The 55,926-nt window shown below is 58.7% G+C and carries 52 protein-coding genes and 6 pseudogenes (2 of these 58 only partly in view); 35 read left to right on the forward strand and 23 right to left on the reverse strand.

Features of this window, described 5'->3' with window-relative positions; genetic code table 11:
- From ASG68_RS09835 to ASG68_RS09845, 3 genes are all read left to right on the forward strand, one after another.
- Positions 1-35 carry the final stretch of a cupin domain-containing protein gene (locus ASG68_RS09835; RefSeq protein WP_062578740.1) on the forward strand. It extends 367 nt beyond the left edge of the window, so only the last 35 of its 402 coding nucleotides appear in the window; the start codon falls outside the window, past its left edge; its stop codon occupies positions 33-35.
- 294 nt (positions 36-329) lie between these two features.
- On the forward strand, positions 330-1,151 hold the full coding sequence (locus tag ASG68_RS09840; RefSeq protein ID WP_062578742.1) for an alpha/beta fold hydrolase: 822 nt from the start codon (positions 330-332) through the stop codon (positions 1,149-1,151).
- 63 nt (positions 1,152-1,214) lie between these two features.
- On the forward strand, positions 1,215-1,982 hold the full coding sequence (locus ASG68_RS09845; protein WP_062609577.1) for an alpha/beta fold hydrolase: 768 nt from the start codon (positions 1,215-1,217) through the stop codon (positions 1,980-1,982).
- Between the two features lie 242 nt (positions 1,983-2,224).
- Here ASG68_RS09845 and ASG68_RS09850 read toward each other — a convergent pair whose 3' ends face one another.
- Positions 2,225-3,175 (reverse strand): LysR family transcriptional regulator, encoded by a 951-nt coding sequence (locus tag ASG68_RS09850; protein WP_062578745.1) that lies wholly within the window; start codon positions 3,173-3,175, stop codon positions 2,225-2,227.
- Positions 3,176-3,272: 97 nt separating this feature from the next.
- Here ASG68_RS09850 and ASG68_RS09855 point away from each other — a divergent pair, with 97 nt between their 5' ends.
- From ASG68_RS09855 to ASG68_RS30495, 12 genes are all read left to right on the forward strand, one after another.
- On the forward strand, positions 3,273-4,148 hold the full coding sequence (locus ASG68_RS09855; RefSeq protein ID WP_062609579.1) for a dioxygenase: 876 nt from the start codon (positions 3,273-3,275) through the stop codon (positions 4,146-4,148).
- Positions 4,145-5,206, forward strand: coding sequence for a maleylacetate reductase (locus ASG68_RS09860; protein ID WP_062578749.1), 1,062 nt, complete (start codon positions 4,145-4,147; stop codon positions 5,204-5,206). The genes ASG68_RS09855 and ASG68_RS09860 overlap by 4 nt, the downstream gene beginning before the upstream one ends.
- Positions 5,207-5,263: 57 nt before the next feature.
- Positions 5,264-6,544, forward strand: a complete 1,281-nt coding sequence (locus tag ASG68_RS09865) for an ABC transporter substrate-binding protein (RefSeq protein WP_062578751.1) — start codon at positions 5,264-5,266, stop codon at positions 6,542-6,544.
- 123 nt (positions 6,545-6,667) lie between these two features.
- The gene (locus ASG68_RS09870; protein ID WP_062578753.1) at positions 6,668-7,387 is read left to right on the forward strand and encodes an ABC transporter ATP-binding protein; all 720 of its coding nucleotides are present in this window, start codon (positions 6,668-6,670) and stop codon (positions 7,385-7,387) included.
- The gene (locus tag ASG68_RS09875) at positions 7,387-8,109 is read left to right on the forward strand and encodes an ABC transporter ATP-binding protein (RefSeq protein ID WP_062578756.1); all 723 of its coding nucleotides are present in this window, start codon (positions 7,387-7,389) and stop codon (positions 8,107-8,109) included. Before ASG68_RS09870 ends, ASG68_RS09875 begins: the two co-directional genes overlap by 1 nt.
- Positions 8,096-8,959 (forward strand): branched-chain amino acid ABC transporter permease, encoded by an 864-nt coding sequence (locus tag ASG68_RS09880; protein ID WP_062601869.1) that lies wholly within the window; start codon positions 8,096-8,098, stop codon positions 8,957-8,959. Before ASG68_RS09875 ends, ASG68_RS09880 begins: the two co-directional genes overlap by 14 nt.
- Positions 8,960-8,965: 6 nt before the next feature.
- Entirely contained in the window at positions 8,966-10,081 is a 1,116-nt protein-coding gene (locus tag ASG68_RS09885; RefSeq protein WP_156373630.1) for a branched-chain amino acid ABC transporter permease, read from the forward strand.
- Positions 10,074-11,828, forward strand: coding sequence for an FAD-dependent monooxygenase (locus ASG68_RS09890; RefSeq protein WP_062578760.1), 1,755 nt, complete (start codon positions 10,074-10,076; stop codon positions 11,826-11,828). The genes ASG68_RS09885 and ASG68_RS09890 overlap by 8 nt, the downstream gene beginning before the upstream one ends.
- A gap of 7 nt (positions 11,829-11,835) precedes the next feature.
- Positions 11,836-12,720, forward strand: a complete 885-nt coding sequence (locus tag ASG68_RS09895; protein ID WP_062601865.1) for an intradiol ring-cleavage dioxygenase — start codon at positions 11,836-11,838, stop codon at positions 12,718-12,720.
- 70 nt (positions 12,721-12,790) lie between these two features.
- Positions 12,791-14,440 (forward strand): glycoside hydrolase family 3 protein, encoded by a 1,650-nt coding sequence (locus tag ASG68_RS09900; protein ID WP_062609689.1) that lies wholly within the window; start codon positions 12,791-12,793, stop codon positions 14,438-14,440.
- A gap of 250 nt (positions 14,441-14,690) precedes the next feature.
- A complete protein-coding gene (locus ASG68_RS09905) occupies positions 14,691-14,999 on the forward strand; it encodes a type II toxin-antitoxin system RelB/DinJ family antitoxin (RefSeq protein ID WP_062578764.1) in 309 nt (102 codons plus the stop codon).
- Complete coding sequence (locus tag ASG68_RS30495) at positions 14,996-15,289, forward strand: type II toxin-antitoxin system mRNA interferase toxin, RelE/StbE family (protein WP_082553993.1); 294 nt, start codon at positions 14,996-14,998, stop codon at positions 15,287-15,289. The genes ASG68_RS09905 and ASG68_RS30495 overlap by 4 nt, the downstream gene beginning before the upstream one ends.
- A 210-nt stretch (positions 15,290-15,499) precedes the next feature.
- Here the strand turns inward: ASG68_RS30495 and ASG68_RS09915 are convergent, their stop codons facing one another.
- On the reverse strand, positions 15,500-16,216 hold the full coding sequence (locus ASG68_RS09915; protein WP_062601909.1) for a helix-turn-helix transcriptional regulator: 717 nt from the start codon (positions 16,214-16,216) through the stop codon (positions 15,500-15,502).
- Positions 16,217-16,310: 94 nt separating this feature from the next.
- On the opposite strand from ASG68_RS09915, the gene ASG68_RS09920 reads away from it, so the two are divergent.
- On the forward strand, positions 16,311-16,922 hold the full coding sequence (locus ASG68_RS09920; RefSeq protein WP_062601911.1) for a glutathione S-transferase family protein: 612 nt from the start codon (positions 16,311-16,313) through the stop codon (positions 16,920-16,922).
- 233 nt (positions 16,923-17,155) lie between these two features.
- Here ASG68_RS09920 and ASG68_RS09925 read toward each other — a convergent pair whose 3' ends face one another.
- A complete protein-coding gene (locus ASG68_RS09925; protein WP_062609581.1) occupies positions 17,156-19,519 on the reverse strand; it encodes a hypothetical protein in 2,364 nt (787 codons plus the stop codon).
- Between the two features lie 254 nt (positions 19,520-19,773).
- On the opposite strand from ASG68_RS09925, the pseudogene ASG68_RS32315 reads away from it, so the two are divergent.
- A pseudogene (locus ASG68_RS32315) lies at positions 19,774-19,896 on the forward strand (Fic family protein); the annotation flags it as partial.
- A gap of 133 nt (positions 19,897-20,029) precedes the next feature.
- Here the strand turns inward: ASG68_RS32315 and tnpC are convergent.
- The 3 genes and pseudogenes from tnpC to tnpA form a co-directional block, all read right to left on the reverse strand.
- Positions 20,030-21,616, reverse strand: a pseudogene (gene tnpC / locus ASG68_RS09930) (IS66 family transposase).
- 51 nt (positions 21,617-21,667) lie between these two features.
- On the reverse strand, positions 21,668-22,021 hold the full coding sequence (tnpB, locus tag ASG68_RS09935) for an IS66 family insertion sequence element accessory protein TnpB (RefSeq protein WP_027681664.1): 354 nt from the start codon (positions 22,019-22,021) through the stop codon (positions 21,668-21,670).
- Positions 22,002-22,421 (reverse strand): IS66-like element accessory protein TnpA, encoded by a 420-nt coding sequence (tnpA, locus tag ASG68_RS30500; protein WP_082553994.1) that lies wholly within the window; start codon positions 22,419-22,421, stop codon positions 22,002-22,004. Before tnpA ends, tnpB begins: the two co-directional genes overlap by 20 nt.
- Before the next feature lie 124 nt (positions 22,422-22,545).
- On the opposite strand from tnpA, the pseudogene ASG68_RS09940 reads away from it, so the two are divergent.
- A pseudogene (locus ASG68_RS09940) lies at positions 22,546-22,860 on the forward strand (esterase); the annotation flags it as partial.
- 527 nt (positions 22,861-23,387) lie between these two features.
- Here the strand turns inward: ASG68_RS09940 and ASG68_RS09950 are convergent.
- Positions 23,388-23,702: an addiction module antidote protein gene (locus tag ASG68_RS09950; protein WP_062601923.1), complete on the reverse strand. Its 315-nt coding sequence runs from the start codon at positions 23,700-23,702 to the stop codon at positions 23,388-23,390.
- 4 nt (positions 23,703-23,706) lie between these two features.
- Complete coding sequence (locus ASG68_RS09955; protein WP_062581057.1) at positions 23,707-24,003, reverse strand: type II toxin-antitoxin system RelE/ParE family toxin; 297 nt, start codon at positions 24,001-24,003, stop codon at positions 23,707-23,709.
- Between the two features lie 418 nt (positions 24,004-24,421).
- On the opposite strand from ASG68_RS09955, the gene ASG68_RS32320 reads away from it, so the two are divergent.
- The 5 genes and pseudogenes from ASG68_RS32320 (at position 24,422) to ASG68_RS30510 (ending at position 27,758) form a co-directional block, all read left to right on the forward strand.
- Positions 24,422-25,069, forward strand: coding sequence for an IS110 family transposase (locus ASG68_RS32320; RefSeq protein WP_413814006.1), 648 nt, complete (start codon positions 24,422-24,424; stop codon positions 25,067-25,069).
- Positions 25,066-25,200 (forward strand): annotated as a pseudogene (locus tag ASG68_RS32325) (transposase); the annotation flags it as partial. The gene ASG68_RS32320 and the pseudogene ASG68_RS32325, both read left to right, overlap by 4 nt.
- Entirely contained in the window at positions 25,200-25,529 is a 330-nt protein-coding gene (locus ASG68_RS33010; protein WP_082553995.1) for a LysR substrate-binding domain-containing protein, read from the forward strand. The pseudogene ASG68_RS32325 and the gene ASG68_RS33010, both read left to right, overlap by 1 nt.
- A gap of 717 nt (positions 25,530-26,246) precedes the next feature.
- The gene (locus tag ASG68_RS09970; protein WP_062609584.1) at positions 26,247-27,032 is read left to right on the forward strand and encodes a hypothetical protein; all 786 of its coding nucleotides are present in this window, start codon (positions 26,247-26,249) and stop codon (positions 27,030-27,032) included.
- Between the two features lie 51 nt (positions 27,033-27,083).
- Positions 27,084-27,758 carry a trypsin-like serine peptidase gene (locus ASG68_RS30510; protein ID WP_082553996.1) on the forward strand — a complete coding sequence of 225 codons (675 nt, stop codon included), beginning with the start codon at positions 27,084-27,086 and terminating at the stop codon, positions 27,756-27,758.
- A gap of 304 nt (positions 27,759-28,062) precedes the next feature.
- On the opposite strand, the gene pepT is transcribed toward ASG68_RS30510, so the two are convergent.
- The 7 genes from pepT to ASG68_RS10010 all read right to left on the reverse strand — a co-directional run bounded on the left by pepT (position 28,063) and on the right by ASG68_RS10010 (position 36,596).
- Positions 28,063-29,286, reverse strand: coding sequence for a peptidase T (gene pepT / locus ASG68_RS09980; RefSeq protein ID WP_062609586.1), 1,224 nt, complete (start codon positions 29,284-29,286; stop codon positions 28,063-28,065).
- A gap of 136 nt (positions 29,287-29,422) precedes the next feature.
- Entirely contained in the window at positions 29,423-30,658 is a 1,236-nt protein-coding gene (locus tag ASG68_RS09985; protein ID WP_062603529.1) for a CapA family protein, read from the reverse strand.
- Between the two features lie 89 nt (positions 30,659-30,747).
- A complete protein-coding gene (locus tag ASG68_RS09990; RefSeq protein WP_062609588.1) occupies positions 30,748-32,421 on the reverse strand; it encodes a dipeptide ABC transporter ATP-binding protein in 1,674 nt (557 codons plus the stop codon).
- Positions 32,418-33,293, reverse strand: coding sequence for an ABC transporter permease (locus ASG68_RS09995; protein ID WP_062581047.1), 876 nt, complete (start codon positions 33,291-33,293; stop codon positions 32,418-32,420). Before ASG68_RS09995 ends, ASG68_RS09990 begins: the two co-directional genes overlap by 4 nt.
- A 6-nt stretch (positions 33,294-33,299) precedes the next feature.
- Positions 33,300-34,283, reverse strand: coding sequence for an ABC transporter permease (locus ASG68_RS10000; protein WP_062609590.1), 984 nt, complete (start codon positions 34,281-34,283; stop codon positions 33,300-33,302).
- Positions 34,284-34,285: 2 nt separating this feature from the next.
- Positions 34,286-35,887 (reverse strand): ABC transporter substrate-binding protein, encoded by a 1,602-nt coding sequence (locus ASG68_RS10005; RefSeq protein WP_062609592.1) that lies wholly within the window; start codon positions 35,885-35,887, stop codon positions 34,286-34,288.
- A gap of 163 nt (positions 35,888-36,050) precedes the next feature.
- Positions 36,051-36,596: a hypothetical protein gene (locus tag ASG68_RS10010; RefSeq protein WP_062609594.1), complete on the reverse strand. Its 546-nt coding sequence runs from the start codon at positions 36,594-36,596 to the stop codon at positions 36,051-36,053.
- Positions 36,597-36,724: 128 nt separating this feature from the next.
- Here ASG68_RS10010 and ASG68_RS32330 point away from each other — a divergent pair, with 128 nt between their 5' ends.
- Complete coding sequence (locus ASG68_RS32330) at positions 36,725-36,979, forward strand: hypothetical protein (protein WP_062609596.1); 255 nt, start codon at positions 36,725-36,727, stop codon at positions 36,977-36,979.
- Positions 36,980-37,171: 192 nt separating this feature from the next.
- Here ASG68_RS32330 and ASG68_RS30515 read toward each other — a convergent pair.
- Positions 37,172-37,891, reverse strand: a pseudogene (locus ASG68_RS30515) (IS3 family transposase); the annotation flags it as partial.
- A gap of 1 nt (position 37,892) precedes the next feature.
- Between ASG68_RS30515 and ASG68_RS33015 the strand changes: the two are divergent.
- Positions 37,893-38,053, forward strand: a pseudogene (locus tag ASG68_RS33015) (IS3 family transposase); the annotation flags it as partial.
- Positions 38,054-38,866: 813 nt separating this feature from the next.
- Here ASG68_RS33015 and ASG68_RS10035 read toward each other — a convergent pair.
- The 5 genes from ASG68_RS10035 to ASG68_RS10060 form a co-directional block, all read right to left on the reverse strand.
- Entirely contained in the window at positions 38,867-40,363 is a 1,497-nt protein-coding gene (locus ASG68_RS10035; RefSeq protein WP_062609600.1) for an ankyrin repeat domain-containing protein, read from the reverse strand.
- Positions 40,363-41,256, reverse strand: a complete 894-nt coding sequence (locus tag ASG68_RS10040) for a hypothetical protein (protein WP_062609602.1) — start codon at positions 41,254-41,256, stop codon at positions 40,363-40,365. The genes ASG68_RS10035 and ASG68_RS10040 overlap by 1 nt, the downstream gene beginning before the upstream one ends.
- Positions 41,253-41,912 (reverse strand): hypothetical protein, encoded by a 660-nt coding sequence (locus ASG68_RS10045; protein ID WP_156384852.1) that lies wholly within the window; start codon positions 41,910-41,912, stop codon positions 41,253-41,255. Before ASG68_RS10045 ends, ASG68_RS10040 begins: the two co-directional genes overlap by 4 nt.
- 43 nt (positions 41,913-41,955) lie before the next feature.
- Positions 41,956-42,405 (reverse strand): hypothetical protein, encoded by a 450-nt coding sequence (locus ASG68_RS10050; protein ID WP_156384853.1) that lies wholly within the window; start codon positions 42,403-42,405, stop codon positions 41,956-41,958.
- A gap of 781 nt (positions 42,406-43,186) precedes the next feature.
- The gene (locus ASG68_RS10060) at positions 43,187-44,188 is read right to left on the reverse strand and encodes an SIS domain-containing protein (protein ID WP_062609609.1); all 1,002 of its coding nucleotides are present in this window, start codon (positions 44,186-44,188) and stop codon (positions 43,187-43,189) included.
- A gap of 80 nt (positions 44,189-44,268) precedes the next feature.
- Here ASG68_RS10060 and ASG68_RS10065 point away from each other — a divergent pair, with 80 nt between their 5' ends.
- Positions 44,269-45,117, forward strand: a complete 849-nt coding sequence (locus ASG68_RS10065; protein ID WP_062609610.1) for a PfkB family carbohydrate kinase — start codon at positions 44,269-44,271, stop codon at positions 45,115-45,117.
- Here ASG68_RS10065 and ASG68_RS10070 read toward each other — a convergent pair.
- Complete coding sequence (locus ASG68_RS10070) at positions 45,112-46,212, reverse strand: LacI family DNA-binding transcriptional regulator (protein WP_062609612.1); 1,101 nt, start codon at positions 46,210-46,212, stop codon at positions 45,112-45,114. The genes ASG68_RS10065 and ASG68_RS10070 overlap by 6 nt on opposite strands.
- 186 nt (positions 46,213-46,398) lie before the next feature.
- Here ASG68_RS10070 and ASG68_RS10075 point away from each other — a divergent pair, with 186 nt between their 5' ends.
- From ASG68_RS10075 to ASG68_RS10090, 4 genes are read left to right on the forward strand one after another with little or no spacing between them, the layout of a single operon-like run.
- A complete protein-coding gene (locus tag ASG68_RS10075) occupies positions 46,399-47,271 on the forward strand; it encodes an ABC transporter substrate-binding protein (RefSeq protein ID WP_062609614.1) in 873 nt (290 codons plus the stop codon).
- Between the two features lie 59 nt (positions 47,272-47,330).
- A complete protein-coding gene (locus tag ASG68_RS10080) occupies positions 47,331-48,269 on the forward strand; it encodes an amino acid ABC transporter permease (RefSeq protein WP_082553997.1) in 939 nt (312 codons plus the stop codon).
- Positions 48,266-49,027 carry an amino acid ABC transporter ATP-binding protein gene (locus ASG68_RS10085; RefSeq protein ID WP_062609616.1) on the forward strand — a complete coding sequence of 254 codons (762 nt, stop codon included), beginning with the start codon at positions 48,266-48,268 and terminating at the stop codon, positions 49,025-49,027. The genes ASG68_RS10080 and ASG68_RS10085 overlap by 4 nt, the downstream gene beginning before the upstream one ends.
- Before the next feature lie 10 nt (positions 49,028-49,037).
- The gene (locus ASG68_RS10090) at positions 49,038-49,982 is read left to right on the forward strand and encodes an ornithine cyclodeaminase family protein (RefSeq protein WP_062609618.1); all 945 of its coding nucleotides are present in this window, start codon (positions 49,038-49,040) and stop codon (positions 49,980-49,982) included.
- 155 nt (positions 49,983-50,137) lie between these two features.
- On the opposite strand, the gene ASG68_RS10095 is transcribed toward ASG68_RS10090, so the two are convergent.
- The gene (locus ASG68_RS10095) at positions 50,138-50,416 is read right to left on the reverse strand and encodes a helix-turn-helix domain-containing protein (RefSeq protein WP_062609619.1); all 279 of its coding nucleotides are present in this window, start codon (positions 50,414-50,416) and stop codon (positions 50,138-50,140) included.
- A gap of 366 nt (positions 50,417-50,782) precedes the next feature.
- Between ASG68_RS10095 and ASG68_RS10100 the strand changes: the two genes are divergently transcribed.
- The 5 genes from ASG68_RS10100 to ASG68_RS10120 all read left to right on the forward strand — a co-directional run.
- Entirely contained in the window at positions 50,783-51,157 is a 375-nt protein-coding gene (locus ASG68_RS10100) for an HNH endonuclease (protein WP_062609621.1), read from the forward strand.
- A 716-nt stretch (positions 51,158-51,873) separates the two neighbouring features.
- The gene (locus ASG68_RS10105; RefSeq protein ID WP_062609623.1) at positions 51,874-52,860 is read left to right on the forward strand and encodes a BMP family protein; all 987 of its coding nucleotides are present in this window, start codon (positions 51,874-51,876) and stop codon (positions 52,858-52,860) included.
- A gap of 12 nt (positions 52,861-52,872) precedes the next feature.
- Complete coding sequence (locus ASG68_RS10110; RefSeq protein WP_062609625.1) at positions 52,873-54,279, forward strand: amidase; 1,407 nt, start codon at positions 52,873-52,875, stop codon at positions 54,277-54,279.
- Positions 54,276-55,796, forward strand: a complete 1,521-nt coding sequence (locus tag ASG68_RS10115; RefSeq protein WP_062609627.1) for an ABC transporter ATP-binding protein — start codon at positions 54,276-54,278, stop codon at positions 55,794-55,796. Before ASG68_RS10110 ends, ASG68_RS10115 begins: the two co-directional genes overlap by 4 nt.
- Positions 55,786-55,926, forward strand: the start of a protein-coding gene (locus ASG68_RS10120) for an ABC transporter permease (RefSeq protein WP_062580999.1). It continues 909 nt past the right edge of the window; only the first 141 of its 1,050 coding nucleotides appear in the window; its start codon is at positions 55,786-55,788; its stop codon lies off the right edge, out of view. Before ASG68_RS10115 ends, ASG68_RS10120 begins: the two co-directional genes overlap by 11 nt.

Here is a 55,926-nt window from a genome sequence, read left to right on the forward strand (position 1 = left end):
AAAAAGACGAAACGCTTGTCATTCCCGAAAAGTGACGCACGTGCCGTTGCTCGCATCATGTCAACTCGTGCCAAACGGGTGACACCAGAGCCCAGATCCACATGCCCTGGAAAAGGAAGCATGATGAAGCGGCGACGATCAGGCGTGGCCGCTCTCGCTGATTGGACGAACTGTTCGCCTTCGCCTTCTCCTTGCGTGCCCCTCTCACCGTTCTTCTCCCCGGGCTGCGTTAACTCATCTGCATAGACGCTCTACGATTGGTTTGAGAGACGGAGGATGATTATGCGCGGAGCAAGATGCAGGAATGCCGAATTACATAGGGACCTATAATGTCGACATTTCTGACTACAGACGGCACTCACCTTTTTTACAAGGACTGGGGCACTGGCCAGCCTATCCTGTTTGCTCATGGATGGCCGCTCTCCTCGGACGCCTGGGATCAGCAGATGCTGTTCTTCAGTCAGAATGGTTTTCGCGTCATCGCACATGACCGCCGTAGCCACGGCCGCTCGGATCAGACCTTCAACGGCAATCATATGAACCAGTATGCCGACGATCTGGCCGAACTAATCCAGGCGCTCGACCTCTCAAACCTGATCCTGGTTGGCCATTCCACCGGCGGCGGGGAGGTCTCGCATTATATCGGTCGTCACGGCACGGCTCGGGTCGCCAAGGTAGTTCTGGTGGGCGCAGTTCCGCCGCTGATGCTGAAGACCGTCGATAATCCACATGGCACGCCCATGGAGGTGTTCGACAATATCCGTGAGAACACAGCCAAGAACCGCTCGCAGTTCTTCTTCGAACTGACGGTGCCCTTCTACGGCTTCAACCGGGATGGTTTCAGCAGCAATGACGGTCTGAGGGAGAATTTCCGGCGCATTGGCCTGCAGGGCGGCATCAAAGGCCAGTATGATTGCATCCGAGAGTTTTCCGAAGTGGATTACACCGAGGATCTGAAGAGCATCGACCGCCCGACCCTGATCATCCACGGCGATGACGATCAGATCGTGCCGATCGGGGCTTCTGCCCATCTGGCCGTTGAGCTCGTGGCCGATGCCACGCTCAAGATCTATTCGGGCGGCTCTCACGGACTGGCAGAGACCGAGGCTGACCGTTTCAACGCTGACGTGCTCGCCTTCATTCGCGGCTGAACTCCCGCGACTTCCAAACCACAAGCCCATTCGACATCCCCTACTCAAGAAAAAGGAACTATCATGTCCAAGCTTGCTGCAAGCCTTGCCGTCACGGGCGCTCTCTTGTCGGGTAGCGCACTTGCCCAGTCTAACAAGCCCACCGTTGTTCTGGTTCATGGCGCCTTTGCCGACTCCTCAAGCTGGAACGGCGTTGCCCGGATCCTGCAAAAGGATGGCTACCGTGTCGTTGCCGCTGCCAATCCTTTGCGCAGCGTTTCTGCCGACGCAGCCTATGTCTCGGATGTTGTCGCAAGCATCGATGGTCCGGTTGTTCTCGTCGGCCACTCCTATGGCGGCCAGGTGATCACGACCGCCGCGAATGGCAGGGGAAACGTAAAGTCGCTGGTCTATGTGGCGGCCTTCGCCCCCGATGAAGGAGAAGCGGCTGCTGACCTTGCCGGCAAATTTCCCGGTGGCACGCTCGGTCAGGCCCTTGCAGCGCCTGTGAAGCTCGCCGACGGCAATACCGACCTCTCTATCGATCAGGAGAAGTTCCACGATCAGTTTGCGCATGATGTGAGCGTGGATGATGCTGCGCTAATGGCTGCCGGCCAGCGGCCAATCACAGAGGCCGCTCTGACAGAGAAGTCCGGCAAGCCGGCTTGGAAGTCAATGCCCTCCTACTTCATCTATGGCGATGGCGATAAAAACATCCCGGCTGAAGCACTTGGCTTCATGGCGGAACGAGCTGGGTCGAAGCGCACTATTGTTATCGAAGGCGCATCCCATGTTGTGATGGTCTCGCAGCCACAACCGGTTGCAGAGCTCATCGAGGAAGCGGCGCAGTAGGCAGATTGCTACGTCGGCCGGTCGTTCTAGGGCGACCGGCTTTATTTTGACTCAGACGCTTGACGTTGGTTCAAAAGGATTGAAAGTTCGGATCCCATCAAGGCCATATGTTAGGTGCGAGCAGGGACCGGTGCGCCGGATGGGTTTGGCCGTTCATTTTGCCAACGCGGCATTTTTTCAGCCGTCTCCCGAAGCAGCCCATATTGCCGTCGATGCTGACCTCGAGGCTGAAACAAACGCGATCAAACGCCCCATATGACAGCCTCTTCATGCCGTTTGATCAAGTGGCGCAAATCCTGAAAACCGATTCGGATAAAGTTGGCGAACTGTTCGACGGCGGGTGCGCGCGGGGCGTCTGTTCGCTTCAGGATCGCCAGTGCCCGTTCCGGGTGGGGAATGTTCACCGGCAGCGCCGTGATTGTCTTTTCCTTGCGCTGGGCGAAGACGACGCTGTGCGGCATCACGGTCAGCGCATCCGCCGATTTCAGGTAGTTGATGACGCCCATCAGCGAGCCGCCGGAATAGCGGATCTTGATTTCGGTCGCGCCGAAAGAGAGGAGCAGGGCACGCAGGTCTGTCATCAGAGGGCTTCCCGGCGGCGGTGCGACCCAGGGATAGTCGAGCAGATGGCTTGGTTGCGGCTTGCGTTTCAGCAGAAGTGGGTGCGTGACGCGGCAGGCGATGACGTTGCGGCCGGGCAGAATCTGCTGAAATTCCAGCCCGGAGCCCTCGTCCAGAATATCGATCGGGCAGATGGCGAGGTCGATCTGGTCGGCCTTCAGTGCCGCACGCAGGTCGGGAAAATAGCCGTAGCTTTGATCGATACGAACATCGGGATGGTGTGTCTGGAATTCGGCGCAGAGTTCGGCAATCAGCGCATCCATGAAGAAGGGCGTGCCGCCGATGCGCACGACGCCGCTCTTGCCGACGCGAAAACCTTCGAGAAGATCGGAGGCTTTTCGCGAGGCTGCCAGCATGACGAAGCCGTGCTCGGCGAGCGCGAGGCCAAAGGGCGTCGGCTGCAGAGGGCGACGGCCCTTGATGAACAAGGGCTCGCCAACGCGCTTTTCCAGCATCGACAGCGTGCGCGAAACGGCGGGTTGCGCCAGCCCCAAAAGGGCCGCGCCTTCCGTCGCGCCGCCGGTCTTGACGACGGCGGCAAGCTGAATGAGGTGGCGTTCATCGATCTTCATAACGATCCGTTATATTGATCGCGAGCAAAATCATCAATCCATCCATTTCCGGCTGCTATGGTCCCTTTACCAACACGGCGGACTTTGGAGGAAAAGCATGTCGTTGGGTGCCAAAGCGCTTACATTCAGCGAAACGACATCGTCGCAAGCCTTCGCCGAGCGTTTTTCTGTATATTCGGACAGCAATCTGCCACAGCTCATCGCCGCCACCGTCACGCATGTCCACGATCTCATCAAGCAGTTCCGTCCGACGCAGGACGAGTGGCGCAAGGTCATCGCTTTTCTCACGGAAATCGGACACGCTTCGGATGAGCGCCGGCAGGAATGGGTGCTGCTCTCCGATCTCATCGGTGCCTCCGCGTTGGTGGAGGAGATCAACACCCGCCGCCCGAAAAGTGCGACGCCCAACACCATTCGCGGGCCGTTCTTCCGCAATGACGCACCGGAGCGCGCTTCCGGTTCCTCCATCTCACTCGATGGCATCGGCGAGCCGCTGGCCGTCTCGGTGCGGGTGGAGGATCTCGACGGACTGCCGATTAGCGGTGCCGAGGTCGTGACATGGCAGGCCAATGCCGAGGGCATTTACGAGAACCAGCAGCCGGACCTGCAGCCCGAGCATAATCTACGCGGCCTGTTTCGTACGGATGCGAAGGGGCACTTCGATTACCGTTCGGTCGTACCATCAGGCTACGGCGTGCCGGATGATGGTCCCGTCGGACGGTTGTTGGCCGAGGCCGGTTATCCGCTGCGGCGGCCGGCGCATCTGCATTTCGTCATTCGCGCCAAGGGGTTCGAGACGATAACTACCCACATCTACGATGCCGGCGATCCGCATCTTTCCGAGGATGCGCTGTTCGGCGTGCGGCCGGAATTGGTTACCTGCTTCGAGCCGGCCGATGTCGAGGGTAAACGCGGCAAGGCCATCAATCTCACCTTCGTCATGATGCGCGCCAAGCCAGGGAGGCCTACATGACCCGATCTTTTTCCTATGCCGGCAGCCCGGCCCGCATCGTCTTCGGCGAAGGTGCTAGAGGCCAGGTGGCAGAGTGGATCAGAAAAGCCGGCTGCAAGCGGGCGCTGGTGCTTTCGACACCGCAGCAGAAGGCCGATGCGGAGGCGCTGGCGGGTGAAATCGGCGATCTCGCCTGCGGTATCTTCTCAGGTGCCACCATGCACACGCCGGTCGATGTCACGAAAGCGGCGACGAAGGTGGTGGCCGAAACCGGAGCGGATTGTGTCGTCTCCCTCGGCGGCGGCTCGACCACCGGGCTCGGCAAGGCGATCGCCTATCGTACGGACCTGCCGCAGATCGTCGTGCCGACCACCTATGCCGGCTCGGAAGTAACGTCGATCCTCGGCCAGACGGAGGCGGGCCGCAAGACGACCGTGCGCGACGCGAAGATCCTGCCGGAAATCGTCATCTACGATCCGGCGCTGACGTTCGGCCTGCCGGTTTCCATGAGCGTCACCAGCGGCCTCAACGCCATGGCTCATGCCGTGGAAGGGCTCTACGCACAGGACCGCAACCCGATCTCGACGCTGATGGCGCTGGAGGGCATCAGCGCCTTTGCCCGCAGCCTGCCGAAGATCGTTGCGTCGCCCCGCGATGCCGAGGCGCGCAGCGATGCCCTTTACGGCGCCTGGCTCTGCGGCACGGTGCTTGGCACGGTCGGCATGGCGCTGCATCACAAGATCTGCCACACGCTGGGCGGCTCCTTCGATACGCCGCATGCGGAAACCCATGCGGTGATGCTGCCGCACACGGCTGCGTTCAATGCCGCCGCTGCCGCGCCGGAGCTTGCTGCAGCGGCGGAGATTTTCGGCAGTTCGATCGGCGGCGGGCTTTGGGATTTCGCCAAGGGCATCGGCGCGCCGCTGTCCTTGAAGGATTTTGGACTGGGCGAAGCCGATCTCGATCGTGCTGCATCAATCGCAATTGAAAACCCCTACTGGAATCCACGGCCAATCGACAAGGCATCGATCCGCGCGCTTCTGCAGGACGCCTGGGAGGGCCGGCGGCCGACGGACTGAACTTTCGCACGCCGCTGGGCGCGCTCTTTGGGAGGAGAGACGACAATGGGAGGAAACATGTTTACCAGACGCGATTTTCTGAAGACGACGGCGGCCAGTGGGGCCGTTCTCGCGACATCGGGCCTTGCCGCACCGGCGATTGCCCAGGATGTGGCGATCAAGCTCGGTTATGTCAGCCCGCAGACCGGGCCGCTTGCCGCCTTCGGCGAGGCCGACAAATTCGTGATCGACGCCTTCCTGGCGACGACCAAGGGCATGGGCCTTAATTACGAAGTGGTGGTGAAGGACAGCCAGTCCAACCCCAACCGTGCAGCGGAAGTGGCCAAGGAACTGATCGTCGATGACGAGATCAACCTGATGCTGGTCTCCTCGACGCCGGAAACCACCAATCCGGTTTCCACCACCTGCGAAGCCGAGGAGATGCCCTGCATCTCCACCGTTGCACCCTGGCAGCCATGGTTCATCGGCCAGCAGGGCAATCCTGGCGACGCGGCCTCTTGGAAGCCGTTCAATTATGCCTACCATTTCTTCTGGGGGCTTGAGGATATCATCGCCGTCTTCACCGGCATGTGGGGCCAGCTCGAGACCAACAAGAAGGTCGGCGGCCTCTTCCCGAATGATGGCGACGGCAATGCCTGGGGTGACAAGGTGGTCGGCTTCCCGTCGGTGCTTGAAAAGCTGGGCTATGGGCTGACCGATACCGGCCGCTACCAGAACCTGACGGATGATTTTTCCGCCCAGATCAACGCCTTCAAGCAGGCCGAAACCGATATCCTGACCGGCGTGATGATCCCGCCGGATCTCACCACCTTCTGGAACCAGGCAAAGCAGCAGGGCCTGAAGCCGAAGATCGCCTCGATCGGCAAGGCGCTGCTCTTCCCGCAGACGGTGGAGGCATTGGGCGAGGCCGGGCACAATCTCTCCACCGAGGTCTGGTGGACTCCGAGCCATCCTTTCAAGTCGTCGCTCACAGGCGAGACGGCGGCAACGGTGGCGGAGGCCTTCACCAAGGCGACGGGACGCCCGTGGACGCAGCCGATCGGCTTTGCCCATGCGCTGTTCGAGCTTGCCGTCGATGTGATGAAGCGCGCCGAGGATGTCGCCGATGGCGATGCGGTCGCCAAGGCGATCGGCGAGACCAAGCTCGATACGCTGGTCGGCCCGGTCGCGTGGGGCAACGACAAGCTGCCGCCCTTTGCCCAGAAAAACATCGCCAAGACACCGCTGGTCGGCGGTCAGTGGCGGCTGAAATCGGGCGGCGGCTATGATCTCGTGGTCGTGGAAAACGGGCTTGCACCCAATGTGCCGCTGGGCGGGAAGCTGGAGGCTTTGGCGTAGTCGCTTGTGGAGTTGCCTCTGACCGTAATCCTCTCCCCGCACACGGGGAGAGGTGCCGGCCTTCAAAAAAGAATGGTCGGATGAGGGGGTTTCCGAAAGTCAGAACAGAAAACCGAGAACACCATGCCCATACTGGAACTTACCGCAGTCTCGAAATCCTTTGGCGCGCTGGTCGTGGCTGAAAACATAGGCTTTTCGGTGGAACCGGGCGAGGCGCTGGGCGTCATCGGACCGAATGGCGCGGGCAAGTCCACCTTGTTCAATCTGATCAATGGCAATCTTTCCGTTGCAGGCGGCACCATTCGTTTCGACGGCCGAGATGTGACCCATCAGCTGCCGATGCAGCGCTGTCTGTCCGGCATGGGCCGCACCTTCCAAATCCCGCAACCCTTCGAGCGGTTGACCGTTTATGAAAACATTCTTGTCGCCGGCGCTTTCGGCGCACAGGCGAAGGAAAGCGAGGTCGCCGATCTCTGCGCCGACATCCTCGTTGAGACCGGCATGATCGCCAAGGCCAATATGCCAGCGGGTTCGCTCACCTTGCTGGAGCGCAAGCGGCTGGAGCTTGCCCGCGCGCTCGCCACCCAGCCAAAACTTCTGCTGCTCGACGAGATTGCCGGCGGACTGACCGAGGGCGAATGCCGCCAGCTGGTGGCGACCATCAAGCGTGTTCATCAGCGCGGCATCGCCGTCATCTGGATCGAGCATGTGCTGCATGCCCTGACGGCGGTTGTCGAGCGTATTCTGGTGCTCAATTTCGGTCGGGTGATCGGCATCGGCGATCCTGAAACGATCATGGCCTCCAGCGAAGTCCGTGAAATCTATCTGGGCATGGAGGTCTGATGCGGAGCCTCATCGAAACCCACGGCCTCACGGCTTTCTACGGCGACTTCCAGGCCGTGTTCGGCGTCGATATCCGGCTCGACGCCGGGGAGACCATCGCGGTCATTGGGGCGAACGGTGCCGGGAAGTCGACGCTGATGCGTTCGATATCAGGCGTCATAGCCAATCGTCCGGAGATGATCCTGCATCGCGGCGAGCCGATCGGTGCGCTGGCCGCGCCCGATGTCGTGCGTCGCGGCATTGCGCTGGTGCCGGAAGGGCGAAAGCTGTTTCCGTCGCTCACCGTCGAGGAAAACCTGCAGGTCGGTGCTTACGGCCGCAAGGTCGATGGCCCTTGGACGCTCGAGACCATCTACGGCCTGTTCCCGATCCTGAAGGAGCGCCGCCGCAACCCGGCAACAGCGCTTTCCGGCGGCCAGCAGCAGATGGTGGCGATTGGCCGGGCGCTGATGTCAAACCCGGACATCCTGCTCTGCGACGAGCTCAGCCTCGGTCTCGCACCGGTCATCATCAAGGATATCTACGCCGCCTTCTCAAAAATCCGCGCCACGGGCGCGGCCATTGTCATCGTCGAGCAGGATATTGCCCAGGCGCTAAAGGTCGCAGACCGCGTTTATTGCATGATGGAGGGACGCATCACTCTTTCCGGTCGCCCGGCGGAGCTTGATCGCGCCGATATCCACGCCGCCTATTTCGGAGCAGAGACCCATGAGCTTCATTGATACGCTTCTGCAGGGCGTGCTGCTCGGTGGGCTCTATGCCTTGTTCGCGGCGGGCCTCAGCCTTGTCTTCGGCATCATGCGGCTCGTCAATCTCACCCATGGTGATCTGATCGTGCTCGCGGCCTTCCTTATCCTGCTCATCGTCTCGACGTTCGGGCTCGATCCCTTCCTAGCTGCCGTTATCGCCGCACCCCTGATGTTCGGTATCGGCTGGCTGCTGCAGTATCACCTGCTCAACCGCACGCTCGGCAAGGATATCCTGCCGCCGCTGCTCGTTACCTTCGGCCTGTCGATCGTGATCCAGAACGGTCTGCTTGAAGGCTTCACTGCCGATAGCCGTCGCATCTCGGCCGGCGCGCTGGAAACGGCCTCGGTCAATTTCGGCGGTATCAATGCCGGCGTCATGCCGCTCGTCACCTTCGCCTCGGCAGTGCTGGTAATCGTCGCGCTGAACCAGTTGATCTATCGCACCGCGCTCGGCCGCGCCTTCCGTGCCACCTCGGATGACGTGGTGACCGCAAGTCTCATGGGCATTCGGCCGAACTCGATCTTCGCCATCGCCACCGGCCTTGCGATGATGATCGTCACCGTCGCCGCCCTCTATCTCGGCACGCGCGCCAATTTCGATCCGACGGCCGGGCCGACGCGGCTGATCTACGCTTTCGAGGCCGTGATCATCGGCGGGCTCGGTTCGCTCTGGGGCACGCTTGCCGGCGGTATCATCCTCGGTGTCGCCCAGACTGTCGGCGCCGCCATCAATCCGGAATGGCAGATCCTTGCCGGGCATATCGCCTTCCTTCTCGTGCTTCTCCTCCGGCCGCGCGGCCTTTTCCCCCGGGCAGTGGATTGAGACGCCATGACCACAGGTTTTGACACCATGACGACCGAGATCGAAGCGCCCGCAGACTGGCGGGTGGAAACGCGCACAAAACTTTCCGGCATTTTCGCCGTGGTCTCTCTTGTTGCGGTCGTGGCGCTGGCGGCGGCTCCCTTCCTTGTGTCGCGCGGCGTGGTGCAGGATCTGTTCTTCATCCTGACCATGCTGGCGCTGGCGCAGAACTGGAACCTGCTCGCGGGCTATGCGGGCCTCATCTCCGTCGGTCAGCAACTCTTCGTCGGCTGCGGCGCCTATGCGCTCTTCGGTCTCGTCATCCTTGCCGGCCTCGACCCTATCCTTGCCATCCCGCTCGCCGGCCTTTTCGCCATGATCGTTGCCGCGCCCACTGCCTTCTTCGCCTTCCGGCTTTACGGTCCCTATTTCGCCATCGGCACCTGGGTCATCGCCGAAGTCGGGCGGCTGCTATTCGCCCAGTGGAAAATGCTCGGCGGCGGCACCGGAACGTCTCTGCCGCGCGAGGCAACGAAGGAAATGCTCGGCCTATCACTGCTGCAGGACTGGTTCGGCATGCGCTCCTCGGCCGCTGCCGATGCGCTCGCCTACTGGCTGGCGCTGGCGCTCGCCGCGCTCACCATCGGTTTCGTCTACAAGCTGCTGCGTTCCAAGCAGGGCCTCGGCCTTGCCGCCGTGCGGGACAATGAAACGGCGGCGCGTGCGCTCGGCGTCGATGCCCGGAGGCTCAAGACCGCGATCTATCTGCTGACGGCTTTTCTAACGGGCATCGTCGGCGCGCTCATCTATTTGCAGAAAGCGCGCATCTCGCCGGATGCCGCCTTCTCGCTCACCGACTGGACTGCCTATGTCGTCTTCATCGTGGTGATCGGCGGCATCGGCACAATCGAAGGGCCGATCCTCGGCGTCATCGTGTTCTTTCTGCTGCAGAATGCCTTTTCGAGCTATGGCTCCTGGTATCTGCTCGCGCTGGGGGCGCTCGCCATCGTCACCATGCTTTTTGCGCCCCGGGGTCTCTGGGGGCTGATCTCCGACCGCACCGGTTGGGAACTCTTTCCGGTCCGCCGCCTGTTGAAAGGCGGACCACACAGACAGGATGATAAGGGAGGGCCGCATGGCTGATATCACCACCGACGTTTTGATCATTGGAACGGGACCGGCAGGCTCTGCGACGGCCGCGCTCCTGGCGACCTATGGCCTCGAGCCGCTAGTGATCAACCGGTATCGCTGGCTGGCGACGACGCCGCGTGCGCACATCACCAACCAGCGCACGATGGAGGTTCTGCGCGATCTCGGCCGCGACGTGGAGGACGAGGCCTATATGTTCGCGACCGAACAGGACCTGATGGGCCAGAACGTGTTCTGTACCGCCGTCGCCGGTGAGGAGATCGGACGCATGCAGAGCTGGGGCAACCACCCGCTCTCCCGCGCCGAACATATCCTGACCTCGCCCGGTCGCATGAACGACCTGCCGCAGACCTATATGGAGCCGCTGCTCTTCAAAACCGCCTGCTCGCGCGGCGCCCAGTCGCGCATGTCGACGGAATATCTGAGCCATGTGCAGGATGCCGAGGGCGTCACCACCACCTGCCTCGACCGGCTGACGGGCAAGGAAATCACGATCCGCTCGAAATTCCTTGTCGGTGCCGATGGCGGCAACTCCAAGGTCGCCGAACATGCCGACCTGACCTTCGAAGGCAAGATGGGCGTCGGTGGTTCGATGAACATCCTGTTCGAATGCGATCTCTCGCAATATGTCGCCCATCGCCCCTCCGTGCTCTACTGGGTGCTGCAGCCCGGCGCCGATGTCGGCGGCATCGGCATGGGTCTGGTACGCATGGTGCGGCCATGGCATGAATGGCTGATCGTCTGGGGGTATGACATCAACCAGCCCGCGCCGCAGGTTGACGATGCCTTCGCCACCAAGGTCGTGCGCGACCTCGTCGGTGTGCCGGATCTCAAGCCCACCATCAAGTCGGTCTCGACGTGGACGGTCAACAACATGTACGCGACGACGCTGTCGAACGGCCGCGTCTTCTGCATGGGCGATGCCGCCCACCGCCATCCGCCGTCGAACGGTCTCGGCTCCAACACCTCCATTCAGGATGGTTTCAACCTCGCCTGGAAGCTTGCCATGGTCATCCGCGGTCAGGCGGGCATGGGTCTGCTCGACAGCTATCAGGCGGAGCGCGCGCCGGTTGCCAAGCAGATCGTCACCCGCGCTAACAAGTCTATCGAGGAGTTCGGCCCGATCTTCAAGGCGCTCGGACTGCTCGATTCCGTCGATCCGGTGAAGATGCAGCAAAACATGGATGCGCGCTGTGACGACACTGCCGATGCCGAGCGCCAGCGTGGCGCTATCCGTGAGGCGATCGCCAATAAGGTCTACGAATTCGATGCCCACGGTGTCGAGATGAACCATCGCTATGACTCGAGCGCCGTGGTGAAAGACGGCCAGCCGGAGCCTGCCTTCGAGAAGGATGCGGAGCTGCATTTCCAGCCGACGAGCTGGCCGGGCGCGCGGCTGCCACATGCTTGGCTGTTCGGTGCCGATGGCGGCAAGGTCTCGAGCCTCGATCTCACCGGCCACGGCGTCTTCACCATCCTCACCGGCATCGGCGGCGATGGCTGGGTGGCGGCGGCGAAGGCCTTGTCGAAGGACTTCGGTCTCCCGATCACAGTCCACAAGATCGGCCCGCGGCAGCCGTGGCAGGACCTGACGGGCGACTGGGCGCGTACCCGTGAAATCAGCGATTCCGGCGCGCTGCTGGTGCGGCCGGATCATCACGTCGCCTGGCGCGCGGATGCGGCGGTCGCCGATCCCGAAGGCGCGCTGCGCCGTGTCTTGAAGACAGTTCTGGATCGGTGAGGGCATCATGAGCGCTGAGGAAAAGGGCTATTTCACTGAGGAAAATTCCGTCGAGGTCGTCACCAGCCGCAACGCCGGTGCGAAAAGCGAACGGCTGAGAGAGGTGATGGAGGTCGTCACCCGCAAGCTGCACGAGGCGGTGAAGGAGCTGGAGCCGACGCAGGAGGAGTGGATGGATGCTATCCTCTTCCTCACCCGCACCGGCCATACCTGCAACGAGTGGCGGCAGGAGTTCATCCTCCTGTCGGACGTGCTTGGCGTCTCGATGCTGGTCGATGCGATCAACAACCGCAAACCCTCCGGCGCCTCCGAAAGCACGGTGCTCGGGCCGTTCCATGTGGCGGATGCGCCGGAATTGCCGATGGGCGCCAATATCTGCCTCGACGAGAAGGGCGAGGATATGGTGATCGGCGGCCGCATCCTCGACACAGAGGGCCGGCCGATAGAAAACGCTGTCATCGATGTCTGGCAGGCGAATGACGAGGGGTTCTATGACGTCCAGCAGAAAGGCATCCAGCCGGATTTCAACCTGCGCGGACTTTTCCGCACCGACGCCGATGGGTGTTATTGGTTCCGGGCGGTGAAGCCGAAATATTACCCGATCCCGGATGACGGCCCCGTCGGCCAGCTGCTCGGCCATCTCGGCCGCCATCCCTACCGTCCGGCGCATCTGCACTACATCATCAAGGCCGACGGCTTCCAGACGCTGACCACCCATATCTTCGATCCGGATGATCCTTACATCCACTCGGATGCGGTTTTCGGCGTCAAGAAAAGTCTGCTTGCGGAGTTTCGTCTGACGGATGAACAGGAGCGTGCAAAAGAACTCGGTTTCGGTGGCAAGTTCTGGCAGGTGGAACACGATTTCGTGTTGGCGAGGGAGACTGTCTGATAGGGTGTGGCCGGGAGGCGAGCAACGGCTTCCGCATGACCCAACGAAACAGATGAAGGCGACGAAGACGATGACGTTCGATGACCTCGCGGGTGCTCCCTATAATCTCGATGCGTACGACATCCAGTGGGTCAGGGAAATCCTCGCCGGTCTTTCGGAAGACGACAGGCTGTCGCAGCTCTTCAACCTTGTGCTCTTCGGCAACGATCCCGTCGAGATCGATCGTATCATGCGCTTCCGGCCCGGAAGCATTACCCGTTTCGGCGGTGCCGATGCCGAGACGGAGCGGGCACTTGTCGCGAGATTGAACGCAGCATTGCCGGTGCCGCTGCTTGTTTCCGCCGATCTGGAAGGCAGCCGGCTTAGCCTCGCGGATGCGGCCGAAATGCCAAATCCGCTCGGTCTTGCAGCGCTCGATGACGTGCAGGCGACCGAGGAGGTGAGCCGTATCATGGCACAGGAAGCCCGCGCTGCGGGGATCAACTGGTCGTTTACGCCGGTCCTCGACATCAACGCCGTCTTCAGGAGCCCGATCGTGGCTACCCGTGGCTTCGGGTCGGATGTCGCCACGATCGAGCGGCATGCGATCCGGCAGATGGAGGTGTTCCAGCGCCACGGTGTCGCGTCTGCCGTCAAGCATTGGCCGGGCGAGGGTTTCGACGATCGCGACCAGCATCTGGTGACCACCATCAATCCGCTTGATCTCAAAAGCTGGGAAGACAGCTTTGGCCGGCTCTATCGCCGGGCCATTGATGCCGGGGTGCTGTCGGTGATGTCCGCACACATTGCTTTCCCGGCCTTCGTTCGCTCGCTCGTCGATGATGCGGGGCAGGAGGCATTCCGGCCGGCGTCGATCAACCGACTGCTCAATGAAGAACTGTTGCGCAAGCGTCTGGGCTTCAACGGTGTGATCGTTTCCGATGCCACGCCGATGGCCGGGCTTGGATCGTGGTCGAAGCGTTCGGAGCATCTGCCCGAAATCATCGCCTCCGGCTGCGATGTCATCCTTTTTTCCGACGATTGGGAAGCGGATGTCGCATATCTGAAAGCTGCGCTGGCCGATGGCCGGTTGACCGCGGCACGCATCGAAGCGGCCCTGATCCGGCAACTGGGTCTCAAGGCCGCGCTTGGCCTGCATAAACAGCAGGCCGTGCCGACGGTCGACAGGGCCGGCAATGCCGCCTTCGCCCAAAGCGTTGCGCACCGCATTCCGACCCTCGTCAAGGATGTCAGGGACACACTGCCTCTCAAGCTTCAGCAGCACCGACGGATTCTGGTTTTCTCCGGCGACATCGTTATCCCGTTTCTTCGCCAACCATTGCAATTCGCGCTTCCCGAGATGTTGCGCCAGGAAGGGTTCGAGGTAACGGTACATGCACCCGACAGTGATCTCGATGCCAGGGATTTCGATCTGGTTCTCTACCTCCTGGGCGACGAGACATTGCTCACGCGCGGGCGTGTATTCCTGGATTGGCTGAAGCTGACCGGCAGTTTCGGCGAAGCCATGCGCCGGCACTGGCACGAAGTCCCGACGGCCATGATTTCCTTCGGCTATCCATATCTTCTCTATGATGCACCCCAGGTGCCGACCTATATCAACGCCTATTCGACCACCGAAACGATGCAGCGGGCGGTGGTGGACGCGCTGCTGGGTCGTGTGGCGTGGAACCGCAACAATCCGGTCGATCCGTTTTGCGGGCTCGATGATGCGCGGTTCTGACAGAGCCTGATTTCCAGCAGAAACAAACTCTTGGGTGGCGGGGGCGTGGAAAGAAGGTCTCAGTTGCGTGCTCCTCCTCGCACGCCGAGTATGTTCCATAGGCGTTATCCCACACGATTGAGATCGCGCTCGTCGCTTCAAACACATTCAAGAGCAACTAGAGGAACGGTAACAGGCGAGGGCGGTCCTCAAAGCACTATGGCATTTGTCATTCATTTGCATTATCCTCTCACTGAAAGTGGAGATTAGTATGGCTGCAAATGCACTGGTACAAACTCGTATTGATGCCGAGGTTCGGGATCGCGCCTCCGCAGTGCTTGGAAATATGGGGCTGACCGTATCGGACGCGGTTCGTATCTTGTTAACCAGAACGGCCAACGAAGGTGCGCTGCCGCTTGAGCTCCTTTCAGGCAGCGAGGCCCATGACGCTTGGTTTCGCACCAAGGTCCTCGAAGCGCTGAACGATACTCGACCGGACGTCTCGGATGATGAAGTCGAGGCACATTTCGCTGAACGTCGAGCGGCAGCCCGCCTTAACGCGGGTGCGCGCAAATCGTGAAGCTTACCTGGTCAGCGTTCGCGTTGTCGGATCGCGACGCCATCTTCACATATATAGAGGCAGAAAATCCGTCAGCGGCCATTTTGGTCGACGAACGGATCGTTGCTGCCGTCCGTCGGTTGATAGATTTCCCCGCAAGCGGTCGTGTTGGCAGAATTGCTGGCACCCGCGAACTGGTAATTAACGGCACGCCGTACATCGCGGCATATGCAATTAACAAAACAGCGATTCGTATTCTTCGCGTTCTCCATGGTGCGCAGGAATGGCCAGTCACTTTGCCAACGCGCTAGGCACTGTTCTCGATGCTGAGAATCACCGGGTCGGTGGTTCAGATCCGTTCAAGGCGAAGACTCGGCCAAGGCATTTTTGCTCAAATTCATGCCGCCCACTCACAGTGACGGCATTACGCCTCAGCGCGGCCGTTTGGACATCTTCTGCAATTGCGAAAAGCAGTCCGAAAGCGGTCCGTGGTTACACCGGCCGCCTTGTCGTCTTGGTTACTAGCTGCTCAAGATCATCTTTGATGTTTCAGGCGCACCGGCGTTCAGAATGACAACGAAGTCCCTGAGCATCTGAACCCGGCGCGGACGGAAACTCCCCTCCGCCATCTGGATGTCGGCGATACGGTCGACGCGGAACTTGCGGAAATCCTGGCGCAGGCAACACCAGGCAAGCAACACCAGCGTCCTCTCCAGATAGACGATTGCCAGCGGCAGCACTTGCCGGTCGGTCCGTTGCTGCTCCGCGTCCACATAGCCTATCACTACGGCGCGTTCTTGCCAGCAAGCCTCGCGCAGAAGGCCGACATCGACGACCGGCGGATCGCGGCGCTCGAACCGATAGACCTGGGAGGCGGCATGCACCGCCTGACGTTGTAGTCGGTCGGGCAGCGTTGCTGTGACCTTCGAAAGCACGGCATCTGCGGCTGCTGCGAGAGCTGGTTCACCCATATGTCGAACCTCGGCAAGGCCGAGCACCAGGGCTTCGATTTCAAGCCGCGTGAACGTCTGCGGCGGCAAGGCGATGTCTTCCGTCAGCCTGTAGCCGAAGCCGCGCTCGCCATCGATGACGGCACCCGCGGCACGTAGGCTCTCGATGTCCCTATAGAGCGAACGCGACGACACGCCGGTCTCCTCGGCAAGGCGCGCGGCCGTGACCGGGGAGGGGAGAGTGCGAAGCGCCTGGAGCAGGCGGAACAGACGATCACTACGAGCCATGACTTTGGAGGATAGGTGAAGCCTACTGACGGAAAATGGCAGTTGGCTGACTGTACAAGATCCGCATTGCAAAACGCAACCGAGGATCCAGACTATGCTGACTCTCTTTCACTCCCCCCGCTCGCGCTCGACGCGTATTGTTACCCTTCTTCGCGAACTGGACGCCATCGACAAAGTCGCGATCGAGATCGTTGACATCGCCCGCGGCGATGGCAGCGGTCGCAAAGATCCGACGAACCCGCATCCGGAAGGCAAGGTGCCGCTGATCGAGCACGACGGCGAAGTCATCTGGGAGAGCATCGCGATCATTCAGTATCTGACGGATCTTTTCCCGGAAAAGAAGATGGCGCCTGTTGCCGGCGATCCGCAGCGCGGTCGGTATCTGAGCTGGCTCGCCTGGTATGCCGGCGTGGTCGAACCTGTGCTGATCATGCAGGCAGCCGGGATCTCGCACCCTTTTGTGGATTTTACCTTCCGCACCCCGGCGGAACTTGCCGCACGCCTCGAAACCGCGCTCAAGGATAGTCCCTATCTGATAGGAGAGAGATATACAGCTGTCGATCTGCTAATGCATTCGCCCTTTGCCTGGTACCCTGCAGCGACACCGGACAGCGACGTGGTAAAGGCCTGGATTGAGCGTTGCGGCGAGCGGCCATCGCTGCAATGGACCGCCGACTATGACACCCGCACCGTGGTTGCGGCCTGAACGCTGGCACTGGCCCCTCCGACAGGGCGGCCACTTTCGCGTGAGATTAATCGCGCTTCACCCCCTTAAGGCAAGTGGCTATGGAAGCATCGCGAGCACCATGATTCTGACCAGGCTATCAAGCGCCTAGCTATCTGGATAAGGAGTCGTTGGTTCAGCTTGTTTCAAGAGCTTGCTTTTCCCGCCTCAGGCGCGGACTGTCTTCGCGCCTGAGGCGGGGTGCCAATTGGACCTTACGCCGCTTGCCAGACCTGGTTCAAAATCTTGGCTGCCAGTGCTGCCTTGTCCTGCGGCAGGAAGCGACCGTAGTGTTGCTGCACGACATCAGGCGTGTCCTGGATGGCATAGCTCGCCTGCTCATATGACCCGGTCTGCTTTAGGATGTGAGTGGCGAGGATATCGCGCAGGTTATGCGGTCCATGCGGCAGCAAGCCTTTTATGGCGCCACGACCAGTATAGGGATTGTAGATGCCGTATCGCTGGATCACCGTTCTCCAAGCCTCATAGAATTTCGTAGAGTCATAGGCCGCGTCGAGGCTCGTCGTTTTCACCGTCTTGACGAAGAAGGTGCCGGGATCCTTTGCGTTGCCGAGCAGCACGCCTCGATGCTTGTCGATATAGGCCTCCAAGTATTTGTAGAGATCAAGCAGGTCCGGCAGGATCAAGCGGAACGGCTTTTGCCCAAAAAACGATGAGCTGGCGTTCTTGAACGCGACCGACGGGATCAGCACTTCCCAGCCGCCATCGCGATCGCTCCAGCGCAGCTCACCACATTTCATATCTTCGAGGCGGCGCTCCGATGTCGGGAAATGCCCGCGCGGGCAGACACGCAACTGCCGCAGGTTCTTCTGACGAAGGCCGAGATGCAGACCAAGACGCAGCAGCAGGAAAGATCGCACGGCTTCCGCCGCCGGCCGTGGATAGCGATCTTCGTCCGGCATGCGGTTCAGGATCTCGTCGGTGATCTTGCGATACTCCGCCAACGGGCTGTCGGCTTCGAGAATGCACATGATCGGCTCGAACGGATCGCGGTGCACCCGCATCACTCGCTGGATTTCTTTCGATCGGTTGGCCGCATGCCGATGAAACGAATCGCAGGCACCGTTCCAGTCGCGGGTAGCGAACTCGATTTCTTCGGGTGCAATCAACCCTTCGATGGGCCTCACATTTTTCAGAAGCTCGGGGTGCTGACGGATCCAGCCCACCTCCGCTCGTGTAAGAGCCTGCGCGACCATCAGCATGTCTTCTTCCCACTTTGTGTAGAAGCCACGCCGCTGCTCACGCCATTGCAGATACCAGTCCCAGATTCCGGGGAAGACAAGTAGACCAAAGCTCAACTGACTGAGTGGCACGCCTCGACCTTTGATGATGCCGGACGGGGAGGCGGCCAGGGCGCCGAACATCAATCCGAGATGCTCGATCTTCTGCGAAGCGGTTTCTTCGCCCCATACCCCGTTGCGCTGCAATCCGATCGCCGTCAGCGTCGAGGTCTTGAACCGGATCACATCGGCCATCTCCATCGCAAGACGCGGCGGCGCATCGACGACACCGGACAGCAGATCTGGATCGTCGAGTTCCTCGGTCATATTCTGGTTGGCATTGGCTGCAGATGCCAGGGTGCGCGGCGAAAGCGAACCGCCCCCATAGGTGACGCCGGGAAAGCGGATCGCATAGCGCTGCTTGCTGGCTGCCGCCTGGTAGCGGCGATATTCGGTCGAACCGGAGATAATCACCTGGCGCACCCAGTCGAGGATCTCCTCTCGCTTTGCGAATGGCAGGCTGCTGAAATCATCCGGCAGATGCAAAGAAATTCGCCGCCGCTCGGCTCGACTGATATCGCCAAGATCGTGACCGTAGACGGAGCGCGCTTGGTGCGGCAACTTCTTCTTGAAATACCCTTCCGGCAGTCGGTAACGCGTTTCGATCCGGCGCAGGATGTCGAAACTGACAACCGACCGCGGGACACGTTCGCCCTGGATCCAAGACAGAAGCGTTTTGCTGTCGAAGGTCTCGGTCAAGCGAGCCGCCGCGCGGCAGAGCTGCCAGTAGCTGTCGCCGAACCGGCGCATATGGTAGATGAGCGCATCTTGAAAGCTCGCCGGATCGTCGGTCGCCTCGAATAGCGGATCCGGGAATGCACTGATCGGCTTTGGCGCAGGACCGCGTTGCGCAGACGTGTTCCGGGCAAAAACTCCGTCGGCCGCAGCGCGTTGGGGTTTTCTGGTCGTGGAAGTCGCCGCTGTCTTTTTAAGCGCTTCAGCCTTACCTGTCCGGGCAGACGGCTTTGCTGGAGAAACATCATCAGCGACTGGAGGCGCCTTCAGCCAACGGATGATCGCATCAAGGGCCGGCCGCAATTGCTTCCTGAGTTCAGCGGTCATGTCGTCTTTGATACCGCAGGCCTCTCCGATCGCAGTCCAGTCGAGATGGCCGTTCAGGATCGGCGGCCGTTTGCGGTAAATGATCAGGCTGGTCAGGTAAGGGTGGATATTCTCCAGCACTCGCTTCGAGGATATCGGTTCAATACGCACCTCGCAAAATTCCGAAATTTTTCGCTGAAAATGACATGATGAAAGATCGTGTTTGGGCATGCTCATTCCGTTTCTCTCTGGCACCAGCGCCGAGGGCGAGCGGAAATAGGAGCGTAGTTTTAAGAAATGATTATTAATGGACGGCTGTTGGCTGACAGCTAGATCTATCGGGCTGGGTCTCGCCGGACTAGCCTTTATCCGACGCTTACGATTGACGCAGTGACAAGGGTCTACGCAAATTAAGCTCGCTTACCTTAGCTTGATGCTTATTTAAGAGAAAGGCCTCTTGTTTAAATAACAGTCGGATTTCATAATAGGCTATGTCTGATTCCGAACCTAATTTGCGCCTGGGCCGCTTTGTTGAAACAACCGTAGCCAGCGAAACAGTGAGGGCGTTTGTGCCCCCGCCATTGCCGCCTAAGCCACCCGTCGAAGTTTTGGGATTTGGCGATGCGCCTCGGCAAGATATTCGTCTGGGCCTGTAGCCAAGGATACATTCGCTAAAACGTAAGCGCGATTTTTGATGCGCCTAGACGGCCTCTTCAGGCGTAATCGCGCACGGGTTACCTAGCTTTTTTATTGGGCATTTGCCCTGGAGAAGTTGAACGGCAAAAGGTCGCCGATTGCGGCCGCTTCGCCCCGCTGCGGCAACTCAGTGAGTACGTGGCGTAGCCAGGTGAGCGGGTCGACGCCGCAAGCGCGGCAAGTCAGCATGAGACTGTAGATCACCGCGCTGGCCCTGGCTCCGTCAGCGGTATCGCTGAACAGCCACGATTTTCTTCCGGTGGCAAAAACTCTGATCTCGCGTTCCAGAATGTTGTTATCGATCGGCATCCTGCCGTCGCTGGTGTAGCGCGTCAGATAATCCCATTAGTTCAGGGTGTAAAACACCGCATCGCCGAGCTTGGTATCCGGCACGATCTTTGGCGCGATATTGTCGAGCCACGCCTTTAGGGCGTTCAGTATAGGCAGGCTGTGCTGCTGGCGGAAACGGCGGATGCAATCGGCCTTTGCCTCCCCCGGATCTGGGGTCTTGTCTCTCGCCTGCCTTTCGATCCGGTAGAGCTGTTCGAAGAACCGGAGTGCTTGCTCCGGCGGGCCGCCACCATTCTTTCTCGCCTTGAGGGCATCAACGAAGCGCCGCCTGGAGTGAGCCATGCATCCGACATGGGTTGCGCCATTCAATGTGCGCCAGGCGGTGTAGCCATCAGTGACGAGTATGCCACGGTAGTCACCAAGGAAGGTCTGCGGGTGGATCTGACCGCGGCCGGGCTGGTAGTCGAGAAGCACGATCGGCTCGTCACTGTTCTCGCTGCTGCGATAGGCCCACATGTAAGACGTGCTGGTGGCTTCCTTGTCTTTTTCCTTCAGCACCTGAACCGTCGTTTCATCGCCATGGATGAGAGACTGCGATTGCAGCCGCAGCTTCAAGGCATCGTAGATGCGATATAGATGCTTCTCGCTCGAGCCGATAACCCAATGCGCAAGAGCGCCACGGCTGATCGGAACGCCAGCACGCTCGAATGTCTGAGCCACGCGATAGAGCGGCGTGCCATCGACGTATTTGTGGACGAGTGCGAAGGCCAGCGTCGAGGCGGTGGCAATGCTGCCCGGTAATGGTTGTGTCGGCATCGGTGCGATCACGACAGGCGTGTTGATCCCGGTGCGGTCGCAATGGCGGCAGGCGTATTTGAACCGCACATTCTGCAGCACCTTTGCCTTAACCTCGATATGGAGCTGCTCGGTGACGGCCTCGCCCATGCGATGCATTTGGCTGTCGCAGCAAGGGCAAGCCTTCTGATCGTCAGCAAGGTCGTATTCGACACGCTCGCGCGGCAGGTCTGCCGGCAGAGGCCTGCGTCCCCGCTTCTTGCCCGTAACGCCCTCGGCCGCAGGCAAGCCAGTATCCGGAAGCTCGACGACATCGTCTTCCTCGCTACCACCTTCGACCGCAGCCTCTTCGGCTTCGTTGAAGAGACGATCAATGTGCTTCTCACTGCGGGGTGCAAAGCGATGGAGCCTTGCCAGTGCCAGTTCTTCTTCCAGCTTGACGACCCGCTGCGAGAGCGCTTCCTTCTCGGCTTTGAGCGCGGCGATTTCGGCAGCGTTGGCTGCTAATTGCGCCATCAGTTCTGCAATGCTCGGTTCGCCGGTGCGAGTCATCAGATTCTTGAATCTGAACCGCCCCTGCGCGTCAATCGCAATTCGCCATCCTCAGCCAGCAATCTGATACTGCCTCACGGGATGGCGGATCATCGCATCGATATCGATGCCGTCGAGGATCCAGTGAAGTTGCTCTGTCGTCAGCGTCACCACCGCAGTCTCTCGCCGGGGCCACCTGAACCTGTCTTCTGTCAATTTCTTCAGGACCATAACAAACCCGGACCGATCAAAGAACAAAAGCTTCACCCGGTCATGCCGGCGATTGCAGAAGGCAAACACTGACGGAGCAAACGGGTCCAGCTCCATCACCTCTTGCACCAGGACCGCGAGGCTATTGATGCCCGCACGGAAGTCGATCGGCTCTCGATGGAGGTAGACCTTCAGATCAGCGCCCAGTCTGAACATGGCTCAACGCTCCTATGATTGCCGCCAGACCATCGACATCGCTGCATTCCAGCGTCAGGCTGACCCCGTTCGGCAGCACCGCGCTCAGCTTGGATGCATGAGATCGCTTGCCTACCGGCTCCACCTTCGTCAGTGGACCGCGAGCAGAAGACGAGTGCATATCCGTGGCTATCTGAACCGGAACGAACCTAGATACCGCAGGCAAAGCACTATCCTCTCTGGCTCTCTTCACCCATTTGCGAACGAGATTGGCGTTGACGCCGTGCTCCAGAGCTAGACGCGAAACCGAAACACCGGGCTCTAAACACGCTGCGACAAGCCGATCTCGGGAGGCTGGGTCATATCGACGGCGGCCGTCGCGGCCAACAAGCCGCACCTGCAGTTTAGGAGTATCGTCCATGATTTGGTGTCCACATACTTTTTGTGGACACTTCATGCATCAGAGCACTGCGCTTCAGAAGGTGCACAGAAATTCGCGCTTACGCTAAAACGGCGGACGATCCGCGCGTTGCAAGAGTGACAAGATGTCTTTCACGAAGCCTTTTCGAGTGGCAATAACGGTATCGGCAATCGGGTTCGTGGTTGCATCCTGCGGCGGCCACATCACGGGCGTCATGGAGCCGCTCCACGTTGCTGCCAAGCCCACGGGCGGTTCTGTGGTGGATATGCTGGTCGCGACCAGCCGCCTGCCGTCGGACGATCCGGCAACGCTGTTCTCCGGCGAGCGTAGCCCGCAGTCGACGATTACCGACGTTGCCGTTTCGATTCCATCGAACAAGGTTCGCGCCTCGGGCACCATGCAGTGGCCGAAAAAATTGCGGCCAAATCCGGAGACCGATTCGGTCAGCGTCTCGTGAACGGCCAAACGCTGACGGACTCCAAAATCGGAATCGGTGATGGGATCACGTCCATTGTGGCAGGTACGGCCAATTCTGTCGGCAAAGTCGCTGCGACGACGGTCGCGACGCCGGTTACGATACTACCGGGCAGTAAAAGGCCATACGAAAGAAAACCCGAAGAGGTGGCCGAAACTCTGCAAGGGGAGCGCCCTGTCCTGAACTGATAGTCTAAATGCAACAAGCAGAACTGTGGGCTTGGTGCCTAGACACGGGAGCGCATTCCTCTGGGTCAAATTATGTGAACTGCGCTGGATTTTACCTAATTTTATAGAGGTCGATTGGATGACCGACGACAGGAAAGTTCCATAAATCTGCTTACGCCGTAGCGCATTACTATGTGATTGATTTATATAGAAAATATGAGAGTATAGGCTCGTTTTTGTTAAGGCGCTAATGGAGTAAAAATGCTTATTCGATTTGTTACGTAAGACCAGTGGCGGCGTATAGCTGAGACTTGAATATGCGTTTTATTTTGCCGCGACGGTCGATGCGCCATCGGATTTCAGTACCAGATTCAGCCTGTAACCAAGCGCGTCAGCTACTTTTGCGATCGTGCCAAACTCGGGGTTGCCTTCCCCACTCAATGCTCTGTAGAGCGCAGGTCGCGTAAGCCCGGTGTTTCGAGAAAGATCAGACATGCCGCGCGCGCGCGCAACAACACCAAGAGCGCGGGCAATATGGTTTGCATCGCCATCTTCGCTGGCAGCTAAAAGATATTCCGCAACCGCTTCCTCACTCCCAAGGAATTCGGCGGAGTCGTACTCAAATGTTTCAAGTGGCATGCCGTTACTCCTTCAATTGCTGGGCTAGCCTTTTGGCCAGTCGAATGTCTTTATCTTGGCTACTCTTGTCGCCACCGCAGAGAAGAACATAGACAACTGATCCCTCGCGGATGAAATAGACCCGATAGCCAGGCCCATAATTGACGCGGAGTTCACTCACGCCTTCTCCAACCGGCTTTACGTCCCCAGGATTTCCTGCCGCCAGCCGGTCAATACGGTCGGCAATTCGAGCTTGGGCGCGGAAGTCTTTTAGCTTCTTGATCCAGTCCGCATAATCGCGGGTGCGCCTAATCGTGAACATTCGCCAATGTAACCTATAAGGGACAAAATATCAAGGAGCCGCTGCTTTGGGCAGGCATAGGCATTTAAGTTTCTCTGGCCCACATGTCACCCACCAATATGAGGGTCGCCCGTTCGATTCCTTTCAAGGCGGCCGTGTCGAAGAGCGCGAGGCCAAGCCGCTCGGCTCAGGCGTCGCTGCGAGCTCCGCGTTGTTGGTTATGGGATGGCCCGCCCTTCCGAGAACATCGAGTATGATGTCTCGTCATTGAAGGAATAGCAGCCAGATCATGACGATTTCGATACTTGGCATCGACATAGGAAAGAACAGCTGGAGCGTTGTGGGAGTTGATGACAAAGGTGCGGTGATTGTCCGCCGAACGATGTGACGTCAGACGCTCATTGAGTTTGTCGGCAAGATGCCGGCGTGCATCATTGCTATGGAGGCATGCTGCGGCGCTCTCCACCTCGGGCGACTTTTCGCAGCACGAGGATACGCAGTGCGACTGATGTCGCCCGAGTATGTTCGCCCCAATATTAAAGCGGAAATGAACGACGACAGGGATGCGGAGGGCATCGCGGAAGCCGCGTCGCGTCCTACAATGCGATTCGTCGATCTCAGGAGTGAGGAGCAGCTCGATATTCAGTCGCTGCACAGGGTTCGATCGCGCCTCGTTGCACAAAGAACCACGTTGATCAATCAGATCCGGGCGATCCTCCTTGAGTGCGGTCTCATTTTTGCCGCCGGTCGTCGCAAGCTTGAGGTTGCCCTGGATGTCCTTCCAGGTGATCAGGAGGCCACCTTGTCTCCGCGCATGTATCAACTGATTGTCGAATTGCAAAACGAGTGGGAAGTGATGGATACGAAGATTGCAGCACTGAACGCATTTTGCGGAGCTCGGCATTGCGCCAAGGCTCTGCGGGAGTCGGCATGCTCATCGGTCTCATTGAAGATGAAGAACATGACCTTGTCCCGACCTTCACGCGGCGGGCTCTCTCGCCACTCACAGAACAGCTGCGCGAGTTGTACCCTCAGATCGAACGTCTTGACCATGAGATCATCCAATGACACCGAACGAGTGAGTTGAGCCGCCGTCTAGAAACTATTCCAAGCGTGGGGCCGGTCACCGCAAGTGCGCTATCGGCAACGATCGCCGATGCGTCGCTCTTCAAGTCAAAACCGCATATGGCGGCGTGGCTTGGGCGTGTACCACGACAATGCGCCAACACTTCAAGCCTGACTTTTGGAACGCTTCAGAAATGGGTTTCGAACAGGCCGGGGTGAGCTTTCGACCGTCGCTCGAGGTGCATCAGATTAGCACCGCGCTGTCGTTGGTAGAGGGTGGGGCAGGGGTGGCCATACTTCCAACATACGCCTTCGCGGCGATCAATGGCCGCAGGATAATAGCCCGCGCACTGACGAACCCGGCGGTGTCTCGCGATGTGAACATCGTTACCGCCCGCGAACGGACAATTTCGCCAGCGTCATTAGCAGTGCGCTTGATACTGAGACGGGTACTTAGAGAGATGGTGCCCGAACTCGTGTAGGGGTACTCTTGGAAGTAAAATGAAACTCGATAAGCTTGTCGGTGACATGCGGCGCCTAGCCCGGGTGCTGGAATAATCATGACGTCCAATGATGACATCATGCTCGCACTCGGCAGGGTTCAGAAAGTCGTTGGAAGACACTCAAGTCGTCGGAATGTTGTCCCCAGCGGACGTTCGGTAAGATCGACCATGGCTCCCGCGGTCACTACCTTAGAGTGCGCGACCAATAGTTGGCGAAGCACGGAACCACTCCAATATCCCCAGACCCATGCCGCAAGATTTTGGCCATGACGGCAGAGCTGGCAAGCTGTGGAAGGACGCAACCCCAACCATCGAGCAAGCCAAGATGGTCGCCGCCCGGGTTGAAATGGGCCTTATGGATCTCGTTCCCCACGGCGGTAACGCCATACGAATCCGGACCCTATAACCATCGCCTCTCTCTAGCCTGCCACAGCTTCGTTCTTTTGACCGTGTTGTTCTAAGCATTGTCTCGGTTCATTGCGCCGCTCAGCGCGTGAAAAGCCAACGTTGAAGCTTCTTGGATAGGGCCCTATGTTTCGATTTCAATCATACCACCTGTGGTAGTTACTGGTTGAAAACCATATGCACGTTTTGGTGTCGCGGAATTTTTCATACAATCTATGGTGACAACTGATCCTGGAGAGCAGCAAGCCTCGCTGGGATCGTTCCCCGAAAGATCATCAAAGGATATTATCAATGGCAGTTTTGAAAGACGCGATAAAGGCACTCGATCCTACACCAGATAAAAAGAACGATATCACGCTGCTGCTCAATTTGTTGGCCGAGCTCTGCGAGCAGAAGGTCATCGAATTCAAGCAGCGGGTCGAACAGGAACTGCGGACGGCTGGCGACGGAGAAAACAGGACTATTCCTGTCGTCGAGATCCTCGCGCGTCACACCGAATATAGGGCCTATGTCAAAGACGACGCGGGCAAACTGGCAACCGAGGTCAGCGGCGCTGTCAAAAAATTCGTCTCAGGCGGCGCGGACAATATTGTCGGAGGCATCGCTGACCTGGTGACGTCTGGACTTGAGGCAATTCTCGGCTCGGCCGAAGGAGTACAGGCCGAAATGAGCAGTTACTACATCGTCGTCCAGGATTATGGCATCGCCCGTTATGACGTCTGCGCCTGGACCCGGCGCATCGAAGCGTCCGGTATCACCAGCAAGATCGAGAACGCGATGGTCATCGTTGCTTTCAAATCAAGCGTGGACGTTTCGAAGCTCTCATTCAACACATTTCTACTAGCGTACGGAGAACAGCTGGCGGCGATGAATTTTCCTGCAAATGAGCAGGCGCAGTACATCGAGTATGCCGAGAAGATTTACAACAAGCTTCGAGGACTGGCTGGCTCACCGTCCGGGGATGTCCGTCTTTCAAATGCAAATATCAGCATGCAGCCCAGCTTCGGCGACTTCCATGCGCCAGGTAGGTTCCGCGGGTCACTGTGGGACAAACGAGGCCGACCACGCGCCGACTGACACCGAATTGTCATAATCAAACAACTGTCTGGGTCTCAAGGATTTCTCAACATGCCACACGTTACAGATACCAACATCCCACCTTATGATGCCATTGGACTGTTCGGAATCGACTTCGGAAAGTTTCGCGGGTGGGGCACCGCTTCCCTTATCGACGAACGCTACCTTCTGACATGTGCCCACAACGTGTTTTATGAGAGCCAATCAGCATTGTCCGGTGTCTTTCACCGCGCTTACAATTCGCCCAACCCTCCGGGCGCTTCGGGCGTCAAGGTCGATTGTGCATTTATCAAACGGGCCTTCAAAACGCATCACGACAGAAGCTGGGATATTGCCGTGTTGCGACTAGACGGGCCAATCCATAAAATTCAACCGCTCCGGCTTGGCTTAGTAACGGAAAATGAACAGCCTGACCGAAACATGCTGGTTGCGGGCTATCCCGGCAGTCATAACTATAGGATGTGGGAGGAGGAGGAGTTGGTTCGAGGGTTCAATGTCCCGGAGCATATATTCGCTTACACTCATGAGACAGAAACAGGCGTCAGCGGCTCACCCCTATTCCGCAAATATCTTCATCAATCGGAGGTCTATGGTGTCCACAGCGGCTTGGCAGAGAATCTCGAGGATAAGGTCGGAGTGCTGATCACCGAGGATACCAATGCGTTTATCCAGCAAGCGCTGTCGTGGCGACATCATGCCGACCATTTCGTCGTGGTTCTTGACTGAAAGACCACGTACTATCCGCTTCCCTTTAGGTTTTCGCTAATTAGACCGCGCCCTGGATGCTCCAGGGCGCAGTTTATGGGGTACGCACTGCACCTGCGTCGCTTTTTGAGTTTCGGACGTTTATGCGAAAACAGACCAGCCCGCCCAACGCCGGATTTGTTGCTGAAACCGTCCAGCAGAACAACTTTATTCTGGCCCTGGTACCGAACTGCAGACCTGCTTTGGAGGAGAGGGATTGTCCGCGTTGATCTCCTTTGCCTCTTGTTGGTGCCAGGATCTCAATCGCGATCTTGAACGAAACCGTTCAGGCTGCGGAGAGGCGGCAAATCATCAATGCAACGCTCAGCGAGCGTTCGAAGGCAGGTATGGGTAAAAACTCGTAGCGGGAGTGGAAATTATAGGCTCCTGTGAAAAAGTTCGGTGTTGGGATTCCGCGGGCTGACAAGACGGCGCCGTCGGTCCCACCCCGCATCGGGAGAATTTTCTTCTCTATACCGAGGTGGTCCATGGCCTTGAACAGAAGTGCAGCCGCACGATCGTCACTGGCAAGATAACTGATGATATTGCGATAGGTGTCGGTCACGGTATTGAGGATGTCCGCTCCGGGATATCGCCGTGCAATCAACTCGACGACCTCCGCGACCCTGGCCTTTCGCCTATCAAACCCGGTGTCGTCGAAATCACGGATCAGCGCGGTCAGCGCTGCTTCGGTGTCGTTCGCCACTAAGTCCTTGAACCAGAAGAAACCTTCGCGGCCTTCAGTGTTTTCAGGCATATCATCGCGGTCAAACTGCGAGATGAAGTCGACGGCCATCAGGAGCGGGTTCAGCAGATTTCCCTTCGCCGACATGGGGTGTGCGCTGATACCTTTAAAGACAATCTCGCAGGAAGCAGCATTGAAAGTCTCGAGCACCACCTCGCCGAGACCGCAGCAATCGATTGTGTAGGCGAACGCGCAGGGGAAGCGTGCCAGATCAAGTGCCTTGGCGCCTCGCAAGCCAATCTCTTCGTCCGGCACGAATGCGATGAAAACGTCGCCGTGGCCTTCCAGATGGTCGAGTTGGCCGATCAGCGTCATGATGATGGCAATCGCGGCTTTGTTGTCCGCGCCGAGAACGCTGGTTCCGTCGCTGACGATGATATCCTCGCCCACCCAGGCACGCAGATCGGGATGCTCCGCGACCCTGAGCCAGATATTTTCTTCACGGTTGAGGCAAAGGTCACTGCCCTCAAAGCGAAGGAGTTGGGGTTGGACAACGGGCGAGAGACCAACATCGACCGTGTCGAGATGGGCGATAAAACCGATCGGAGCGGCGTCAGGCCTGGTGCCGCGTTTGACAGCTGTCACGATGGCATTTTCGTCCGCGATAACGTTACTCAGGCCGAGGGCGTGCATCTCGTCCGCAAGCAAGGCGGCCAGGACAGCCTGTCCAGGCGAGGAGGGTAATGATGGGGAGTGCGCGTTACTCTGGCTTTCTATCGCCGCATAGCGAAAAAATCGGCTGATCAATTCTTCCCGAGCGTCCATGATCCTGGGTCCTGTTGATTGAATATGGCGGAGCGCCGTAGCGCTCGCTTCGCGTTTACCGAGGTCGGCCTGGACCGAGCCGGCCAGGAATACCAAAGGCGATAACTGATCGAGGTCTGTCAGAAAGCTGCACACGCTAAACCCGTACGATACCAGTATCGCCGGTGATGGAGATTTCGACGCCCAGTCTGGCGGAGTGTTCGGCCAGCCGGTGCAGGATGCGTTCGGCGTTCTTCCCAGTCGCCAGATGGGGTGCCAACCGTTCCTCGAGGATTTTGCTGTGCAATGCTTCGGCGCCACCGATAATGATCGGATGGAGCGTGATCGCGATGAGCTCATTATCAGCGCCAAACGAACATTCTCCAATGACGCTTTCCCAAACCTCCGGGGCGGTCCAGGTCGAGTTTTCAGAGCGGACATGAAAAATGAAGTTGCCAAGACTGTAGAATATTGGACGGCCCCGATAGATTTCGATGGGTTGAAGGACCGGCGCCCCATGGCTGACAAACATGACCGCGCCCGCGTCTATGCACTGCCGCGCAACGCCGCTCACCCAATCGGGAACTTCGTGCCAGTTAGAGGCCCAATGATGATGGTGCAGATAGGCAATCACCAGGCTCCCGTCCGCTGCTGCAGTTGTGATCGCAGATAGGTTTCGCTGAAGATCGGTGTCATCAATTTTGACACCGCGCCCAAATTTCTCCGAGCATTTGAAAACCGCCCGCGAGATGGCGAGCTCATTCTGTGGAACGAGGCGTGGGGCGTCATCCGGCTGGCTGTCATTGGCAAGATCGATTGCGGTATAGCCGACCTTGTCCCGAATAACTTCAAGCTGTGCAAATGCGGTTGGGTCTACCTCGATGAGCTGAGACAAGCCCAGGCGGTTGACGCCCGGCCGTTCGGGGCGATTGTGTTCGGCGTTGGCGGCATACATGAAGTCGGGACCCGGGCCGCCGTCCATGGCGACAATCGCAACCCGCCGCCCTCCGATTGTTGAAGTGCCAGCTTTTGAAACGTCCGTATGGTTGCGACCAAGGCCAGCATGCAAGAAACCACGTTTTTCAACTTCGTCCAAGGTTGACAGGACGCCGGAGGGGCCAAGGTCGAAAGCATGGTTGTTCGACAGCGACAGCCCCTGAAAACCAATGGACTGCAGAGTATCGAGAACGGCCGCATCGCTCGCGCCGAAGAAGGACCCCTTCAGCGGCCAGCCGCCGTGGTTGCCCATGATCGTGCCCTCGAAATTGGTAAAGGCGAGATCCGCCCGCTGGAGCAGGGACTGGACCTCGAGAAATGCCGGGTCGGAGATCGGGCGAATGTCGTGCTTGATCAGCGATTGGCCCGTGACGGCCAAAGTAAACCTATAGTTCATTTGGATACGCTTTCCGCGGCAGCTGCTGCCGGCTGTTTCAAAATTTCGTTGGTCTTGTTTGAGACGGGGGGCCGGCAGGGACCGGCCGCTCAGCAGGTGAACCGACGGGGTCGTGCGTCGATCAGCGCGCGTGTGTAGGGGTTGTCCGATCGTGAGAAGATGAATTCGGCAGTTCCGAAGTCCTCGATCCGGCCGTCCTTGAAGATGTAAACCGAGCTGCACATCTCTTGGACGACGGCGAGGTCGTGCGAGATGAACACCATTGTTACGTTTTCATCGGAAATCGTCTCCTTCAGCAGCCGGACAATCTCGGCCTGCACCGAGACATCGAGCGCCGAGGTCGGTTCGTCCGCGACAATGATCTCGGGTCTCGCCAACAAAGCGCGCGCGATGCACACACGTTGCTTTTGGCCGCCTGAAAGCTGATGGGGATGGCGGCTGAGCAGACTGCGGGCAAGGCCAAGCTGATCCATCATTGCGGCTGCGCCACCGCGCCTGTCGTCCGGGCGCACCCTCGCGCCGAAGCGGATACTCTCGTTGAGCGTTTCGGCGACGGTCATTCGGGGGTTCAACGACACCGAGGGATCTTGAAAGATCATTTGCACGCGACCGAGAAGGCCGCTCCGCCGGCCGTTCCGCGAAACATCAAAGATTTTATCGCCTATCGTGATCCTGCCACTGGGTGCCGTTTCGAGGCCGGCAATGATGCGGCCGATTGTTGTCTTTCCGCTGCCGCTCTCCCCGACGATCCCGGTGATGGTGCCACGCGGCAGCCGCATCCCGATGTTGCTGAGGGCGAACCCAGACCTACCTGCGCCAAGGCGCCATCCAAAGCGAGCCGCAGTGAACTGCTTGGAGATATTCTGTGCGATCAGGAACTGTTCGTGCGTGGCAGGTTGCGCGGAGCGCTCGTTATCCGGCAAGCCATCGCTGGAATTCGCGGATACGTCCGGTATGCGCAGCCTTGGAACAGCGGCAAGCAGCTTCCTTGTATAGTCATGGACGGGAGCGTTGAGGACGCTTGCCGTGACGTCTTGTTCGACCATCTGGCCATGGCGCATGACGAGAACGCGATCAGTGATTTCGGAGATCACGCCCATGTCATGGGAAATGAGGATGATCGAGATGCCGGTTTCGTCGACGAGGTCTCTCAAGAGTTGCAGGATCTGTTTCTGGACCGTCGCGTCGAGTGCCGACGTCGGCTCGTCGGCGATGATGATGTCAGGGGCAGCGGCGAGCGCGATGGCAATCACGATGCGTTGCCTCTGGCCGCCGGAGAACTGGTGCGGGTAGTGACGATATCGTCGTTCGGGCTCGGCGATCCCGACGCGGGCCATCAGGTCGAGCACCTTGGTGCGTGCCTGGCGCTTCGAAAGTGCGGGACTGGCCGAAAGGATCGTTTCCTCCACCTGTGCGCCAACGCTCATCAGCGGATCAAGAGAGGCCGTGTGATCCTGGAAGATTGCGGAAATCCTCCGCCCACGCAGGGCTTCACGCTCGGCGGCCGTCATCGCGCCGAAGGACTTTCCCTCGAAGGCGATTGTCCCGGACGTTTGCTGGAATTCCGGTGCCAGCAGTCCAAGCACGGCATTTCCGATGGTCGATTTTCCGGCACCCGACTCTCCGATGATGCCGAGGATCTCGCCCCGCTCAAGCGCGAAAGTGACGTCGGTGAGGACTGCGGGCGAATTGGGCGCCGATCGAAGCCGAAGGCCAAGATTCTCGACCCGAAGCAGCGGGGTAGTCTGTGTCTGGGTGATCATCGCGATTTGTTCCTTGGATCGAGGCTGTGGCGAATGTCTTCGCCGACCAAATTGATGCTTGCGATCAGGCCGAAGAGCGCAAGACCCGGAAACAGGCTGATCCAGTACTGGCCCGTCAGCAGATACTGAAAACCGTTCGCGACGGCGGATCCGAGCGATGGCCTGTCGATCGGGACACCCAAACCGAGGAAGGAGAGGGTCGCCTCGAGCGCCACCGCGTGGCCGACTTCGATCGGGATCAGGGTGATGGCTGGGGCAAGGCTGTTGGGAAGCAGGTGGCGCAAGATGATCCGGGCGGTCGGCATCCGCAGCAGTCGGGCGGCGTCCATGTACGACTTGCTCGCTTCGCTCAGGGCAACGCTGCGGGCGATCCGCGCATAGGTCGCCCATTGCGCGATGATCAGCGCCAAAATGATCCGGTCAACCCCGGGGCCGAGGGTCACGATGGCGATCAGCGCGATCAGGATTGTCGGCAGGCTAAGCTGCAGGTCGACGAGCCGCATGATGATGGCATCGACCCATTTCCCGAAATATGCCGCACTGACACCGGCGGTCAGCCCGATCAGCGCGGCGATCGCAGCGCTGGTGAGCGAGACGACCAGGCTTATGCGAAGGCCGTAGAGGATCGTGCTGGCAATATCCCTGCCCAGCCCATCCGTCCCGAACAGGTAGGGAAACCCGCCGCTCCCAACAGTACCAGGCGGCGAGGAGGCCTCCCATCCGTAGATCTGTAGCGGATCATAGGGATTTTGCGGCGCAATGGCAGGTGCTGCGACGGCAAGCAGGATATAACTGGCAAGCAGGACCTTGGATGCGGTCAGAGCCGGACGTGACGGGCGTATCTGGAGCACCCTAAGAATGTGAGTTTTCATGACGGTTCACCCTTGCGAGGAGAGGCGCACGCGCGGATCGAGCACGGCGTGGAAGAGATCGACGAGTGCGTTCAGTGCAACGAACGCCACGGCGATGAAGGTCAGCGTCGCCATGACCACCGGCCGGTCGAGGAGCTGGATGGAGTCGATGAGAAGCTTGCCGACACCCGGCCAGGAGAAGATCGATTCAACCACCACCGCAAAGGCGAGCATGCCGCCAAATTGCAAGCCGATGATCGTCACGATTGGCATGCTGATATTGGGTAGCGTGTGGCGCAGCAGGATCCGGCGGGGCGACAGCCCCTTGGCGCGGCAGAACCGTGTGAAATCGAGGTTTTCGACTTCAATCGTGCCGGACCGGGAAAGTCTGGCGATCAACGCTATGTTGGGGATCGCCAGTGTCAGGGCGGGAAGCGCGAGGTGCCACGCGCCGCTACGGGTGGTTAGGCTCCATTCGTGACCAGCAAAGGCCGCCGTAACACCCCTGCCGCCCGACGGAAACCATCCGGTCAGGATGGCGCCCACAAGGATCAGCATCATCGCCAGCCAGAAGGACGGGATGCTCAGCGCCGACACACTCACCTTCAGCACCGCCCGGTCAAACAACGACCCGGAACGGCGGCCAGCGATGAGACCGAGTGCCGTTCCCAATGGAGCCGCGATCAGCATCGCAACGCAGGCAAGTTCCAGCGTTGCCGGCAGCTTGCTTATCATCAGCGTGAACGCGGGCTGGTGATAGATGTAGGAGGTGCCGAAATTTCCCCCCACGACATTGCCGATGAATACCAGATATTGACGCCAGATCGGTTGATCCAGTCCGAGCGCGATCGTCGCCTGGCGAATGTCTTCCGGCGTGGCGGTCTCGATATTGACGACGTTGAAGACCGGATTGCCAACACTGTGAATGCCGATGAAGCCGATCAGTGACATCGCAACAAGAAGCAGGAAGGCCTGCGATAGCCTTCCCAGTGCAACGGAAACCAGCGCCATCATCAATTCTCCGTTGCCGGAAGCGTCTGCATCGCGGTCGTCCAGCCGCGCGGATGCATGACATAGGAGCCGACGCGAGGACCGACGCCGACGATGTGATGGAAGTGGTAGAGCGGGATAATCGGCTGGTCGGCCATAACGAGGTCGGTGGCTTCGGCCAATGCGGCGTTTCGCTCGGACCCCACCGCAACGCCCTCCGCCTCAGCAAGTTTCTTGTCGAAAGCCTCGCTGCGGTAGTTTCCGAAGTTGAGGGCTCCGGTGCCGCGCGCGGGGTCCGGTGATGCGAGCAGCATATGCAGGATGACATCAACCGCTTCCCCCGACGTACCGCCATACCAGATGGCATATTCGCCGCCGGCTCGCTTGGTGTTGAAGACAGAGAACGGGGCCGCCGCAGGCTGGGCAATGACCCCAATGCGGGCCCAACTCTGCGCTATGGCCTGAAGGCTCTCGGCGTCGCCGGGATAGCGGCCGGCGGGTCCGGCCAGTGTCAGGTTGAAGCCGTCGGGAAAACCGGCCTTGGCGAGAAGAGCCTTTGCTTCTTCATAATCTGGCTCTCGTGGCTTCAGGTTCACCGAAGTGCCGGGCAAGCCAGAGGGGAAGACCTGGGCTGCCGCGGTGCCATAGCCGGCCAGGATCTTGTCGACCAGAATGCCGCGGTCAAGGCCAAGCGAAAGTGCACGGCGCACAAGCGGGTTCTTGAAGGGATTGGGGATCGCTTCACCCGACTTCGATGTCACGCCGGGAAGGGTGTCGCGTGCGACATCGAACTGCACGAAGTTGATACGGGCAGCACCAATGCTGGCAATCCTGGCGCCGCGCTCCTTGAGCCCCGCGACGTCACGCGCCGGAATGGCGTCGGCGACGTCAACTTCGCCTGTGCTGAGGGCAGCTACGCGCGCTGCAGGGTTCTCGATCACCCGAAACGTGACATCCGGCCAGGCGGGCTCAGGCCCCCAATAGTCGTCGTTGCGGTTGAGTTTCAATGTTTCGCCGGAACTCCAACTCTCAAACCGATAAGGCCCAGTGCCGAGTGGAGGTGCGCCGGCGTTGAGTTGCTCCGTGGTCTGGAAACCTTGAGAAGGACGGTGCATCACGAAAAGCGAGGAGAACGTCAGGGGCAGGGTTGGAGCCTTGCCGTCTGTCTCCACGACGATCGTCAGCGGATCCGGTGCCGTCACGGTCTTGATACCGCTTACATAGGACTTGAAGCCGCCGCTTGGAGTTTTGAGAACGTCCCTGATACGTTCGATCGTGTAGATGACATCGTTGGCAGTAAAGGGCGAGCCATCATGAAAGCGGACGTTGTCCCGCAGCTTGAATTCCCATTGTGTGTCCGATAGGGCGCGCCAGGAAACGGCGAGACCGGGTTTTAGCTCAAGCCTCTCGTCCTGATAGACCAGCCGCTCGTAGATATGGGAGAGCAGCGAGGTATTCTCGTTGAGATTGGCATAGTGCGGATCGAGCGTCATGAGCTTGTACGACGTGCCGATGCGAAGCTCTTGCGGGTCCTGTGCCTGCGCTTGCATCGAAAAGGCAGCCGAGAGCCCGATCGAGATCGTCAGTGTCGAAAGCATGAGCCGAAATGATGGTCCCAGTTTCATTCGTCGTTCCTTTTTTGGTTATTGAGAGAGTCGGAACCGACGCGGAGAAGGTCTTTTCTCCGCGTCGAATGGTGGTGGCGATTGATGGAAATCGCGATCTGCGAACCGCCTTGAGAGGCTGCGCGACGGCGTTTCGCCCGAAGCGCCGTGCGGGGTTGCCCGGTCAGCTGTTCTGAGGTGCGGGTTGGATGGCGGGCGCGGGCAGATGAATGGCGCCCTTAGCCTGCTTGATGTTCAGGAGGTCGGCGATGATGCTACGAATCTGCGGCCAGGGCTCTTCAAGGCTGGAGGGGGAGGGTGCCCACTTGCTGGCAACGGCGACGAGTTTGGCGCTGACACCGGCAAGCGAAGCGGCTTGCGTGTTCCACAGGGCGTCTGCTGCCCAGGTCTCCGCGATGGACGCACGGTCCTCCGCTTCAAGGGCATCGTTGTACTGCCGTGTCGTAGCCGGCACGAAGCCGTAGGCAGTGTTGGCAGTCGATCTGGCGGAAACGAAGGATTTCTCGAGGAGCTGCTGTAACAGAGTGGCTTCGCTCAAATGCCGCCACGACACGCACCACTGGCGCCAGGCGAGAAGCGCGGGGTCCGTACCGTCCGCGTCACACGACGTGGCAAGCATTTCAAGTGTGGGTAAGTCCACCGCCAGGTGGGAATGCATGGCATCACACGTGACCGTAGACAAAGTTCTGCTATTGTCGGAATCAGCCATGATCCGAGCTCCTGACAGCTTAGGTTGTGGTTAGGCCGCGTCAGGTGCTCGTTACACCTGCCACGGCCGATTGAAACTTTAAGTGCCATATGAACCAAAAAAGTTCAACCTAGAAATCGAAAATTTTGATGAGCGAGATAACCGGAGCGCAGATTCGAGCGGCGAGAGCGCTTTTGCGGTGGAGCGCTGACGAGCTAGCAAAGTCTGCAGTTATAGGCCTCTCAACAATAAGACGTGCCGAAGCGGAGGACGGAGTGCCTTCGCTTACATCTGCAAATCTGAAGCTGATTCGACTCGCACTAGAAGCTGCAGGAATAGAGTTCATTCCGGAGAATGGCAGTGGTGTCGGAGTGCGTTTTAAGAAGCAAGCCCGTGATGGGTAGTCTAAGTCAATGTCGGGATTGGGGCCGACTGCCGACCGTCCGCTATCAGGACAATCAACACGGAAGCCGACATCAAACTTGTTCTCGCTAGGGATTGGGATCGGCCTCAGCGGACCGTCAGCTTTCAGGAGTGGCCGACTTAGGACGAAAAAGTGAACCGCGCCGTGTTTGCCGGAGGCCATTTCGTTTAAGTTATGCGGCCATGGCTGGCGCGTCCAGCATGGCGTAATACTGCGCCTCGGCTTCGGCTGGCGGGATGTTTCCGATGGGCTCCAGAAGCCTTCGGTAATTGAACCAATCGACCTATTCCAAGGTGGCGAACTCGACCGTTTCGAAGCTCCTCCATGGTCCGCAACGATGGATGACCTCGGCCTTGTAAAAACCGTTGATGGTTTCAGCGAGGGCGTTGTCGTAGCTGTCGCCGACGCTCCCGACTGATGGTTCGATGCGTGCCTCGGCCAACCGCTCGGAATACCGAATGGAGACGTATTGGGCCGCGGTCCGAGTGCTGTACGAGACCACCGCCGTGGACGGGGCGACGGTCGTGGAGCGCCTGCTCCAGGGCGTCGAGGACGAACCCGGCATGTGCTGTCCGGCTTACCCGCCAGCCGACGATGCGACGAGCAAAGCGTCGATCACGAAGGCGACGTAGGCGAAGCCCTGCCAGGCGGCGACGTAGGTGAAATCCGAAACCCATAACCTGTTCGGCGCATGAGCCTTGAACTGCCGGTTCACGCGGTCCAGCGGGCTCGGAGCCGTCTTGTCCGCGAACGTCGTGCGGATCGGCTTTCCCCGAATGATACCTTGCAGTCTCATCGACCTCGTGTGCCGGGCGACGGTGCAGCGGGCGATATCGAAGCCTTCACGCTTCAACTGCCGCCAGACCTTCCGGACGCCATAGACGCGGAAGTTCTACTCATCGCTCGGATACAAAACCCCGGCAGGCTTTACCGGGACCATCGCCGCAACCGGCTCCAACGCTGCGCAAGATGAAAGCTTCGCGTTTCCGCCGGTTGCTCACACCGCGCCACTTGGCGTATTCAAAACCGCCGGGCTCTAGTCGCCGCTGGGTGAAAGTTCCGTGGCACGTCACGTGCGATGGCGGTGATTCAACTTTCGCCCCAACACCGTCGAGACAAACGATCGGGTTTACGCCCGCGTGCGAAGGATGCTGGGGTGCTACGAGCCTTGTTCTGGTGGTTCGATGGATATCCTTTTTGACTTGTGTCAAACGACAATATTCCTCGACTCCGATTCTAAGAGACACTTTCTGTGAGATAAGACTCAATTAGTAAGTCGCCCCCTTGTGCGCTCGCAAAATTTGTATAATTCCTATCTTCAACCCTCGGGCGGGCACCGATCCAGATTCGGCAGGGAAGAAGAGAATGTATATTTACAGAATATCATTGGTTCTGGCGATATTTATCGCATGCTATTTCTCAGAAATAGCAAGGGTATTTTTTACACTTTGGGGGGTTGCATGTATTTTCCCAGGACTTTTGGTAAAGAAGCTTTTTATAAATGGCAGTGAGAATGGGGCGGGGAATATCATTTTCAAACAGTTTCTTTTTCCATTGAAGGCCTTCATCTTTATTTGGAACTTAAAGTCCTAAATACATAAACGGGGATCGATCGACGCGAAAATGGTCCCTGCCAGCGATCAAGCTGCTTCAGATGGATAGTGTTCGAAATTGCAGGGTCCTCGGTTCCAATCCATTCAAGACCTAGGTGGCGTTTTTCCACATAGATGAGCAAGTCCATCAAAGGTCAGTATCGTCCGCGTCTAATTGGCCCTCGGGAAAGACCATGGAAATGATTTGGCGTTTTCACGAGTCGTGGGAGCGAAGAAATTGCAAGGCGTCAGCCGCAATCGCGCTCCGCCAGTATTCATTTGTTGTAGCTCTGAAGGGCTCCCAACATGCGCTCCAGGCAGCGGCCAGGCCCCGCACGGCCAGTGCCATCGCAGGTGTTGTAGGTGCATCCTCCGCCAAGGCGCTTTTCCAAAATCTGTCGGACTGTAAGACCAAAGTACTCTTTCGTCCTGTAGTCGTCCCGGTTACCCAGCACCGTCGATAAGTTAGTGAGTGGCAACAACATCCTGAATTTGGCTACCTTGGCGTTGTCCGTATCCCAGCAAGATGGATCGAGCCCGGTTTCCGAAAAGTCGACAAGCACCCCGTTCTTACTTGGTTGAGTGTCTATCGCTAGCGCGAAGAGTGGCGTGAGATCGTCTCCTGCCCAGGAGTCCTGGACCATGTTCGCGTTCCCCTTCTTAAGGAGACGCTTGAGGGTTTCGGGACGACCATCCTCGACCGCAACCATAAGAGGGCTTTTTACCATGGCATCGCCCGATTGTGGACGAAGAACCCACAGATGGTTGGGGTCAGCGCCTGCCTCTAAAAGAGCGTCTACCATGTCGATATTATCGCATTTGTCGCCAGCAGATACTGCGCTCATCAGAGGGGAATACGATGATCCACCTCTTCCCTCAGGCGAGGCGCCTCGCCTCAACAGCGCCTTTGCCATTCGGACGCGTGTTTCAGTCCAAACGTCACAGGCGGTATCCCGCACGCCTCCGCCCTGCATGGTAAGTCCGGATCGTTCGGCGAATTGGTAGAAGTTGCCGTCATTAGTGGGCGCGAGTAAGTCCAAAGCGACATGTCCTTGGGCATCCTTGGTATTGGGATCGCCGATGGAAGCCAACAGCTCATAGAAGCGCTGCTCGTCGGCTTTTGCCGCCGCCTCCATCAACAGGGGAGCTTCGGGGGCGAGAGGTAGGTGGAATGCCCGAGCGGAATTTAGGAAGTCATTGATTGCTGCTAGCGGCACGATGTTGGCGAATTGGCAGTTCGCGCTCTGCCCGGTTCCTGCTCTTACAACCAGCCCGAAGGTATTACCATGCAAGATAGCCAGCGACCCGCTCCGACTACTTTTGAAAGGGCAATCCTTTCTAATCGCGCGTAAAGTCAGCTCGCGATCGCTTTGCTGATCGACTTCCACAGCTATGAAATCGACTGCTCCGTTAGCCTGTCGGTAGAGCACGTAGTTTGTCGAAGGCGGATTCAGCACGTCGCCTTGTTTTACCGTCAGGCAGGCTTTCATCTCGAGCACGGCAACATCCAGGACGGGATCATACCACTTGCCTTTTGTCGGTGGCATGGCGATCGCTTTCTCGTCGCCGATCTCAATGGACAGACCAAGCTCGCCGCTGATCTCTCGGTCCCGCAAAATGTGGAATGGGGTCACTACCCAGCAATCGCTTCCGACGACGAACATATAACCTTGCCCATCAACTTGGCCCCTGACGGCTACCTGCTGTGCGGCCACGTTGTCGCGTATGAAAATGGATAGAAAGACGGCAAAGAGAAGCCGAGTGACATGCATCAGAGAGGACCCTTCTGTGCTGAGCGTGCTTCCTGGATTTTCCCCGCCATCCCGAGGATGCCGAACCAGAACAGGATGAAAGCCCATATCGCCAACAGAGTAGGGTCAAAACGCAGTCTATCCCACCAGGGGAAATCCACCGGTACTCCCTGGCCTCCAAATCGCTCTACGACCACCCCGACCGCGGGGTATCGGGTCGACACAACGATAGGCCCGATACCGTTCGCCGTCGCATATATACTGCCTCGTGCCTCTGCCACTTCGAGCCTGACGACATCACCCAGCCCGAGCGTCATGTCCGGTCCGCTTAGAACCGAGTGGTCGAACGCCGCTGTCGCAAGCGCCTTGAGGGTGCCGCGTACCAGCAGCCGCGCTGGGTGGCTTTCATTGTAGCCGAACTGCCCGATTTTTGCGGAAATGATTAACGCGCCGAACGCTACGAGCGGCTGTCCCTGAGGATGCGGCCTCAAGAAAACAGTGCAGCCTTGCGCGAGTGCCTTCTGATCAATGACAACGCTAGCGGTCGCCGCATTCGGCACCGCCGTCAGCGTCAAGCCCGTAGAGGACTGCGCCAGTGTCACACGTACCTTGCCGCGGAACGCCAGAGAACCTGTGAAGCTTTTCTCGATCAGAGAGCGACCTCCAACCGCGCAATCATCGCCTCCAGTGGCGGCTGGCTTGGACGCAACGGGACCGCAAACGAGAGCTTGCTCGACACCGATCACTGTTTCGTCAAGGATAGCGCCGCCGTATGTGTCGAACGCGACTATGCCAGTCTCGGCGGCCACTTCAATGGTTGCGAATGACGGTATCAGCCACCAGGTGATGATTAACATCGCGGCTGAAACTGCGCTGGCGATGACGATGCTGCTAAGGTCGGGAGGGAACTTCAAGGTATGTCCACCTTGAAGGCAATTTGACCGTTGGGCTCGCCTGAAGAGTCAGTAAATTCGATTTGACCGGAGAGATCGCCTTTCACGAGCTTGTCGAGGGAGCAAATAGTATCCAAACCGATGCGCTGCGCGTCCTTGAGGCCACCGCATACTCCTTTCACGGATGGATTGCTGAATGATATCTGCGGCTGATCATCAAGCGCTCGTGTGATGAACACCAAGTCCTTGTGTGAGGCGTCATCGCCCAGGCGAGCTACAGCGTATCTTCTGGGACCTATGTTTGGTGCCGTGCAGCTCGCGGCGTAGGTTACTTCCAAACCTACCGAACTGGCCAGCGTTCCTGCGAGGAATCCCCGAGGTTTGGCCGTGAAAGGCAATTCGAGCTCCACGACACCAGTTGGAATCCCTTCTAGCCTAAAACCAGCTACTCCCTGTACTTGGGCGTCCACAGTCATCAGTCTTATGCACAACGATGAGCCGAATCTGGCGTCGTAGTCGACCTTGACGGTATTTCCTGCATTCGAAACGGCGGATTCCTTCCATTGGATTCCGAGGAAGCTCGATCCGCCTATCATTGGAATCGGATCATAGGTTTCCGCAAAATAGAAACGGACCGGGTCCGTAGCGTAACTGTTTTGAGGCACGGAAAAAACCAAGGCTAGTCCGGCGCAAAACGAAGCCGTGTAGCGCGACAACGCTTCACGGCCCAAAGATGCTGAGGCTGTGCTGCACCGGGCTCTCCTGATCCTTTTTTTCAAACGAGTGTGTTCCACTTACCCATCCAGCTTTGAAATCTCGGTATCTGTTTCCCGGGATGCCTGTCGATAAAGCAAAACTTTCAATTATCTCTTGGCGATCGCCTGGTACGTAGAGATCAATAAAATTCCGTTCCACGGTTTTATCGAGGTCTCCAGTCCACGAAATGGTGACGTTTCTGGTCGTGGGCCATCCCCGAACCTCGATTTCGACCGTGGAGCTGACTTTGCAGGTGGCCGTCTGCGAGTTGCTGCCATCATCCACGGACACGCATCCAATCCTTTGCTGTAAAAGCCATAACTCGTAGAAGCGTTTCATAAACTGAGACTGGCGTTCAAACCTGCCGTAAACCGATCCGAAATCTGGTACTTCATCTCGAGGGTCAAGTTTCACCTTTCCCATCCAAGGGTTACCGTTCCAAGTACCGCACTCACATACCGAACCTACAACGCATGCACGGACGCTGCCAGAAACCCCAGAAGTATTTCCAGAACATTCGCATGTTCCCGAATAGATTTGATCTTGCCACCGAAAAGCTCGCGGAGATTTTCCAGCTGTTATCAGATAGATTTGATCGTCTGTTACGCATTGACCATGCGCCTCAAATGGCACGCAAGCCGTCACCGCTAGTATCGCTACCCAGGCAGGCCGCCTAAACATTACCGCTTAGAACTCCAGTGAGGTTGCATCATAGTAAAGACTGCGACAATCAAGCTGCAAGCTTTTTCAGCTCCGCTACAAGCATAACAAAAGTCCAAGCAAGCGCAACTGTTGCGAGCGCTAATTGGCGAGGCCAACTGATAAACTTAAGCCCTAAGTCGGTCGAAGCGTATCTCAAGACGGCCTCTTGGGAGGTGGCGAGCGCCCGGATATCTTCGGAAGCCACCATCACTTGATCTTCCCACGTTTTGCAGTCACTTTGCCGCTTCGGCAATAGGGGCTGAAAGTTCCAATCCCATCAAGGCGAAGATGAGACGCAAGCCCTCCGCGACGACATCTCAATTCTCACTAGTTCCGAAGCAGTGCCGCGCCCTTTATGAGTTTACGGCCGGGGTTCGATTCCGCTCAAGACCACAAGCAGCATAAGCCTCTCTTCCCGAAGACGTTTGGACTTTGTCCCGGTCGATTAGATCTGTCCGCCGCGGTCAGACCGCGCGGCGGCCAACTTGACTGATTAATAGTCTGAAATCTTCTTCATGTAGCGGCGGTCTTCCAGCATGATCTTGTCGCGCTTGGCGGCCAGCTTGTAGGCGAATTTCCACAGTGCGTCGAAGAAGATCAGGGGGACAAGGAAGCCCTTGAAGGCATCGTCGATGCCGGCAAGGTCCAGGTCCTTGGCGTCCAGCGCCAAGATGTTTTGCCGCGAGCCGAAACGGTAGAGAAATTCGCGGCCGCGCTCTTCAAGGCGGCGGGTTTCATCAAGGCCGATCAGGGCGACGAACTTCGCGTTCTTGTCGACCACTTCGAAAGGTCCGTGGAAGAACTCGTTGGCATGGATCGCCTGCGAGTTGATCCACAGCATTTCCATGAAAACGCATATCGCGAAGGAGTAGGCCGCACCGTAGTTTGCGCCGCTCGCCATGGTGTAGATGACGGGCGCATCCTTGAATTGCTCGGCATAGGTATCGAACAGCACGGCATATCGTACATGGGCCTTGTCGATTGCCGGCTGGAGATGGCTGAGGCTCGACAGCAGCGTCGGCACCAGGTCGACCTTGTCCGTCTGACGCAGGAGGCCGGCGAGGATCATGTAGAGCACGCCGTAATTGCTCTCGGCGGCATCGATCGGGATGCCCGTCGTGTAGGACGCCTGATAGCTCACGACATGTTCGGCAGCCTCGGCGAGGGGGGATTGCGGGTCGAGCGTCATGGCGATCGTCATCGCGCCTTTTTCGCGCGCATGCTTGGCGGCGCGCACTGTTTCCTTCGTTGTCCCCGTCTGTGAGCAGAGGATTACTAGCGCCTTGCCGTCGAGCTTGCGCGGGTCGCGCGTTACAAACTCGTCGCCATTGTAGACATCCGAGGTGAGGGCGCTCGAGTGTCGGTCGAGGAAGTATTTGCCCGGATGCATGATCGACAGCGACCCGCCGCAGGCCACGAGGAACACATGCCGGACCTCCCTGCTGGCGAGCGCTCCAAGGGCGTTCGTGATGTCGGTGTTTAGTTCAGTCTGCATGGCTTGATCTCGCGTCGGCGTTGACAGTATATTCGTGTTGTGCGAACGTTCTCACATATAGTCAATCAGAAAGATTTCCGATGGTCAAGATTGTTGCGATGGGCGATAATGTCGTCGATTGCTACCTCTCGCGGGATACGATGTTTCCCGGCGGCAATTGCCTTAACGTTTCTGTTTTCATTCGAAAATTTGGTGGTGAATCCGCTTATCTCGGCGCCATCGGCCGCGATCCCGCGGGCAGGACCATCGTTCAGGCACTGTCAAAGGAGGGGGTCGATATCTCCCATCTTCGCCAGCTTGACGGGGCCACCGCCTATTGCATCATCGGACACAGAAATGCCGACCGGGTCTTCGTGACATTCGACCTCGGGATATCCATGTTCGAGCCGTCCGAAGATGATTTCAAATTTATCTCCGGCTATGATGCCGTGCAGATCGGCCAGTCGAGCGGGCTTGACGGGCATCTGGAGCGTGTGGCGTCGCTGCTGCCGCTATCCTATGATTTTTCCAACAAATACGACGATGCGAAGATCGAGCGCATCGCGCCGCTTTGCTACCTCGCCTCGGTCTCGGCCAAGGACGACTCGCGCGAGCACGCCCTTGAGCTGGTGCATAACGTTCTGGCCAAGGGGGCGACATGGTGCCTTGTCACCCGCGGCTCCAAGGGCGCGGTTCTCGGTGGTGAGGCCGGCATATTCGATGTTCCCGCGGCCAAGGCGGATCTCGTCGATACGCTCGGCGCCGGCGATACCTTCATTGGCCGCACGCTGTTCGGTCTGGTGAAGGGCGAGGCGCCATCGCTCTTGCTCTCAGCCGCCGCAACGGAAGCAGCCGGAACCTGCAGCTACTATGGCGCCGTGGGGCATGGCGCGTCGATCGACCTCGATATCGATGTCGCCGCCATCCGCGCCGCCCATCCCGATCTATAGGGCTTGCGGCGATGCAATCGATCCGCGCGTCGCGAATTTTGGCTGCAGCGCGAGATATTGCGGCGCGCTGTCGTCGCCTTCGATGCGCGACAGCATGAGGCGTGCAGCCGCTTCCCCCATTTCGGTCAGCGGCTGCACAACGGCCGCGATGCCGGGCTTGATGAAGCTCATCCAGTCCAGATCGTCGAAGCAGATCAGCGAAAGATCGCGGGGAATCTGCAGGTCAAGCGAGGTGATGACGTCCATTGCCGCCGCCGACATCAGGCCGTCGGCCGTAAAGAGGGCCGTCGGTCGCTCCTGTTGTTCAAGCAGCCTTTGCGTTTCCTTGCGGGCGAGTTCCGAGGAATAGACGCCGACACGGCCGATGAGATCGGGATCAAGCGGGATGCCCGCATTTCGCAGGGCGTCGATATAGCCATAGAGACGCTGCCAGCTGGGAAAGAGCGTCGACGAATCGAGCGCATCCCGCTCGACGGCCTTAAGGAAATCCGTGATATCGCCGCCTTCCCAGCGCTCAAGTTCTGCGACAAGCCCGATGCGGCGATGTCCGGCATGGGTCAGCCGCGTGATGCAATCGCGAGAGGCTGCGCGGTTGTCGACGCAGACCGCATCGGCGGCGAGGTTCTTGATCGCGCGGTCGATCAGCACCACCGGGCAACCGTCACGGACAGCGGCCTGGAGATGCTTGGAGTCGGAGAGATCGGACGGTGCGATGATCAATCCATCCACCTGCTTTTCCCTGAGCAGCTGGACGGCTTCCAGCTCCCGCTCGATCTGTTCGTCACTGTTGGTCAAAAGAATGCCGAAGCCGGCGGCACGGGTGACATCGGCGACGCCCCGCAGGATGCTGGCATAAAACGGGCTCTGGATATCGCCGGCCACGACGCCGATCGTCTTGGTTTTGCCGGTAATCAGGCCGCGGGCAAGGAGATTGGGACGATACCCCAGTTCCTCGGCCGCCTGCTTCACCTTGTCCTTGATCTCCTGGCGCGAATAGCCGTAGCCGCCGAGCACACGGCCGGCCGTTGCCGTGCTGACGCCGGCGTGTTTCGCAACCTCGGTGATCGTTACCTTGTCCTGCCGCTTGTCGTTCATGACCCTCGTTCTTCCTTGTCCCTGCGGACTCTGCCGGCCCCGCGGCATATGTGTCGAATTTCTCACTTGACGAAAAACAAAAAGCAATGCCTATAATGTGAGAACGTTCGCACAATTTCACATCCAAGGCAATCGGATGGACCGGTGGACGCGGGAACTGAGGACAAAAGGGGAAGGACCACAGAGATGGCATACCAATCGGGAATAAACCTGTTGCGGGCAGCGAGCCTTGCCGGGGCGCTGTTTGCGTCCGCACTTTCCGCGCATGCCGCAGAAGGCGACAAGGCGCTGCACGATGCGCTTTCGGAAAGTTACAAGTCCAACGGCGTCAACATCGCCGTCTTCAACGACTGGCCGCCGGATGAATTTGTCGAGAACGGCGAATTGAAAGGCTGGAGCGTCGATATGGCCAAGGCCATGTCCGAGCGCCTGGGCGTGCCGTTCAAGTTTGATCCGACCAGCTTCGACGTGATCATTCCAGGTCTTGCCAGCAAGCGTTACGACGCCGGCTTCTCGTCCTTCGGTGTCACCACGGAACGTCTCGAAGTTCTCGACTTCATTCCGCAGCGCAAGGAAGGCACCGGTTACGCTTTCCTGAAAGGCAAGGATCTGAAGCTTGGCGAAGAGAAGGATCTCTGCGGCCATAGCGTCGCGCTTCTCACTGGCGCTTGGGACTTCCAGTACCTGACCAAGGTCAGCGACGAAACCTGCGTTGCCGGCGGTCTCAAGCCGATCGAGCTGCAGCAGTTCACCACACAGAACGCAGCGGAACTTGCCGTTTCCTCCGGCCGTGTCGAAATCGTTGCCGCGGGCTCTGCGAAGCTTGCCTATCTTGCCAAGCAGACAGGCAAGTTCGATATGGCCGGCTTCATCAGCAATGCCGTGTATAACGGCATCGGCGTGCGCAAGGGCGATCCGCTCGGCCCGGCGCTCAAGGGTGCGCTTCAGGCGATGATGGATGATGGTTCCTACAAGGCGATCATGGCAAACTGGGGCGTCGATGGCGCGGGCATGCTTGATAAGGCAATCCTCGTCACCAAGGACGACCCGAATCCCTGATCCTGCATAAGGTCCGGAACGCAGATCCGTTCCGGACCCCTTCTGAAGAAAGATGCAGCATGGCTGTTTCAGACAAGACGCCAGTCCAGCGACCGGACATTCACTCCGCCAAACTCGTCGATGTCTTCCATCCCTCCTGGTGGATTGGTGGCGCTGTTCTGCTCGGCTTGGCAGCGCTGTTCATAAGGCTCCTCGTGACCAACGAGAACCTGCAATGGAGCGTGGTCTGGCAATATCTGTTCAGCCCGGAAATCCTCGCCGGGCTCGGTCGCACTCTGATGCTGACCTTCCTCTCGATGATCATCGGTTTGATCATCGGCACGCTCATCGCCATCATGCGGCTGTCGCGCAATCCGGTGTTTCAGGCGGCAAGCTGGGCATGGATCTGGTTTTTCCGCGGCGTTCCGCCCCTGGTGCAGCTGGTCTTCTGGTACAATCTTGGACTGCTGATCCCCGAGGTGTCGATCGGCATTCCCTTCGGCCCGACCCTCTGGTCCGCCGAGACCAATCAATTGATCACGCCGCTCAGCGCCGCCTTGCTTGGGCTGGCCTTTACCGAAAGCGCCTATGCCGCTGAAATGATCCGTGCCGGCATCCAGGCGATCAATGTCGGCCAGACGGAGGCGGCTGCCACGCTCGGCATGACCCAAGCCCAGACGCTGCGCCGTATCGTGCTGCCGCAGGCGCTGCGCATCATCGTTCCGCCCATCGGCAACGATACGATTTCGATGTTGAAATTCACCTCGCTTGTCAGCGTGCTGGCTCTTCCGGACCTCTTGTATTCGGCCCAGATGATCTATTCCCGCACCTATCAGACGATTCCGCTGCTGATCGTCGCGACGATCTGGTATCTGGTGCTCTCCACTATCCTGACGCTGGTCGAGCATTACATCGAACACCGCCTGAAGGACGGCGCGCCGATCGATCTGCAGCTGGTTCTGAAGTCCTTGTTCAAAAGCAAGTTCTGGGGCCTGCGCCGCGGGGAGGTGATGCCATGATGCCGCTTCTGAATGTCGAGCGCCTGTCGAAGAGTTTTGGAACGCATCAGGTTCTGAAGAGCATCGATTTCACGGTTTCCGCTGGCGAAGTTACCTGCATCGTCGGCCCTTCCGGTTCCGGCAAGAGCACGCTCTTGCGCTGTCTCAACTATCTCGAAGTACCAACGTCCGGTGCGATTTATCTCGAAGGTGAACCGGTTGGCGTCCGCTGGCGCGGCAACAAGCTTTTCCGCATGTCGTTCAACGAGCTTTCCGTGCAGCGCCAGAAGATGGGAATGGTGTTCCAGGGCTTCCACCTCTTCCCGCACAAGACGGCGCTCGAAAACATCATCGAGGCACCGGTCATCGTCAAGGGCAAGAGCCGGCAGCAGGCGACGGAAGAGGCCCTGTTGCTGCTGGACAAGGTTGGCCTGCGTGAACGGGCCGATTATTACCCGAAGCAGCTTTCAGGCGGCCAGCAGCAGCGTGTCGCAATCGCACGTGCTCTTGCGATGCAGCCGACGCTCATGCTGTTCGACGAGCCGACCTCGGCGCTCGACCCCGAGCTGGTGGGCGAGGTTCTCGCGGTCATGCGCCAGCTTGCCGAAGAGGGCATGACCATGGTGGTCGTCACCCACGAAATGTCCTTTGCCCGGGATGTGGCGGATCATCTCGTGTTCATGGATGGCGGTGTCATCGTCGAGGCGGGCAATCCGCGCGACGTTTTGAGCAATCCGCAGCACAGCCGCACACGCTCGTTTCTTGCCCGTGTTCTCTAAAGGAATTGAAATGCGCCACTTCGATGCCGAGCAGGTTCATCGTGTCCTTGATTATCCTGGTCTTGTCGAGGCATTGCGGACAGCCCATCGCAGTGGCGCGATGCCGCAGATGCATGTCACCGTGCTGAGCGACAGCGAGAAGGAGGAGAACAAGTTTGTCTCGCTTCTATCCTGGGCCGCTGGCGATGTGATTGCGGTCAAGATGGTGGGGGTTTTCCCAGGCAATCCCGGTTTATCGCCACCGCAGGCCTCCGTGCAGGGGCTGGTCGCCTTGTTCAACGGCAAGACCGGCGGCGCGCTGGCCACCTGCGATGGTGCTGCCCTCACGTTTCGCAAGACGGCCGCCGATTCCGCACTGGGCGTCGATCTTCTGGCAAACCCGGATGCTGAAGTGTTGCTCGTGGTTGGTGCCGGCGGGCTCGCGCCGCATGTCATCGAAGCGCATACCAGCGTGCGGCCGGCGATCCGGAAAGTGCTGATCTGGAACCGCAACTTTGCCAAGGCCGAAGCGCTGGCGTCTGAACTGCGAAAGGGCGGGCGGGAGATTTCGGCCGTTTCCGTTCTCGACGATGCTGTCGCGCAAGCCGACATTATCTCCTGCGTCACCATGGCCACCGAGCCACTGATCCGCGGCGCACTCCTGAGGCCCGGCACCCATGTCGATCTCATCGGGGCCTATACGCCCGAAATGCGCGAGGCGGATAACGATGTTGTCCGGCGGGCCGGTCGGCTGTTCGTCGATACGCGAAACAACAGCGAGGGCTCTGGAGATGTGGCGGGGCCGCTTGCCGCCGGCATCATCACACGCACCGACATCGTGGCGGATCTCTTCGAGCTATGCAGCGGCCTCAATACGGGCCGTCGTTCGCCGGAGGAAATCACAGTCTATAAGAACGTCGGCGGCGGCCATCTGGACATGTTCGCGGCCAAACATCTCCTTGCGATAGGAACATGAGGATACCTGTTGGTTTCCGCGCAGTCGCGTGGAAATCGAGCAAGCGTTGGTCTAAACATATAAATTAGCTCAACTATTTGTCCGCATCCCGACCGGCTCATTCTGCGCGGAAACAAAATGGCTTCCCCTCGGCAGTTCATCAGGGCTAAATCAATCTAGCCGACCTGTCCGGTGAAACGGGGCAGATAGCCGAGATCGTCGTCGGTTTCCGGAGGAGGGGTCGGTGTCGTGGATTTCAGATCGCCGAGATCGATGCCAACCGTTCGTGCCGCGATGAGGGATTTTTCGAGTTGGCAGCTGGGCTTGCCGTTCTCCAGGTCGACGATGAAACGTTCACCGGTCCCGCAACGTTCGGCAAGCTGGGCCTGGGTCCAGCCCTGCTTTTTCCTGTGTTCTCGAACAAGTGCGCCGAACTCTGCGGCCGAACGGATCATGATACGCTCTCCTGATATCGAGCTTACCGTACAGGAAGAATTTTTAAGAATCCATGAAAACTTACCGAAGAGGAAGGAATCTCATCCATCTGGGAAATCCTCCCGATCGGGAAGGTGCAAATCCTGTACTTGATCACCATGGAAGTTTTGTTAAGCTGAGGTCGAATGGAGGCGAGACGATTTGCTCGCCTAGAGTTTTACACGAACTCGTCAGCGAAATGTCCAATAAGGCGCTCGTACTGTTCAAAGACTGCGGAGTGACGTATATTTACGTCGTCTTGTGCGAGGAACATCCTCCCAACTGAGGGGTGGCCGTATCCGGCCATTGCACGTCCGCTTCAGCAATGAAGCAAAGGACGTGGACTCATGCCATCAAACAAAATGAAGAATCTGAGAAAACAGGCTGCGCAGCGCCAAGGCGGGCGATGCTTCTATTGTGAACTGCCGATGTGGGACGACAGTCCACGAGAGTTCATCGTGCACTATGGACTTTCGCCGGGTCTGGCAAAGCAGTTTCAATGCACGGCCGAGCATGTCGAAGCGAGAAGAGATGGCGGCAAGGACGTCGCACCGAACATCGTCGCTGCCTGCCTCTTCTGCAACACAACGCGACACAAGGCGAAGCATCCCGTGGACGCGACCACCCACGCTGCCGTCGTGCGTTCCAGACTGGAGAAGGGCAGGTGGCACCCGCCGCAGGTAAAAACCGCCTTCTGCCAAAGAACAGCGCCACCGGTCTGAGCCGTACAGGCTCCGCGATCATCCCGATCGCGAGATCAAATCAGGGTCAGACAACGCTCGAAAAACGTCGACTTGCCAAAATGTATCGCGCAATGTATCGCTCGAAGTATCGTAATCGGGCTTATCTGTCAGTATATTGGCGGAAACCCTCTGGTTTTGCTCTAATTGGGGAAGAGTCCCACCCTCTCCGCCATAACTGAACCATGGACCACAAGGTCTTCCCCTAAATATGCTTGATCTCTAACGGTCTTGTTATGCGTTGTCGCAATTGACGCGGGCCAAACTCTAGGCACGAGTCGGTTACCGACGCCTCAGCCTGCTTCCTACTAAGATGAGCTTTCTACTTGCTCTCACCTTCAAACTTCCGCGTTGAAGTCGCTGTTGTCGCAAGTGTCGTGAACCCACTCATCGTTATGACAGCATGAGACTGGATCGGAAGGGCCTCACAAAGGCTGCCGGTGGTAATGATCAGGCCTGCAGGGACACTTTCCGTCAGGCTGTTCGCGAAGAGAAGAAAGGCGGCGACCGGGTCATCATTGGGATGCCAACCGGGACCGGTGCCGGGATAATCCGTGACTGCGCTCCAGGAGAATACTGCGCATGACGTTAATTTGAAATGTCATGCGCTCAATTTATGTGCACTCGACATCCTTGACTTCAAATTAGGCGCCCACTAACAATTTTCACCAGTTGGTAAAAACTGGGGAACAGATCAAATGACCAGCAAGCTTCTTATGTCTCGGCGCGGCGTTCTTGCGTCGGGTCTCGCACTGAGCGCATCCGCATTCATACCATCCGTCCGTGCCGCCACGCCGATTAAAGTCGCTGGCATCCACGGCTCGCCCGTCGAAAATGCCTGGAACTCGGTGCTGCACAAGGCGCTCCAGGACGCAGCTGCAGAGGGGGCAATCGAATACGTCTTCTCCGAGGGAGTGTCCGGAACAGACTATCCCCGCGCAATGCGCGAATATGCTGAACAGGGCGCCAAGTTGATCATCGGCGAGACCTTCCCCGTCGAGAAGCAGGCCCGCGAAGTCGCGGCTGACTATCCGGAAACCGCTTTCGTGATGGGCTCTAGCGGCAAGGAATCAGGCGATAACTTCGGGGTGTTCGGCACCTGGAACTTTGATGGCGCCTACCTCGCCGGCATGCTGGCCGGCAAAATGACCAAAAGCAACGTTGTCGGCTCCGTCGGCGCAATGCCGATCCCGGAGGTCAACATGCTGATCAATGCCTTTGCACAAGGCGTCAAGGCAGTGAACCCGGATGCCAAGCATTTGGTGACCTTCATCGGCACCTTCTTCGATCCGCCCAAAGCGCGAGAAGCGGGTCTTGCGCAGATCGACGCTGGCGCCGACATCCTGTTCGGCGAACGCATCGGCACGGCGGATGCTGCCAAGGAACGCGGCATCAAGTCGGTTGGCTCGCTGATCGACTATACACCGCGCTACCCGGACACGGTCTTTGCGAACGCGCTCTGGAATTTCCGTCCCATCCTCAACGCCGCCATCGCCGATAACGCTGCCGGAAAACCGACAGGCCGGGACTATACGAGCTACGGCCTGATGAAGGAAGGCGGCAGCGACATCGTGTTCGTCAAGGGCGTGGCACCCGCGGAAGCCGAGGCTGCGATGGAAGCCAAGCGCGCCGAGATCAAAGCTGGCACGTTCGAAGTTCCGAAGGTCACGGACGAGCCGAAGTAATAAGGCTCGGCAATGCGGGATGATGCAACATCGACGGCTGAGGCGATCCGCGGGGGTCGCCTCAGTGCGTTGGAAGCCATGCAGGCTGCACTTGAACAGGCGGAACGCTGCTCAGACCTGGGCGCCATCGTATATCTCGACAAGAATCTTGGACTGGATGCAGCCCAGGCCATAGACGAACAGCTGGGCAATGGGACTGCCGCCAGCATGCCCTTCGCCGGCGTTCCCAGCCTCGCGAAGGATCTTGGCGGACCATTTCACGGGCTTCCTGTTGCGGCTGGCTCGGGCATGATCGATCGGCGATCGGTGCAAGCAGACTCGGATCTTGCCGCGCGCCTTCGCAGTTCCGGCCTCTGCTTCTTCGGGCTTACCACAGTGCCCGAAATGGGGCTGTCGCTGTCCAGCGAGCCGGTCGTTGGACCGCTCTGCCGCAATCCGTTGGAACCATCCTTAACGCCCGGTGGATCCTCGGGTGGCGCCGCCGCTGCAGTGTCCGCCGGCATTGTCGCGATCGCCCACGCCACCGATGCAGGAGGTTCGATCCGGGTCCCTGCGGCTTGCTGTGGCCTGGTGGGCCTAAAAGCGAGCCGTGGCGTTATGCCTGCCGGCCCCAGCTTCGGGAACCATCTCGGCGGCATCGCCAGCGAACTTGCAGTCTGCCGCTCGGTGAGAGATCTCACCACACTATTCCAGTGCGCCAGCGGCACCTCGCGTGGCCCGTTCGCAGATCCCCATCTGCCGCAGCCAAGATCCGGCTCGCTGCGAATTGGTCTCGTCACCAATTTCGGCAGTGATTTTCCCCTTGATCCCGACCGTGCCCTTGCGATCGAAGCCGCCGCTCGTTCGCTGGAAGCAGAAGGCCATAGGATTGTGCCGATCGCCTGGAATAGGCTTGAAAACGCCGTCGCGGCCAGTGGTCGCGCATTCGCTGACATTATTGCCGTCAATCTTGCAAATTATGTCGATGCGGCGAGCCTGGACGTGCAGAAAGCCGAGCGTCTTACCCGAGCCTTTATCCTCAAGGGTCATGCGCTGACCGGCCAATCCCTCTGGGCGTCGCTGGATTCCAGCGTTCATGCCAGCAGGGCTATTTGGGACATCTTCGAGGAGGTGGATTGTCTGTTGACGCCGATGTTGTCCAGTGCCCCGCTACCGCTCGGATCCTTCTCGTTTGACCATGATGATACAGAGCTGCATATCCAGCGCATGACAGCTTTCGCCCCGCTTGCGTCCCTAGCCAACATCACAGGTTTTCCGGCTATCACGCTGCCGTTTGGCACGGACGAGACGGGCTTGCCGCTGCCCGTTCAGCTTTTGGCTCCCATGGGCCATGACTTGCTTCTGCTGGCACTTGCCGCTTCGCTGGAGCAGGAGGGCCGCTGGCAGCACCGCTTCCCCGTCGCAGGATTGCACGCATGAACAAGCCCGTTCTTGAAATCATTGGCGTCAGCAAACGGTTCGGCACGACGCTGGCCAATGATGACATCTCGCTGTCCCTGGCCAAGGGCGAAATCGTGGCTCTGCTCGGTGAGAACGGTGCCGGTAAAACTACGCTAATGAATATTCTCTTCGGTCATTACGTGCCAGACAAAGGCCACGTCCTGGTCGACGGAGAGGAACTGCCGCAAGGCAAGCCCCGCGCGGCAATCCGCGCCGGTATCGGCATGGTTCACCAGCATTTTGCACTGGCACCGAACCTCACGGTGATCGAGAACGTCACGACCGGGACGGAAAGTCTGTGGTCGCCAAGGTCGCGCCGGGCCGAAGCACGAGCCAAGCTGATTGCCATCTCCCAGCGCTTCGGCCTTAAGATCGACCCGGACGCAAGGCTTGGCGACCTCTCCGTTGGTGAGCAGCAGCGCGTCGAGATACTGAAGGCACTTTATAACGAGGCGCGAATTCTCGTTCTCGACGAACCAACCGCGGTTCTGACCCAGCCCGAGGCCGAACGACTGTTTGCGACGTTGAAGGACATGGCGGCCCAGGGCTTGTCGTTGATCTTCATTTCCCACAAGCTGGACGAGGTCATGTCTGCTGCGGATCGCGTGGTGGTTCTGCGGGGAGGGCGCCATGTCGCGGAACGCAAAGCTTCCGAGACCAGCAAGTCCGACCTCGCCGAATTGATGGTCGGCCGCACCGTAACCCGGCCTGTTCGCGAACCATCGACCCCAGGCGAACTGGTTCTGGAGGCAGCAGCCATCACCGTTCGGTCCGGCGGCGTCGACAGGCTTAAAGCGATCGATTTCCGGCTTCGTGCGGGAGAAGTGCTTGGCATTATCGGCGTTTCCGGCAATGGACAGACAGAACTGGCGCAATTGCTGTCGGGGACGTTCGCCAAGACGAGTGGCGACCTGTTGCTTTTCGGGTCGGCGACCGATTCCCTTTCCGTCGCCGACGTGGTTTCGGCCGGTATCGGCCGCATTCCCGAAGACCGCAACAAGGAAGGCGCCATTGGCGAGATGGCCATCTGGGAAAACACTATCCTGGAAAGGCTCGCGTCCTTCTCACGGCAAGGGCTGGTGGATCGCAAGCGCGCCATTTCCCTCACACAGAAGATCATCGATCAGTTCGACGTGCGTGGCGGAACGCCGACAAGCCGTATTCGCCTGCTTTCAGGCGGAAACATGCAGAAGCTGATCCTGGGGCGTAACCTCATCGACCGGCCGCGCATCCTGCTTGCGGCACAGCCGGCGAGAGGATTGGACGAGGGGGCGGTCGCCGCTGTCCACGAGCGGCTTCTCGACGCGAAGCGACAAGGGACAGCCGTGCTTTTGATCTCGGAAGATCTGGACGAGGTGATGGCACTTGCTGATCGCATTCAGGCCATCGTCGGCGGCAGACTTTCACCGTCGATTGCTGCGGAAGAGGCGTCGGCGCGTGAGTTGGGATTGATGATGGCAGGCGAATGGAAAAACGAGGTGACGCATGCGGTTTGAACGGCGCGAACACCGTCCGGTCGCTCTCGTCATTGCGACCCCGCTCATCGCGATCGTCGCCGCGCTTGCGATTGCCGGCATTCTGATCGCAATTGCCGGCGCGCCGGTCTTCGAGGCTTATTGGCGCATT

The organism is Rhizobium sp. Leaf453 (genome assembly GCF_001425605.1).
Lineage (GTDB): Bacteria > Pseudomonadota > Alphaproteobacteria > Rhizobiales > Rhizobiaceae > Pararhizobium.

What these genes read in the sequence shown, in the direction of transcription:
- ASG68_RS09880 (WP_062601869.1), top strand. Translation starts at nt 8,096, where the DNA reads ATGAGCTTCATTGATACGCTTCTGCAGGGCGTGCTGCTCGGTGGGCTC.
- ASG68_RS09890 (WP_062578760.1), top strand. Translation starts at nt 10,074, where the DNA reads ATGGCTGATATCACCACCGACGTTTTGATCATTGGAACGGGACCGGCA.
- ASG68_RS09875 (WP_062578756.1), top strand. Translation starts at nt 7,387, where the DNA reads ATGCGGAGCCTCATCGAAACCCACGGCCTCACGGCTTTCTACGGCGAC.
- ASG68_RS09970 (WP_062609584.1), top strand. Translation starts at nt 26,247, where the DNA reads ATGGCAGTTTTGAAAGACGCGATAAAGGCACTCGATCCTACACCAGAT.
- ASG68_RS10110 (WP_062609625.1), top strand. Translation starts at nt 52,873, where the DNA reads ATGCGGGATGATGCAACATCGACGGCTGAGGCGATCCGCGGGGGTCGC.
- ASG68_RS10095 (WP_062609619.1), bottom strand. Translation starts at nt 50,416, where the DNA reads ATGATCCGTTCGGCCGCAGAGTTCGGCGCACTTGTTCGAGAACACAGG.
- ASG68_RS09865 (WP_062578751.1), top strand. Translation starts at nt 5,264, where the DNA reads ATGTTTACCAGACGCGATTTTCTGAAGACGACGGCGGCCAGTGGGGCC.
- ASG68_RS09955 (WP_062581057.1), bottom strand. Translation starts at nt 24,003, where the DNA reads ATGTTCACGATTAGGCGCACCCGCGATTATGCGGACTGGATCAAGAAG.
- ASG68_RS10105 (WP_062609623.1), top strand. Translation starts at nt 51,874, where the DNA reads ATGACCAGCAAGCTTCTTATGTCTCGGCGCGGCGTTCTTGCGTCGGGT.
- ASG68_RS09990 (WP_062609588.1), bottom strand. Translation starts at nt 32,421, where the DNA reads ATGATCACCCAGACACAGACTACCCCGCTGCTTCGGGTCGAGAATCTT.
- ASG68_RS09870 (WP_062578753.1), top strand. Translation starts at nt 6,668, where the DNA reads ATGCCCATACTGGAACTTACCGCAGTCTCGAAATCCTTTGGCGCGCTG.
- ASG68_RS09860 (WP_062578749.1), top strand. Translation starts at nt 4,145, where the DNA reads ATGACCCGATCTTTTTCCTATGCCGGCAGCCCGGCCCGCATCGTCTTC.
- ASG68_RS09840 (WP_062578742.1), top strand. Translation starts at nt 330, where the DNA reads ATGTCGACATTTCTGACTACAGACGGCACTCACCTTTTTTACAAGGAC.
- ASG68_RS09845 (WP_062609577.1), top strand. Translation starts at nt 1,215, where the DNA reads ATGTCCAAGCTTGCTGCAAGCCTTGCCGTCACGGGCGCTCTCTTGTCG.
- ASG68_RS10090 (WP_062609618.1), top strand. Translation starts at nt 49,038, where the DNA reads ATGCGCCACTTCGATGCCGAGCAGGTTCATCGTGTCCTTGATTATCCT.
- ASG68_RS10070 (WP_062609612.1), bottom strand. Translation starts at nt 46,212, where the DNA reads ATGAACGACAAGCGGCAGGACAAGGTAACGATCACCGAGGTTGCGAAA.
- ASG68_RS09925 (WP_062609581.1), bottom strand. Translation starts at nt 19,519, where the DNA reads ATGAGCATGCCCAAACACGATCTTTCATCATGTCATTTTCAGCGAAAA.
- ASG68_RS09995 (WP_062581047.1), bottom strand. Translation starts at nt 33,293, where the DNA reads ATGAAAACTCACATTCTTAGGGTGCTCCAGATACGCCCGTCACGTCCG.
- ASG68_RS09855 (WP_062609579.1), top strand. Translation starts at nt 3,273, where the DNA reads ATGTCGTTGGGTGCCAAAGCGCTTACATTCAGCGAAACGACATCGTCG.
- ASG68_RS10010 (WP_062609594.1), bottom strand. Translation starts at nt 36,596, where the DNA reads ATGGCTGATTCCGACAATAGCAGAACTTTGTCTACGGTCACGTGTGAT.
- ASG68_RS32330 (WP_062609596.1), top strand. Translation starts at nt 36,725, where the DNA reads ATGAGCGAGATAACCGGAGCGCAGATTCGAGCGGCGAGAGCGCTTTTG.
- ASG68_RS10065 (WP_062609610.1), top strand. Translation starts at nt 44,269, where the DNA reads ATGGTCAAGATTGTTGCGATGGGCGATAATGTCGTCGATTGCTACCTC.
- ASG68_RS09920 (WP_062601911.1), top strand. Translation starts at nt 16,311, where the DNA reads ATGCTGACTCTCTTTCACTCCCCCCGCTCGCGCTCGACGCGTATTGTT.
- ASG68_RS10080 (WP_082553997.1), top strand. Translation starts at nt 47,331, where the DNA reads ATGGCTGTTTCAGACAAGACGCCAGTCCAGCGACCGGACATTCACTCC.
- tnpB (WP_027681664.1), bottom strand. Translation starts at nt 22,021, where the DNA reads ATGTTCAGACTGGGCGCTGATCTGAAGGTCTACCTCCATCGAGAGCCG.
- ASG68_RS09850 (WP_062578745.1), bottom strand. Translation starts at nt 3,175, where the DNA reads ATGAAGATCGATGAACGCCACCTCATTCAGCTTGCCGCCGTCGTCAAG.
- ASG68_RS09905 (WP_062578764.1), top strand. Translation starts at nt 14,691, where the DNA reads ATGGCTGCAAATGCACTGGTACAAACTCGTATTGATGCCGAGGTTCGG.
- tnpA (WP_082553994.1), bottom strand. Translation starts at nt 22,421, where the DNA reads ATGGACGATACTCCTAAACTGCAGGTGCGGCTTGTTGGCCGCGACGGC.
- ASG68_RS09900 (WP_062609689.1), top strand. Translation starts at nt 12,791, where the DNA reads ATGACGTTCGATGACCTCGCGGGTGCTCCCTATAATCTCGATGCGTAC.
- ASG68_RS10100 (WP_062609621.1), top strand. Translation starts at nt 50,783, where the DNA reads ATGCCATCAAACAAAATGAAGAATCTGAGAAAACAGGCTGCGCAGCGC.
- ASG68_RS10035 (WP_062609600.1), bottom strand. Translation starts at nt 40,363, where the DNA reads ATGCATGTCACTCGGCTTCTCTTTGCCGTCTTTCTATCCATTTTCATA.
- pepT (WP_062609586.1), bottom strand. Translation starts at nt 29,286, where the DNA reads ATGGACGCTCGGGAAGAATTGATCAGCCGATTTTTTCGCTATGCGGCG.
- ASG68_RS09950 (WP_062601923.1), bottom strand. Translation starts at nt 23,702, where the DNA reads ATGCCACTTGAAACATTTGAGTACGACTCCGCCGAATTCCTTGGGAGT.
- ASG68_RS10075 (WP_062609614.1), top strand. Translation starts at nt 46,399, where the DNA reads ATGGCATACCAATCGGGAATAAACCTGTTGCGGGCAGCGAGCCTTGCC.
- ASG68_RS30510 (WP_082553996.1), top strand. Translation starts at nt 27,084, where the DNA reads ATGCCACACGTTACAGATACCAACATCCCACCTTATGATGCCATTGGA.
- ASG68_RS32320 (WP_413814006.1), top strand. Translation starts at nt 24,422, where the DNA reads ATGGAGGCATGCTGCGGCGCTCTCCACCTCGGGCGACTTTTCGCAGCA.
- ASG68_RS10005 (WP_062609592.1), bottom strand. Translation starts at nt 35,887, where the DNA reads ATGAAACTGGGACCATCATTTCGGCTCATGCTTTCGACACTGACGATC.
- ASG68_RS33010 (WP_082553995.1), top strand. Translation starts at nt 25,200, where the DNA reads ATGCGCCAACACTTCAAGCCTGACTTTTGGAACGCTTCAGAAATGGGT.
- ASG68_RS09915 (WP_062601909.1), bottom strand. Translation starts at nt 16,216, where the DNA reads ATGGCTCGTAGTGATCGTCTGTTCCGCCTGCTCCAGGCGCTTCGCACT.
- ASG68_RS09985 (WP_062603529.1), bottom strand. Translation starts at nt 30,658, where the DNA reads ATGAACTATAGGTTTACTTTGGCCGTCACGGGCCAATCGCTGATCAAG.
- ASG68_RS10060 (WP_062609609.1), bottom strand. Translation starts at nt 44,188, where the DNA reads ATGCAGACTGAACTAAACACCGACATCACGAACGCCCTTGGAGCGCTC.
- ASG68_RS10115 (WP_062609627.1), top strand. Translation starts at nt 54,276, where the DNA reads ATGAACAAGCCCGTTCTTGAAATCATTGGCGTCAGCAAACGGTTCGGC.
- ASG68_RS10000 (WP_062609590.1), bottom strand. Translation starts at nt 34,283, where the DNA reads ATGGCGCTGGTTTCCGTTGCACTGGGAAGGCTATCGCAGGCCTTCCTG.
- ASG68_RS09895 (WP_062601865.1), top strand. Translation starts at nt 11,836, where the DNA reads ATGAGCGCTGAGGAAAAGGGCTATTTCACTGAGGAAAATTCCGTCGAG.
- ASG68_RS09885 (WP_156373630.1), top strand. Translation starts at nt 8,966, where the DNA reads ATGACCACAGGTTTTGACACCATGACGACCGAGATCGAAGCGCCCGCA.
- ASG68_RS10085 (WP_062609616.1), top strand. Translation starts at nt 48,266, where the DNA reads ATGATGCCGCTTCTGAATGTCGAGCGCCTGTCGAAGAGTTTTGGAACG.